Raw genomic sequence first — 55,200 nt, 5'->3', positions numbered from 1 at the left:
CACCGAGAACGGCCGGGGCATCCTCATCATGCAGGCCGTGGTGGACGACATCAGCTTCGACATCGCACCCGGCCGGGGCACCACCGTGCATCTCCGCAAGCATCTCGACTGGGACGACGACGCCGTCTTCCTCCGCCGCCCGATGCTCGCCGCCGTGTGAACACCGCGGCGGCCGCGCAGGCCCCGCCCCAGCTCCCCATTCCGCGTATCCGCCCCTGTGTCCCCCGGCTTCCGTACGGACGGTCCCCAACGACCGGTACGGCGGAGCCGGTGTTGTGTGATCCTCCAACTCACCGGCCGTTCCTCCGCGGTGAGCTGTGTGATCAGACGACTCCGCGTGTCACCTCCGGCTCAGGAACGGATAGCCTGGGCACACCGCCGCAGACCGCCGTCCGATGGGTGAGACGCCGGCGCGGTGCTCGTTTCTGGAGGGGAACGCTGTCATGAGTGCTGCCCGCGTGGGCGTCGTCACTTTTCCCGGAACCCTTGACGATCAGGACGCGGCCCGCGCCGTACGGCACGCGGGTGGCGAAGCCGTCCCGCTGTGGCACGCGGATCCCGATCTCAAGGGCGTGGACGCGGTCTTCCTGCCGGGCGGGTTCTCCTACGGGGACTACCTGCGGTGCGGGGCGATCTCCAGGTTCGCGCCACTGATGGAGGAGCTGATCCCCGCCGCCAGGGCCGGGCTCCCCGTCCTGGGCACCTGCAACGGCTTCCAGATTCTCTGCGAGGCCCACCTGCTGCCCGGCGCGCTGATGCGCAACGCCGGGCTGCACTACATCTGCCGCGACCAGGGCATCCGGGTGGAGAACACCACCACCCCGTGGACGTCGGACTTCACCGAGGGCCAGGAGATCGTCCTGCCGGTCAAGCACGGCGAGGGCCGCTACGTCGCCGACGAGGCGACCCTGAGCGCGCTGGAGTCGGGCAGCCAGGTCGTCTTCCGCTACACCGGAGGCAACCCCAACGGCTCCCTGAACGACATCGCGGGCATCCGCAACGAGGCCGGAAACATCGTGGGCCTCATGCCGCACCCCGAGCACGCGGTCGAGGACCTCACCGGCGCCCCGAGCACGGACGGCCGCGGATTCTTCTCCTCCATCCTGAAGAGGCTGGTGAACCTGTGAGCGAGCGAGCCGACGGAGGCCGTATGAACCTGGACACCGTCAGGCGGGCCGAGGACACCCCCGACGAGCGCCAGCCGTACGGCGAGCTGGGCATGAAGACCGAGGAGTACGACCGGGTCCGCGGGATCCTCGGCCGCCGGCCCACGAGCTCCGAGCTGGCCATCTACAGCGTCATGTGGAGCGAGCACTGCTCGTACAAGTCCTCCAAGGTGCACCTGCGCCAGTTCGGCACCAAGGCCCCCAAATCCGAGGCCCTGCTCGTCGGCATGGGCGAGAACGCCGGCGTCGTCGACATCGGCGACGGCTGGGCCGCCACCTTCAAGATTGAATCGCACAACCACCCGTCCTACGTCGAGCCGCACCAGGGCGCGGCGACCGGTGTCGGCGGCATCGTCCGCGACATCATGTCGATGGGTGCCCGGCCGATCGCGGTGATGGACGCGCTGCGGTTCGGTGCGGCCGACGCCCACGACACCCGGCGGGTGCTGCCCGGCGTGGTCGAGGGGATCAGCCACTACGGCAATTGCCTGGGCCTGCCCAACATCGGCGGCGAGGTCGTCTTCGACCCCTGCTACATCGGTAACCCGCTGGTCAACGCGCTCTGCGTGGGCCTGCTCCGCAAGGACCAGATCAAGCTGGCCGTCGCCCCGGGACCGGGTAACAAGGTCGTGCTGTTCGGCGCGCTCACCGGCCCCGACGGCATCGGCGGCGCGTCCGTGCTGGCCTCGGCCACCTTCGAGGACGAGTCGCACGCCAAGCGCCCCAGTGTCCAGGTGGGCGACCCGTTCATGGAGAAGCTGCTGATCGAGTGCTGCCTGGAGCTGTACCAGGCGGACGTCGTCGTCGGCATCCAGGACCTCGGCGCGGCCGGTGTCTCCTGCGCGACCACCGAGCTCGCGGCCAAGGGCACCGGCGGCATGGACGTCCGGCTGGACCTGGTCCCGCTGCGCGACCCGTCGCTGCGGCCCGAAGAGATCCTGATGAGCGAGTCGCAGGAACGCATGATGGCCGTCGTCACCCCCGACGACATCGATGCCTTCATGGCGATCTGCACCAAGTGGGACATCCCGGCCACTGTGATCGGCGAGGTCACCGACTCCGGCCGCCTGGTGATGACCTGGCACGGCGAGACCATCGTGGACATCCCGCCGGGCACCGCGGCCGACGAGGGCCCGGTCTACGAGCGGCCGTTCCACGAGCCGACCGGCCAGGCCGCGCTCAACGCCGACGACCCCGCGCGGCTGACCCGCCCCGACGACCTGCGGGCGACCCTGCTGGAGCTTCTCGGCTCGCCGAACCTGGCGTCCAAGGAGTGGGTGACCTCCCAGTACGACCGGTACGTCCGGGGCAACACCGTGCTGGCCCAGCCCGCCGACGCCGGTGTGCTGCGCATCAGCGAGGTCATGCCGGGCGCCGAGGAGACGACCCGGGGCATCGCTCTGTCAACGGACGGCAACGGCCGCTACGCCCGGCTCGACCCGTACGCGGGTGCCCAGCTCGCGCTGGCCGAGGCGTACCGCAACGTGGCGGTGACCGGTTCCAGGCCGCTCGCGGTGACCAACTGCCTCAACTTCGGCTCTCCCGAGGACCCCGAGGTCATGTGGCAGTTCGCCGAGGCCACGCGCGGCCTGGCCGACGCCTGCAGGACCCTCGGCGTGCCGGTGACGGGCGGGAACGTCTCCTTCTACAACCAGACGGGATCCGCCCCGATCCACCCGACCCCGGTCGTGGGCGTGCTGGGCGTGATCGACGACGTGGCCAGGCGGGTACGGAGCGGCTTCACCGGCCCGGACGAGAGGATCGTCCTGCTCGGCGACACGGAAGAGGAGTTCGGCGGCTCCGAATGGGCCCACGTGGCCCACGGCCACCTCGGTGGCCTGCCGCCCCAGGCGGACCTGGAGGCCGAGCGCGCCCTGGCGCTCGTCCTGACCGAGGCCGCGTCCCAGGGCCTGCTGACCGGCTCCCACGACCTGTCCGACGGCGGCCTGGCGATCGCCCTGGCCGAGGCCTGCCTCGCCCAGGGCGTCGGCTGCACCGTCTCCCTGACGGGTGACGACGCGTTCGTCGACCTGTTCAGCGAGTCGTCGGCCCGCGCGCTGGTGACCGTGGCGCCGGAGTCCTTCGAGGCCTTCGCCGAGCTCTGCGCCACCCACGAGGTCCCCTGCTACGGCCTGGGCACCACCGGCGGCACCTCACTGGCCGTCGAGGGCGTCCTGGACATCCCGGTCACCGAGCTCCGGGAGACCCACACGGCCACCCTGCCGGGCATCTTCGGCTGATCCCGCGGGCACAAGAGGGGGTACGGCTCGCGTGAGCCGTACCCCCTCTTGTCTGTTCGGGTGAGGCCCGATTTACCCGGGGCCGCCCTCCGCGACGAGGAGGGCCTCCCGGCCACCAGCCGGAAGGCCCTCCTGCGGTGTCGCGCTCAGTCCCGGATCAGGACCCCATGCAGATCACGTAGACGGTGCCGCTGGCGTTCTTGCCGCTCACGGTCCAGCTGGAGGAGCCGCTGGGCGCGCTCGTGTAGATCTGACCGGAGCCACTGCCGCTGCTGCTGAAGCCGCCGCCCGTGGCGACCTTGCCCGCACCGCAGCTCACGTTCTGGCTGCCGCCCTGACCGCCGAAGTCGAACGACGCGGTCTGGGTGGTGACGGTGGGAGTGCCGGAGCCGCCGCCCGAGCCCGGCGTACCAGGGTCACCCTTGTCGCCCTTGGGGCCCTTCAGCGACGCGATGAAGTCCGACTTCGACTTGCCCTTGTTGCCCGGCAGTTCGAGCCAGACCTCATAGGCGCTCGCGCCGTCGTCGCCCTTCGGGCCCTGCAGTCCGCGAGGCCCGGTGTCACCCTTCTTGCCGTCAGCGCCGTTCCTGCCCTGCGGCCCGGTGTCACCCTTCTTGCCGTCAGCGCCGTTCCTGCCCTGCGGACCGGCGGGACCCTGCGGACCGGTGTCGCCCTTCGGACCCTGCGGACCGGCGGCGCCGTCCTTGCCCGGCAGGCCCTGCTCACCCTTCGCCCCGGCGGCGCCGTCCTTGCCCGGCTGGCCGTTCTGTCCGGGGAGACCGCGGTCGCCCTTCGGGCCCTGCGGGCCGGCCGGGCCCTGGGCGCCGTCCTTACCAGCGGGACCCTGCGGTCCCCGCGGTCCCTGGGTGTTCACGTTCTGGTACTGAGTACCGCCATCACCCCAGGTCACCCGGATCTCGGTCGCCCTGCACGCGGCCGTCGCATTAACGATCCGCGCATAACGGGTCTTCTTGTGCACGCATGCATGAACTTCCGCACCGGCCGCCGATGCGACGGCGCTGCCGCCCGTCGTGAGCAGGGTTCCGGCCAGTACTCCGACGGCCACGACACTGATCGTGCGTCCGCCCGGCAACTTGAAAGCCACTGGGCTTCCTTTCTGCGACGCCAGGGATCCCGGCGTGTTCTGTGGGTCGCATGTTGCACGTTTGGATCGTTCTACCGGTTGTCACATCAAACATCACAGTTTGGGATCGGGTTCTCTCCTCGACAGGATGCGGGGGCACTGCCGCTCTCCCGGGACCGGAGTCTCCCGAGCGGCAGCGCGCCGGGCCACCCCCTACACGCTGTCCGTCGGGGGCTCGCCGCCGATTACGGCGGGGCTCGGCGCCCTGTCCCTGAACACCGACCTGGCCACGCCGTACGGGATCACCGGGACTGTTCCCATGCGGCTGTGACAGCGACACCTTCCTCATCGGTAACACCACCCAGGTCACGGCCGCACCGCCCGCCGAGAGCAGGAACGCCTCAAAGGCATCGGACCAGCTCACATGCCTGTGGACCATGATCTAGAGGACAACAAGCAACAAACTAGAATTAATAAGATACTGGTCACGGAATTAGCGTGAATAGCGGCCCGGTGGGGAGTGAATAGAACTACACATGGAATGGAAATTTCCAGGAGAATTATAATGCACGGTCGTCAAATATTGATTTTTCTTATCTTCTGGGTGACTATGCCCGTTCTGGCCGTCTCCTTCAATGCCGGGGCACACGCCGACAGCGATCCCTCGACTATCTGGGCGCGGCCCATCGACGACGGTGCGGGCAGAAGGGCGGGCGACTCTTCCTCATCGTCCACCGAGATGTCGTTCGAGGTGGTCCCCGGACCAACCAGCCCCACCCCAACCAGTCCCGCGTATGAAGGCACTGAACCCGGCGACCCCGGATCCGCGGGTCCTGATTCCGTCGACTCCGGATCCGGGAGCGCCAACTCCGGAAGCGCCAACTCCGAGAGCGCCAACTCCGAGAACATCAACTCCGAGATCGTCGATTCCGGGGGCTCCGGACCCGCGGGCCACAGGCATGTCGGCCCCGGACATGTGGGTCCCAGCCCCGTGGGCCCCGCGCCGACCGGGGACCCCAGCCTGCCGTTCACCGGGATCGACGGCCGTCGCCTGGCGATCCAGGCACTGGTGGGAGCGGGAGCCGTACTGGTCGGTGCCTACCTGATCTGGTGGTCCGTCTCGCGCCGTCGCCGTCACGGGGGAACCTGACCTCTTCCCGCTGGTCATAGGTGAGACCGCCTGCCCGTCCCAGCGGGGCGCCCTCCCTCGATGGAAAACGGTCTACATAATGGGGCGACCGGCCTGGTCAAGACGGGTGCATGGATGTCCTCAGCCGGGTCGTCCCGGATGCCCGCCGCCCGCCATTGCCTACGTTCCGTCGCTCGGCGAGCGCACACCACCAACGCCCGTCCGTGTCCGTCCATCCGGCAGGAGGAACACATGCGCCCCGTCACACTGATCGGGGTGGCCACTGCCCTCATGATGGGTCCGGGCGTCCTGGCCGCGCCGAACGCCACGCCCGCGCCTAGCGCCTTCCCCTCACCCGCTGCCGCAGCCACACCCACCCCCAGCGCCACACCCACACCTAGCGCCACACCCACACCCAGCGCTACCGCCACCGCCACCGCCGAGGTCAGCGTTACGAGCAGAACCCACCAGACGCTGTCAGTGCCCCCGTGGGGCGGCCGGAACACCATCCCCCGGCGTTGAAGAACGTCCCGTCACTCCGTGTCCTGCCCCAGTGGCCCCGCCAGGCCAGCCACGTCCGGGTATTCGTGCACTGTCCTCCCACCGCGAATCACGCGATCATCGGCTCCACCGCCTTCACCCTGAAGGGGTCGAGGCGGTACCGGGAGGTGGGGAGAGGACTCTCCAAAAGGGGCCTGATGCACCGCAGCGTGTCCATCTCCTACTACGCCCTGCCGGGGTTTCACAAGGTCTGCCTGAAGTGCGTGAAGGTCACGATGAACCATGAGACACGCATCAGGCGGATCCGGGTGGTCGGCCGGGACTCCACCCCGCTCTATGTACGGAGGTTCAGCATCTGGCAGTTCTTCAAGTGACCCGGCATCCGCACCGGCCCGGCGAGGTCAGTCCGTGCGGAGGCGCGCCGCCATGGTCTCGATGCCGGTCATCAGGAGGTCGACTCCGAAGGAGTCGTAGAGCTCGGCCGTGCCACCCTCGGCGAGGGGACTCGCCATCTCCACGATGTGCGGGTAGACGTCCGGCGGCAGTGACTGGAGAGTGAGACGCTTGACACGCAGGCACCCGGCATCCTCGCCCGATACACCCGGCCGGCGGTTCATCGGACCTGCGGCCAGGGCGATCGAGCCCTGGAGCAGGTATCTGGAGATCAGGCAGCTCTCCTCGTAGGAGAACCCCGCCTGCTTGGCCAGGCCGAGCGCGGTGTCCCACACCCGCAGAAAGTTCGGCACGGTCATATGGTCCACCTCATCCAGCACGGCCGCCGCGCACGGGTAGTGGCGCAACACCCTGACCAGGCCGGTGACCAGCTCGCGGAGCTGCTCCTGCCATGGTCTGGCGTGATCCTCCGCGATCACGAATCCTTCGACCAGGTGGTCCGCCATGCCGACGAGCAGCTGTTCTTTGTTCTTGAAGTGCCAGTAGAGCGCCATCGGGGTGACCCCCAGCTCCTGGGCGAGCCGCCGGATGGTCACCGCCTGGAGCCCCTCGGCCGAGCCGATCTCCAGCGCCTGCTCGACGACGGCCTCCCGCGTCAGTTTTCCCATCACGCTTGACAACTATACGCCGTACACGTTCCACTATCCACCGTACATGTACGCCGTACAAGTACAACGTAGAGGGGCGGGAATGACGGACAACCGGAAGTGGTGGGCGCTGGGAGCGATCTCACTGGCCACTTTCATGACCTATCTGGACACGTAAGCAACGGTTACAACGTAGCGACCTTGACCGCCTAGGCTCCGGAGTACCAGCACAGCAACAGCCCCCTAGCTGGGAAAACAGGAGCAACAGTGACCCCCAACACCGCCCCCAAGATCATCCGCATCCTCGGAGTCATCCGACAGAGCCAGACCCACGACGACACGATCAGCCCCGCCAACCAGCGGGCCATTCAAGAGGCTTGGGTGGCGGCCCGGAACCTCTCTAGCCGCGACGGCATCCGCTACGTGATCGTTGGATGGGCCGAAGACCTGGGCGTGTCGGCAGGCAAGACAACCCCGTGGGAGCGTCCCGAACTCGGCAAGTGGCTGACCGACGAAAAGGCCGAAGAATGGGACATGCTTCTGTCCTGGAAGCTGGACCGCGTTTGCCGTTCGGCCCTGGACTTCGCAACACTCGTGAAGTGGCTTGAAGATCGGGGCAACACATTCGCTTGCACCAATGACCCGATCGATCTCGACTCCCCCGTGGGTAGGGCCGTGGCCCAAATCATGGCGATTCTCGCCGAACTCGAACTCAACACCATCAAGGGCCGCAATCTCGATAACCACCGCTACATGCGTCAGTCCGGCCATTGGGGCGGGGGACGTATCGGCTTCGGGCACATGCGTAAGCCGGGAACCAAGGAAATCGTCAAAGACCCTGAGATGTTCGAAGTCCTTAAGGAGGTTGTCGACGCCCTGGAAACTCAGTCTCTCGGCTCCATCGCAACGTCACTGACTAACAAGGGCATTCCCTCTTCAATGGACCGGCAGCGTCAGCTAAGAGGCGAGGAAATCAAGGGCGAACCATGGTCGGCTTCTACCCTCTCCCGTGTTCTTCATAGTCGTCACCTTCTCGGACAGCGCGAATACAAGGGACAGGTAATCAAGGGCCAGGACGGCACTCCGACAATCTTCTATGAGCCTCTTCTCAAGTTCTCGGAATGGCAGAGGATTCAAGAGCTTCTAGACGTTCGCTCACGCGGTAAGGGCGTGCCCCAGAAGAACACGATGCTTCTTCGGAAGGTCGGTGAGTGTGGCGTGTGCGGTAAGCCCCTGCACCAGCAAAGCGCCAAGCGCAACGGTGTACCTGAACCGCTCCGCTACCGGTGCGCCTCCATCACTCACAAGTACAACGGATCGGGACAGGAGCGCTGCTCTAACGGAACCGTTAAGGCTGAAACTCTCGATGCCTACATGGAAAATGGCCTGCTCGAATGGCACGGCAACAAGCCGTGGATGGAGAAGATGTTCGTTCCCGGTGAGGACCATTCCGAGGAACTTAAGCAGGTCGAAGACGCAATCAAGATGACCCGTAAGGAGAAAGACCAGGGTCTCTACGAAGGGGACGAAGAGAGCTACCTGGCCCGTCTTAAGAACCTGATCGATCGTCGCTCCGCTCTTCTCGCCAAGCCTTCCCGGCCTAGCGGCTACGAATTCAGGCCGACCGGTAAGACGGTCGCGGAACACTGGGCCTCCCTGACTCAGGAACAGAAGAACTCTCTCCTGATCAAGATGGGCGTTCTCATCTCCTACAAGGTCGAGAATCGTTCCCTGTCCGTAGACATCGATTGGGGCGACATTGAGCGCATTGAGCGCCTAGCTCAAGGCATGAGTACCGACTAGCCCTCTGGGAGGCTCTAGGGCCTCCTGAGCCACCCCCAGCCCCCACAGGCCCGTGCCGTCCGGTGCGGGCCTTTCTCATGCCCTGCTACGAACCACAAGATGATCTTGCAACAAAAAACAGCACAAGGGGGGGTCCCAGGTAGTCCGGAACGATGGTTCTCTAGTGGGGGGCTGTGGCTACTTGTTAATTGAATAGCGACGTGAAGGAAGGTGCTGATTGATAACTACCGACGAGATGCCCATTGTCTTTGAAGAGGACGGCATGACGATTCGCTGCCTGGAGACAGGCAACGGCAAGCATTGGGCGGTAACACGAAAGCCAAATGCAAGCGCGGAAGCGATAGCGCGGGCACTAGAGCACGCGCCAAATCCAACAGGCTTCCGGATGAATTTCCCCATCAATGGGGAGCTTACGTACAAATTCTTCTGTTTGAACTGATTGCAAGAGAGGGGCAATGATGTTGAGGGAAAAGTTGATGACTGTTCAGGATGTAGCGGATTGTCTGGGAATCCCAAAGAGCCGCATCTATGACAACTGGAAGATGTGGGGCCTTCCATTCTTTCGTGTCGGCCAACAGCTCCGATGTGATCCGGCTGATTTCCGGAAGTGGATTGAGAAGCAGAAAGCAGCTTAAGGAGATGGGCGTGTTTGGAATTGAAATGAATGATGGCAAGGCTCTCGTTTTCGATGTTGGCGGCGTTCAGGTCACTAAGATTAAATTGGGGGATGCAGTCCTCACGGAAGTTGCACGTAATGGAAACGCTGATCCCAATGTGGTCGCGCAAGCCATGGCCTACGTGCCTGCTAATGCGCAAGTCACCGGTCAATTCGTAGTTGGTGACACAGAATCACCTGACGGCGGTTTCATTATTGACTTGCTCCTGGAGGAAGTTCAGGGTGACGACTAGTGACGTCCCTATCTGAATACCAGTGGGGAAAGGTCTATCAGGGGTATGCGGGCAGTGTCGCCAAATGGGGGTATTCCCTGTCCTTGGAAACTCGCCTCCTCATGGCCGCGATATCGCGGGCAAACAATACGGGGCATGCCATTTTCAAAGATGGTGAGCTTCGGGAAATCCTTGCAAAGGAACAGGAAGACGGCACCCGTAAGCCTGCTTCACGGTCCACGGTGTACGCCACGATTAACAAGCTAAGGAAAGCTGGTCTAGCTCTCTCTGGGGGCGGTGAGACTTGCATTTGGCTGCCTCGTGAATTCTGGGCACGGAACATAAAACGAGGTTCCATGTGCCCAGTTCATCGAACGTATGAGCCTGGCTATGCCAGTGAATCTGACAACCCAGAAGTTGCATGAGTCCTAGAATTCTAGACTAACCAGTCCAGGATTCCCGGACTGAGCTATGGCTCTTACCTGGGATGATCTCCTTTCCTCTCTATTCTTATATAGCTACGGATTGGGTCGCCTTGAGAGCGACCAATTAAATCATTGTTACAATCCTTGTTTCTGTCAGCCGTGAGGCTGGCAATCAATCCAATTGGCTGCCCTTCAGAGGGCAGCCCGTTAGAGGCTCTTTCAATCATTGGTTCTTTGTTCGCAGTCACAAAGTGACCGCTCTGGATGGAGAAAGTTAGGGTAGGTCCTTCCCTTTCCTTTCCCATCTCGAAAGCCCGAACGTGTTCGGGCTGAGCTAGAGGAGGTTTTGATAAGTGAATATTGATGACTATCTGATTAGTCGGGGCATAGCCCCGGATGCTGTCTATAGGTTTGATCTTTCGTTCAATCCGATTGCTAACGCGCTGGTGATTCCAGCGCACCATTCCAATGGGGATTGGGTTGGTGATCTCTTCCGGTACATACCGGAGGATGCTAGCCCGCGCTATAGGTGGATTCGCGGGCATCCTTGGCTGTTCAACGCTCAAGGCGTTTCTCATCCTTCGGTGGATCTGGTGATCGTGACCGAAGGTCAGATTGATTCCATGACGGCCTGGGATGCCCTAGGCCGTGCTGGAGAGCGCCGCAAGTCGTCTCTCGTGGAGTGTGCGGAAGCCTGCGGCCTTCCCGGTTCGTCGGCCTGGAGACGGGACTACGCGGCCCTGCTGGAGGGCAAGCGTGTGATCGTGCTCGCCGACGGTGATGACGCCGGTAAGGCAATGCTTCGGAGCATTGAACGCGACCTTGAAGGGCTTACTTCTTTCGTCATGCCGTCCGGGACAGATGTGAACGACTACGCCCGTGGTCATAGCCGGTTGGAGTTGCGCCGGTTGATTGAGAGCTTTGCCCGTGTCGCCGGACCTGTGCGTCTGAAACCAGAGGAGAGATCCCAACGGGTAGGCGGATACCTGGGGGATCTCGTAGTTCCGATTCTCTTGGAGGCCGGTATTGATGTTCGGTGTTCGGAGATCCCCCAGCGTTGGGCATCAATCAAATGCCCTCTTCCTGGCCATGACGACAGGAATGCCAGCGCCACGATTGCGCCGGATGGCAGGGCCGTGTTCTGCCCTGTCTGCAAGAACGAAATGGGCGGCAATCTTTTCCGCGCTAACGCTCTTAGGAAGCTTCTAGGAGTGAGGCGGATTGCGTGAGTAGTAGAGAGAGACTCCGGATATCTAAGGTCCGGTGTGCTTACAAGCCATGCGGCCAAGAGTTTGAGGTTCACCGCGCCCCGGGCCGGGGAGGCCGGAACTCTCCCTACTGTCAGGCACACCGGGACCGGGCGGCCCGTGGCTATTGGAAGGATCGGGAGCGTGATTACCGGCGCTGTTCCCATTGCGGGAAGATCAATGAGCTTAGGTGGGGAGATCAGAAATTCTGTTCGGCATGGTGCTTCGGGGTTGCCGTTCAGGTAGCCCGTGGGATCGCCCTAGAAGAGGCTGAGAAGGCCACAGCAGGGGCTATATCAGAGAACGCAACATTATCTAAGCGGCAGATCAAACAGACGCTCTCAGGCGAACTGAGAGCCTTCTCAAAGAGAAGCCTGAGACTGTTAGATGAATGGGAAATGCTAGATGGTTATCGGGTTACGAAAAGAGAAACCTACCTGGGAGGGCATCTAGGCCCTAATGAAGGCCGCACCGCCCCAAAGGCAACACACAAAGCACCTTTCGAATCTCACCAATGGTTCCAAGAACACGCGGAATGGTGGAAATAGTCACCACTACTAGAGCCCCTTCTCATTGCCGAGAAGGGGCTCTTTTATTTGTCGGCACACTTATTACCAGCGAAGGGAGTCATTCATCCCTTCGCAATCGCATCATCCGAGAGAGGGACACGAATCATGACCTACGCCATTAATACCGGAACTGACCTTGAGAACTACAGCTTCGATGACCTGGAGTCGTTCATCAAGGCCGATGAGTTTAATGCCCTCCTGGGGCGTGACCGGATTATCAACCCGGCGCTTAACCTTGAGCTGGTTTATGAGCCCATTGGTTACGTCTTCAACAGTGAAGCGTAAGCGTCCTGTTTTGATCAGGTAGAAAACTCTTTGAAGTAGATAGAAAGGATGTTTCTTAATGGCAGTTTTCCCGGCGAGCGGTAACACGCCCGTTAGTACTTTCATCCCCCAAATTTGGGCCGCTGAACTTATGACTCCTCTTCGTGAGGAGCTTGTTCTTGCGTCTCCTACTTGTGTTAATAGCGACTATGAGGGCGAAATCAATGGACCTGGAGACCAGGTCCACATCAACTCTCTTAACCGACCTACCGTGGTTAACTACAGCAGGAACGCTGACGTTAATGCTCAACTACTTGATACTGACGATCAAATCCTTGCGATTGATCACGGCAAGGCGTTCGCCTTTGCTGTCGATGACGTTGACCGTATCCAATCCGCTGGTGGTGGAGAGCTGATTTTCAAGGCTACCGAGGAATCCATTCAGGCCCTCCGGATTGCCGCTGATGCCTATGTCGGCGGCAAGATGATTGCTGGCGCTCTCGCTGCGAACAAGGTGACGTTCACAGTAGGCACTGATGACGTCTTTAATACCTTGGTTGATTACGGCGTCATTCTGGATAACGCCGACGTTCCCCTCTTCAGGCGTTTTGCTGTCGTCCGTCCTGAAATCAAGGCCGCAATGCTTAAACACGACAAGTTCATTGCTTCCAGCTACGGCAGTGCTGTTCCCGTTCAGAACGGCGTGATTGGTTCGCTGGCAGGCTTCACCATTGCGGTTACTCCGCACCTTCCTACGGGCGTTGAGATGATCGTTGGAAGCCCCGTGGCCACCACCTACGGCGACAACTTGGTTTCCCTTGAGTCTTTCCGTCACCCGACTAAGTTTGCTCACGTTGTTCGTGGTCTGCACGTGGCGGGCGCCAAGGTCACCCGCCCCGAAGCACTCATTATTGCTTCCGCTGCTTAACATCCCTTAAATCGTCCCCCTTGGGTCCGCTCCTACGGCCTGAGGGGGGCTTTTTTGTTTAGTAAGAAAGTAGACAGGTGGAGCCATGAGAACGAAAGAGATTGGCTCATTAAAATCTTTAGCAGGGGGCCGCCGGCCTGCCTTAGGCATGCCTCTGACCTGCGAAAACTTGCCAGATTTGCGCGCAAAAAAAGGGCCACCCACCGCCGGGGTCAGCCATTAATGAATTAGGGGGTACCCCCCGTCTCTTTTAGGGGAAGAAACGATTATTAAAGCGAGTCGAATGGAGGCGTAGTTTCTTTAGTCGGGTTGACACTAAAGTCTCGGAATGCTATCTTCCTGGTAGTTCCGCACGACCACGGGAACGCGAGTGAATCGCTCGCACGGCTGACTCTCTGATCTCAGGTCAGCCCCTAGACATGAAGCAGCCCCTACCAGACGTTCATGGATTGGCGTCTCAGACATCTGGCAGGGGCCTCACAAGGAAGGCTAGCTCATGGCTGCCATCAACACCCGTCCCCAGGTCTCTCCCGTTGCCTTCTCCGGTGTCCTGGGGGACACCGTGAGGGCTCTTGCTCCCCACAGTGAGGCTGACCCTGTGGGCATCCTGGGAAGCCTCCTGAGCGCGTTCAGCGCTGCTGTGGGCAACCTTCCGAACGTCTGCTTTGGGACGCAGTCTCAGACGCTCACAGTGTGGTCTGTCCTTGTCGGCAACACGGGTCTCGGACGTAAGGGCACGGCTACCCGTGTCGCTCTCGATGTTCTCCGTACCGCTCTGCCTGACTGGACTAAGGCCAACATCCTTGAGGGTTGCCCTCAGTCGGGACCGGCCTACGTGTCCACGCTGGCAGACATGGGTGGCACTGCCCTCATGTTGGAAGAGGAGTTTGCAGATCTCCTCAAGGTCTCTGCCCGTTACAAGAACATGGGCAAGGCTCTCCGTAGGTCCTGGGAAGGTGCGTCTGTCAGCAATCGCACCAAAGAGGCTGTGATCCACATCGACGCCCCTCACGTTGCGATCATCGGCAACGTGACGCCTACCGAGTGGGGAACCTCTGTCGGCAAGGCAGACAAGGCCGGTGGCACCCTGAACCGGTTCCTGCCCTTGTACGTGGAGCGAAGCAAGAGGATCAGGCTCTCTGACCAGATCTCGGCAACCGAGTGGTCTCAGCTGATCAAGCCTCTCGCTGCCGTTCTGAAGGCCGCTGTCCGGTTCGCGAGGAACACGGAAGAGGTCACCCTGTCGGATGCGGCCCTGTCGCTCTGGGATGACCAGCTTTGCGAAGCGATCGAGTCTCTGACGATCGGTCGTGAGGCTATGGAACAGTTCGCTGCCCGTGGCACCGATCAGGCTATGAGGATCGCTGCCCTTTACGCTCTCGCAGACATGCGAGACGAGATCCTTCCGCAAGACCTTGATGCCGCTGTCAGCCTGGTCACTTACATGGCTGAGACCGTTCAGTTCCTCTCACCTGACGTGACAGAAGCCGGGGCTTCCCTTCCCTTGGAGAAGCGGATTGAAGCGTTCGTTCGTCAGGCCGGTGAGGAAGGCGTCCCTGCCGGGGACCTCTACCGCAAGTTCGGTATGAAGAAGGCCGAAATGGAAGCCGTTGTGACCGGCCTTCCCACGGTCGAGATCGTCACAGGTAAGTCCACGGGCGGACGTCCCCCCAGGTTCTACCGGTACGTTGCCGAGACGGTTACCTCTGAAGGGGAAAGCGAAGTTACCGAAGTCGAGACCGAAGAGACCGACACTGTCTCTGTCCTGACTGAAGAAACTGAAGTCCCGACCCTTGAGGTTCCCTCCGTGGATCTCCTGTCGGATGACGACTGGTGGACCGAAACCGAGGAGGAGAAGGCTCTTGCCGAGAGCCTGAAGGCTCCGATCATGGAAGCCCCGAAGGAAGCCGTTCCCTCTGCCGTGGAAGCTCTCAGGGCTCGCCTCCAGGCTCCGAAGGAAGAGATCAAGGCAGAGGTCAAGCCGTCCGGCCTGTCCGCCGTAGATGCCCTTCAGGCTCTCCTGAACGGTGCCACCATGACCGACATGGAGCCGGTGAAGGTCGCCACGCCTAAGCCTGCTGAGAAGGTTCAGAGCGTCAGCTTCCGTAAGGTTGCGGCTCGCACCCTGGGAACCAAGGTTGTCCCCCCGGTCACCTTCCAGGCCCCGACATTCGATGACTCGGACCTTGAGGTCATGGTGGACGTCGCGGCCTGACAGGAACTGAAGAAAGCCCCGGTCTGTCCGAGAGGCAGCCGGGGCTTCTTCGCTCTGTGAGGGTTGGTTAGCTCAGGAGAAGCCCAATAGACGAGCCTCTATGTTCTTCTGCGACTCCAGGCGGCGCGCTAGCTCTGCGAGAGTCCCACCGCACACGACAGTTTCCATCCCGCGCGATTGGGCTACCTCGGACACTTCGCCGTTGCGCACGGCAAAGTACCCGCCGCCGATGCCGTCATAGACAGTCCACTTGCGCCCGTATTCGGCGGTCAGCCGTCCAAGGCTCAGGACCGACACGCGCTGATCCTTGGCTCAGCCCCGATCCTTTCCCGATCAGGAACTCTCGGACTTTGCTCCCATGCGAAGGTCATGACGTGACCCCCTGGAAGACTTCGAAGATCAGGGCGGCGACAGTCTCGGGACTGTCCAGGCCGTCGATTCTGATCACGGGCTTTCCCCCTTCAAGGCGGGGAGACCTAACGACGTAGGAAACCGATCGGCCACCGTCTACGGTCACGATGGCTGCCTGTCGTCCGGCGTAGAAGACTGCCAACTCGGCGGGTTGGTGGCTGATGAACCGGCAGGTTCGAGGGTTCACGTCAAGCTTGATCGTCAGAACGATCTTTGACTGAATGCCGCTCTCGGCAAGCAGGCCCTTGACCTTCTCAAGGGCTTCCGCCTGTTCCTTGGCCTTCTTCTCCGTGATCGCGTCCTGATCAGAGATCCGTGAGTCCATTGGGCTCTCCCGTCTGTCCTGGTGACAGGTCGAGAATAGCCAACCGTCCTACCCCGGTCTATGCCGTCATCTGTGACGCTGTGGGATCACCCTCCGAGATGTGCCATCTTGTGTCGTCCTACATTTGATTTGTGATCGAGTTCAGGCCGGATCGTCCCAGGTGGGAACAGGTAGCCGACATTTTGCGAGAGCGGATCAATGCCCGCGCCTACAAGCCTGGACAACCCATCCCCGGCATCAGCCGAATGCAACAGGAGTTCGGCATTGCTCGCATGACTGCGGACAAGGTTGTGAAAGCGCTTCAAAGGGACGGTTTGATCTACACGGTCCCGAACCTGGGAAGCTTCGTGGCCGACCCTGAGACGGGCGGGCCACCTGATGAGGCCGCTACCGAGCCCCGGACAGAGTGAAGGCCCCCCGTCGAGACGAGGGGCCTAGCACCCGCCTTAGGTTCGGCCAGTGTCACCAGAACAAACCAAGAGGCATGGCAAGCGTAGAGCCTCCAAGGGCTAGGAGTCTCTAACCAACGTACGGGCGTACGTCACAGCCTGATGGAAGGTCATCCGCTCTCGCGGTGTCGCCTCACTCCATATATCGCTGTCCAAGGGAGCCTGTTCAGCTACACGGCACAGCAGGCGGGCTATCTCCTCCGCATCGGCCCTGGAGGCTCCGGTGACGTCAAGCGCGTCCCGAACATCGCAGATTGCATCGACCGGCAGATCACGCAAACGCCTTGCCGCTTGAATTCCCTCTGTCAGGAGAACTACATCCGGAAACTCCGGGTCCTCAGCCATCTGCACGAGCATTGCCGGGGAGACGCCGAACGCTCCCGCCGCCGCCTCAAGATTCGTCTCCACCACTACGGCAAGGGCAGCTTGGAGAGTTGCCCCAAGTTCCTCGTATGCCTGGCGTACTGACGTGTGTAGCTCTCGGAGGTAGACGGCTTGATCTAGGGGCGTGAGATGCCCCTGACCTTGGATCAAGCGCGCGACGATCGACGGATTGTTCACGCGGAGGATGCTGTCAGGTATGGTGACGTTGTCTCCAGCGCCTAAGTGGACAACAACGTGGTCAACGTCGCGCTGCCGACGATCCAGCGGGACCTCGGCTTGAGTATCTCGGGCCTGGAATGGATCGTGAGCGGCTACATCCTGGTCTTCGCCGGGCTGATGCTGGTCGGCGGGCGGCTGGCGGACGTCTTCGGGCGGCGGCGGATCTTCCTGATCGGCCTCGGCGTTTTCACCGTGGCGTCGCTCGCCGCCGGGCTGGCCACCGACGGCACAGTTCTGATCGCCGCCCGGGCAGTGCAGGGCGTCGGCGCCGCGTTCCTCACACCCACCGCGCTCGCCCTGCTCACCGCGGTCTTCCCCGAGCCACGGGAACGTACGAGGGCGGTCGGCCTGTGGAGCGCGGTCGGCGCGCTGGCCCTCGCCCTCGGCCCGCTGACCGGCGGGGTCATCAGCGAGCGGTGGCACTGGGGATGGATCTACCTGATCAACGTGCCGATCGGGATCGCGACCTTCGGGCTCGGGCTGTGGGCGATCCGGGTGGTCCCGCAGGATCGCGTACGGCACAGCCTGGACGTTCCCGGGCTGGTGACGTCGGGCCTGGCGCTGACCGCGCTGACCTACGCGCTCATCGAGGGCGACGGGGCCGGTTGGACCTCGCCGGAGATCCTGGGCACGTTCGGTCTCGCGGCGGTGTCGGCGGCGGTGTTCGCGATGGTCGAGCTCAGGAGCCGGGAGCCGATGATCGACCTGTCGCTGTTCCGGTCCCGGGTGTTCAGCGGGGGCACGCTGTCGATGGGACTGTGGTCGTTCGGGGTGTTCGGGATCTACTTCTTCACCGCGCTGTATCTGCAGAACGCGCTGGGCTTCTCCCCGATGGAGGCGGGGGCCTCGTTCGTGCCGATGGCGCTGGTGATGGCCATGACCGCAGCCAACGCCCCACGGGTCAGCGAGGCCTTCGGGACCGCCCGGACCGTGGCCGCCGGGCTCCTGCTGATGGCTGTGGCGATCTTCGGGATCTCCTTCATCGGGGAGGGCGGCTCGTTCTGGGACCTGCTGCCGTGGTTCCTGGTCTACGGGCTGGGCGGCGGACTACTGGTGCCGCTCACCTCGGCCATCCTGGGCACGCTTCCCACCGGCCGCGCCGGCGTGGCCTCGGGTGTGCTGAACGTCTCACGGGAGATCTTCGGCCTGCTGGGGATCACCGTCCTCGGGGCGATCCTCAACGGCAGGCAGACCTCGATCCTCGAAGGCGGTGCCAGGCCGCTGACGGCCTTCCTGGAGGCCTACCAGGCCACCCTGGTCATCGCCGCGGTCATCGTGCTGGTGGGAGTGCCGGTCAGCCTGTTCTCCCTGCGCACCTACGGAGCCTCGCAGAGCCCCGCAGGCGCGGAGGCCACCGGCGAGCGCCCCGCCGTACCGGTGGCGTGAAGGGACGGTGAGGTGCCGCCCGCACCCGTCATGGCGAGGTCGGTGCCGCCCGTCCCTCACCCCCGCGGAAGGCCCGTGCCGGTGAGCCGTCTGCCGCGATCGAGATGGGCCGCCGAGCGGGCATGATGAGGGACGTGCCACCTCACAAGCCTGACCCCGCCAAGGTCCGTGCCGCGCTGGACGCCCAGCTGATCGCCCTCGACGAGCCGTCCTACGACGGACCCGGAGACCTTCCGGCTCTGCTGGCGGCGTGCGTGCCGGTGGTGCTGCGCGCCTATGAGCGACAGGTCCGGCCGGAGCGGGAGATCGCGCGCTTCGCCGTACGGCATCTGCTGGACCGGCTGGCGGCGGCGGCTCCCGGACGGACCGTCGAGGTGCGGGTCCCCCCGTACGCGGCGGTGCAGTGCGTGGAGGGTCCCCGGCACACGCGGGGCACCCCGCCGAACGTGGTGGAGACCGACGCCCGGACCTGGCTGGAGCTGGCCACCGGGCGGCTGGCGTGGGCCGAGGCGGTGGCGGCGGGGAAGGTCGCCGCGAGCGGGGCCCGTGCCGACCTGTCGGAGCACCTGCCGGTTCCCTCGGCGTAGCGCCCGCCGATCCCGAGGCCATAGCGCCCACCGGCTCTGCGGACGCCCGGGACCCGGCGGCTGACTGCTGACTGAGTACCCGGTGCCGGACGCCCGGGGCCCGGTGGCCTCGGGCGCCTTCCCTCGCGGTTAAGGAGGCGTCTGGAGCTGCACGCCCAGCCTCTCCTCGATACAGCGCTGCTGGAGCTCGGGCGGCAGGTTCCCACAGACGCCGATCCTGCTGTAGAGCCAGCTCAGGAACACCACGGCGATGACCAGGGTCAGGACACTCAGCGCGATGCCCACCCAGGCGCGGCGGCGGTTGGAATTCCTGGCGACCGCGACGATACCGATGATCAGCCCGACGACGGCCGTCAGCGCGCCCAGGCCGCACACGACGAGCAGGAAGAGGCTCACGATACCGAGCACGAGCGCGGCGGTGCCGAGGCCTCCCCCCTGCCTGCGCGACCAGCCACCCTCCGGAGGCCCCGGGTACGGCGTGCCGCCCGGGTAACCCGGGTAGGGCGGAGGTTGCTCCTGGTACGGCTGACCCTGGTACGGCTGGCCCTGGTATGGCTGACCCTGGTACGGCTGACCCTGGTATGGCTGGCCCGCCTGGGGGGATGGGCCGCCGTACGGGCCGCCCGGCATCGTCGGCGCATCCGGCTGGACACCTTCGGGCTGCTCGGGAGCCTGGCGCGGAGCCTCGGACGGCGCCGGTGGCTCGTAGCGCGAGGGCTGGGCGGCACTGGGCGGCACGTCCTTGGCCTCGCCCTCCGAGGCCGGTGTCTCCGAAGCGCTCTCCCAGCCCGGGTAGGCGGGCGGGGTGGTGCCCGGGACCGGATAGGAGGGCTGGGAACCGGCATCCGGGACGGCCGGCGACGCAGCCGCGTCCGCACCCTCCCTGTCCGCACCCTCCCTGTCCGCACCTTCTCGTCCCGTTCCGTCCTGGTCCGTGCCGCCCGGATCCGCCTGGACTGGCTGGGGAACCTCCGGCGCGGTGGGCACATCCGGATGTCCCGGCAGTGAGGGCTCCTCCGGCGTGGAGACCGGCGGCCAGGCCGAGGGCTCGCCGGGCCTGCCAGGGGCGGGTGTCCACGGAGCGGGCTCCCCGGGCTCCCGAGGCTCCGTGGGCTCGAACGGCGGGCGCGCGGGCTCGGCCGGCGGCTCCGTGGGCTCGAACGGCGGGCGCGCGGGCTCGGCCGGCGGCTCCGTGGGCTCGGCCGGCTCCCCGTCCGTCCCCTCCCGTTCGGATCGCCGGTCCCGCGGCTCTCGCTGCGGATCAGGCTGGTTAGGGTCCTCGGGTGTTGTCACGTCTGCTCTCCCGACGCGTAGGCATGCCGGATACCTCAGACTCCCCCGATCCTTTGCGATAAAACAGGCCGACACGGCAAAAGCCCAACGATTGTTCGGCAACAGGTGGCACAGCAGGCAGATCCTCCCCCTGGGGTACGAGCAATGAGGAAGCCGACCTAGACTGAAGCATGTGCTAAAGGGCGACGGCCATCTGAGCCATGACCTTGACCCCCGTGACCAGCCCCCGAAGGACGCGTGCGGCGTCTTCGGTGTCTGGGCGCCGGGGGAGGAAGTCTCCAAACTCACCTACTACGGGCTGTACGCGTTACAACACCGCGGTCAGGAGTCCGCGGGCATCGCGGTCAGTGAAGGTAGCCGCATCCTCGTCTACAAGGACATGGGCCTCGTCGCCCAGGTCTTCGACGAATCGGTGCTCGGCACCCTCCGCGGCCATCTGGCCATCGGTCACTGCCGCTACTCGACCACTGGATCGAGCGTCTGGGAGAACGCCCAGCCGACGCTGAGCTCGACCGAGGTCGGCGGGCTCGCGCTCGCCCACAACGGAAACCTGATCAACACTCCGGAGCTGGCCCAGCGCCTGGCCCCGGGCGCGACCAGGGCGACCACCGACACCGAGGTGCTGACGTCGCTGCTGGCCCAGGACCGCAGCCAGCCCATCGACGACGCCGCCGCGGAGCTTCTACCGCAGGTCAAGGGCGCCTACTCGCTGGTCTTCATGGACGAGAAGACGCTGTACGCGGCCCGTGACCCGCAGGGCATCCGCCCGCTGGTCCTCGGACGGCTGGAGCGCGGCTGGGCAGTCGCCTCCGAGACCGCCGCCCTCGACATCGTGGGCGCCACGTTCGTCCGCGAGATCGAGCCCGGTGAGCTGATCACCATCGACGAGCGCGGCGTGCGGTCCCGCACGTTCGCGCCGGCCGAGCCCAAGGGCTGCCTGTTCGAATACGTCTACCTGGCCCGCCCCGACACCACGATCGCCGGGCGCAGCGTGCAGTCCACCCGCGTCGAGGTCGGCCGCGTGCTGGCCCGCGAGCACCCGGTCGAGGCCGACCTGGTCATCCCGACCCCCGAGTCGGGGACGCCCGCCGCCGTCGGCTACGCGGAGGAGAGCGGGATTCCCTACGGTCAGGGCCTGGTCAAGAATTCCTATGTCGGCCGGACCTTCATCCAGCCGTCCCAGACGATCCGCCAGCTCGGCATCCGGCTCAAGCTCAACCCGTTGAAGGAAGTCGTCGCGGGCAAGCGCCTGATCGTCGTGGACGACTCGATCGTGCGCGGTAACACCCAGCGAGCGATCGTCAAGATGCTGCGCGAGGCCGGCGCGCGCGAGGTCCACGTCCGGATCTCCTCCCCGCCGGTCTCCTGGCCGTGCTTCTACGGCATCGACTTCGCCACCCGGGCCGAGCTGATCGCCGGCTCGCTCAGCGTGGAGGAGATCCGCGCCTCTCTCGGCGCCGACTCTCTCGGATACATCTCCCTGGAGGGCCTGACCCAGGCCACCACGATCCCGGCCGAGCGACTCTGCCGCGCCTGTTTCGACGGCGTGTATCCCATCGCCGTCGACCGCGACAACGTGGGCAAGTATGTCCTGGAGAGCAAGTCGTGAACCGGGATGGCACGGAGAGCGGCGGAGCCGCGAACGAGCCCGGCACCTCGGTCGTACGACCGGCGAAGGAGGACAGATGACGAGCTACGCCGCCGCCGGCGTGGACATCGACGCGGGTGAGCGCGCCGTCGAGCTGATGAAGGCGAAGGTCGCCCGGTCACGGCGGCCCGAGGTGGTCGACGACGCCAGCGGCTTCGCCGGTCTCTTCGACGCGTCGGCCCTGCTGGGCTACCGGCGACCGCTGCTGACCACCTCGACCGACGGGGTCGGCACCAAGGTCATGCTGGCGCAGGCGCTCGGCAAGCACGACACGATCGGCATCGACCTGGTCGGCATGGTCGTGGACGACCTGGTGGTCTGCGGCGCCGAGCCCCTGTTCATGACCGACTACATCGCCTGCGGAAAGGTCGTCCCCGAGCGGGTCGCCGAGATCGTGGGCGGCGTCGCCGAGGGCTGCCGCCTGGCGGGCTGTGCCCTCATCGGCGGCGAGACGGCTGAGCACCCCGGGGCCATGGGCGCCGACGAGTACGATCTCGCGGGTGCCGCCACCGGCGTGGTGGAGGCCGAGAGCATGCTCGGCCAGGACCGGGTCCGCGAGGGCGACGTGGTGCTGGCGCTGGCCTCCTCCGGTGTGCACTCCAACGGCTACTCGCTGGTCCGGCACATCATCAAGCTCGCCGGGCTCTCGCTGGAGGCCGAGTTCGCCGAGCTCGGCCGGTCACTGGGCGAGGAGTTGCTGGAGCCGACCAGGATCTACTCCCTGGACTGCCTGGAGCTGGCCCGTTCGGTCGAGGTTCACGCGTACGCGCACATCACCGGCGGCGGCCTGGAGGGCAACCTGTCCCGCTCGCTGCCGCCGACGTTGGACGCGCTGCTGGACCGCTCGTCGTGGACCCCGCCCGCAGTCTTCGAGCTGCTCGCGGGGTACGGCAAGGTGGCACAGGCCGACATGGACCGCACCTTCAACCTGGGTGTGGGCATGGCGGCGATCGTCCCCGCGGACGCCGTCGGGGAGGCCCTGGCCCTGCTCAAGGAGCGCGACCTGCCGGCCTGGGTGCTCGGTGAGGTCGTCCCCGGAACCGGCCAGGCGCGTTACCGCTGAGGCATGAGGGCGCCGGTCACCGCCGGCGCCCCGCCGTACCTCGGGAAACCGTCAGGCCGGGCGCGGACACGCCGGACAGCGCTCCGGATCACCGGAGCGCTGTCACGGACTGCCGCGTATGGAGAAACACCCGGCGGCCTTCGACCCCCGGGTGTTCCGCTCATGCTCTACCTGAAGCTCGCCTAGCGGCGGCCGGATGTTCCTTCGTCCCGCTTGTCTACGGAACCGAAGTCCTCGGCGTAGTCGGCATACCGATCCGCCAGTTCATCGTAGGAGTCGTTGGCGTCGTCATCGTGGTTGGAGTCATCTCTGACTCCGAGCTCGTCGCGAAGACGCTCAAGATCAGTGCCACCGCTGTTGTACTTCAGCTGGCGAGCAACCTTGACCTGCTTGGCCTTTGCTCGGCCGCGCCCCATTGGCTCGACCCCCTCGTGTGGGGTCGTGCCCGACCCCTCGTCGCTAACGCACCACGCACTGACGCCACCTGACTTGAGGCGTCAGCTCTCGTTCGACTACAACCGTACCTGTTTTACGCCCGGCTCGGTACGCCGTATGGGCGTGAGGGGCTAGTGGCCTAGCCAAATGCCCCTAATTCGCCCGACTTCCGACATTCTGCGCTCGGCTAGCCTATCGGCTGCGACGGCCGGGGGGACGCCATCCTCCGCCGCCGCGGCGAAAATCTTGAGAGTCGTGTCGTAGATCTGGGTTGCCTTTGCCTTGGCCCGCTCCATGTTGAACCCGCCGATCTCGTCCGCGACCTGGATGACGCCGCCGGAGTTGACCAGGTAGTCAGGCGCGTAGAGGATCCCGCGGTCGGCGAGCTCCTTCTCCACGCCCGGATGGGCCAGCTGGTTGTTCGCCGCGCCGCAGACGATCGTGGCGCGCAGCCGGGCGACCGTGTCGTCGTCCAGCGCCCCGCCGAGCGCGCACGGCGCGTAGACGTCGAGGTCGGCCGCGGTGAGCTCCGCCTGGTCGGCGACGACCTCGACACCGGGGTGGCGCCGCCGGACCCGCTCGACCGCCTGCTCGCTGACGTCGCAGATCACCACCTCGGCACCGTCCTCGACAAGGTGGTCGACCAGACGGTGGCCCACCTTGCCCACACCCTCGACGCCGACCCGCCTGCCGCGCAGCGTCGACACGCCGTAGGAGTGCTCGGCCGCGGCCCTCATGCCCTGGAACACACCGTAGGCGGTCAGGATCGACGAGTCACCCGCTCCGCCGTGGGCCACCGTGCGGCCGGTCACGTAGGAGCTCTCGCGGGCCACGATGTCCATGTCCTCGCTGTAGGTGCCCACGTCGCACGCGGTGAAGTAGCGGCCCCCCAGGGACTGCACGAACCGGCCGTAGGCGCGCAGCAGCGCCTCGCTCTTGTCCGTCGCGGGGTCGCCGATGATGACGGCCTTGCCGCCACCGAGATCCAGCCCGGCCAGGGCGTTCTTGTAGGCCATCGCCCGCGAGAGGTTGAGCACGTCGGCCAGCGCCGCCTGCTCGCTCTCATAGGGATAGAACCTGGTGCCCCCGAGGCTGGGGCCGAGGGCGGTGTTGTAGATCGCGATGATCGCGTGGAGGCCGCTGTGCTCGTCGGAGCAGAAGATGACCTGCTCGTGCTTGGTCTGGCCGCTTGTGGGGCTGATGTCCTTGTGGGACAGCCCGAAGACGTCGGTCACGGTGGTGACTCCCGGTCGTCCGGTCCGCCGCTCCATCGCGGCGGAGATCACTCTCAGCGTAACCACAACTTCGGGCGGAAGGGGGGAGGGACCGGCCGGTTCTCCGTGTGCCCGCGATGTCCCGGGCGCAGCCGGGAGCGGCCGGTTCTCCGTACCCGCGTCGCCCCCGGACACGACGGGCGGAGCCCCTGTCCCGCGGGGACGATACCGGACAGGAGCAGGCTCTCCGTGACACGATGCGGTCGTGCTGCCTTATGCCGCGTACCTCCGCGTCTATGAACCACTGGCCGCGTTCACCCCGCCGGAACGCGTCTCGTGGGCCGCCTACGCCGAGGCGGCCGACCGGCCCCGCCGGGCGAGCGCGCTCCACGCCGAGCACGGCGAGGCGGTCCGCCGCCTCCTGGGGGTTCCTCCGGTCCCCGCACCCGCTCAGGAGAGCCCCAACGCCTATCTCAGGCGTGTGGAGGACGTCCTCTATGTCTGCCCCTGGCAGAGCAGGCTGAGATCGTGGCTGGCCTTCTCGCGTCTCCGCGGGACGACCCCGGTGAAGCTGATGGAGCGGTTCGTGCCGGCCCCCGTCGCCGAGCAGACGGCCGACGACTTCGACAGGTTCAAGCGTCGCAGAGGTCCGGCCGCCCTGCGCACCAACATCAGGACCTCGACATGGCACGTTCCGGCGTCATGGTTCGTCCCCTTCGATGGCAACGAGCGCTGGCTGGTTCTCGACGGGGGGCAGGCCCCCGGGGACACGACCACGATGCGTAATCTCATCTACGTCACGTCCATGGCCCACGCCCGGCGCCGCAGCGCCCGCGCCCTGCAGATCATCCGCAGGCATGTGGGCGAGGCCGGGGTGACCGCCGAGGTCGAGGATGTGGCGCGCTGGCTGGAGGAGTTCCACCCGCACTCGCTGGTGGAGCTCGACTACGGCGGCATCGTTCATCTCATGGACGACGAGACACTCCAGGCCGACGAGTCGGTGGCGGAGCTCGCGGCGGCCCTCACGGGTCTGGAAACCGGCGAGGAAGAGTTGGCCTTCGCCATGTATCAGAGGGTTATCCTCCGTTGGCGATCAATACAACTTCTCGAATCGGCAAACTGAGTCGCAAATCATCCCTCTGACCTGCATAAGTAGTTCGGTCGATGACCGGCGACACATCTACGAACTGAGTAGTTTGCCGTTTTCACTGCGATACCACGAAACGTGTCGCTAGAATCACCGAGCGTGACAACAACAGGTACACATGAGAGATGAGTCACTCAAAGGCTCGCCAATCGCTCTACGTGGCTGTATGGTCACATCGGGTGATGCCGCATATGGCCCGAACAGCCGCACGCAAGGGGCCATAGGGGGACATCCGTGACAAGCGTCAAGTCGCAGGATCGCTGTCGCCGGTCCACATGGAGGAGAGGCCGCACAAATGTCAGCTCGTACACCCGAGGCAGAGCCGCTGCTCACCCCGGCGGAGGTCGCAACCATGTTCCGCGTCGATCCCAAGACCGTTACGCGGTGGGCGAAGGCCGGCAAGTTGACGTCCATCCGCACTCTGGGTGGGCACCGCCGCTACCGGGAGACCGAGGTTCGCGCACTGCTCGCGGGGATTCCGCAGCAGCGCTCTGAGTAAGACGGGGACTGTCTAGGGGGAAACAGATGCGCGCTCGCCACACGAGCGCGCAAGCCATACGCGTTGTTTGTGGGGAGCGGCGTCGCCCGCCCGGCGCCGCCCCGGCATCGTTCCGTACGGCCCCCGCCGGCCTTTCCGGCAACCGGTTACGGCGCGTTTCCACCGACCAGATCGCCAAGGAGCTGTCCGGCTTGCGGATCGCGATCCGCGGCCGCCCTGAGCAGCGCCACCATCTGACCGACCAGCATGCCCTCAAGCTCCGTCCGCTCGAGATCCCGGTGTTCCAGCCAGTCAAGGCCGGCCGTCTCGACGGACGCCATCCATGAACGCAGAGTGATGCGGAGCACGGGCCCCGGCTCGTGGACCCCTATCTGTCTCATGACCAGACGGAACAGGCGGTTCCGGACGCTGTCGACAATCCCACCGATCTCGCCGCTGCGACTGGCGGGACCGCCCTTGAGCAGCGCGGCGAAGCCCGCCGCGTGCTCCTCGACGAAGTCGAAGTAACGCCTGAGCCCACTGGCGAGCTCGTCAAGCGGGCAGCCGCTCTCCATGGGCCGCAGCCGCGCTTCCAGCTGCGCCGCGGCACTCTTCAACGCCGCGACGTAGAGCTCCTGCTTCCCACCGAAGTAGTGGTAGACCAGGGCCCGCGACGCTCCGGCCGCCGAAGCCACCTCGTCGATCGACACACCCTCGGCGTCACGCTTGCTGAACAGCTCCAGGGCCGCCGCCATGAGCTCCTCACGACGCTGGTCCACGCTGAGCCTGCGCCGCGCCGGCCGCGTGCCCTCCGCCACAGGCGTGTCCTGCTTGGCCGCCCCGGATGTCGAACCCACACCCCGCACACTATCGGAGTCGATCCCGGCGACGATGACGTCAAGATCGAGGTTCCCTTGGGCGGAGGCCGTACCCCATTCGGAACTCGATCGTTTTGAGTGACAGGTGCCCATCCACCATCCCGGGGGAGAGCCATGTCAGGACCACCGGTCAACACCACCGTCACCCGAACCAGCCGGTTCGCCGAACCCATCTCGCCGGATGGCTGCGGACCACGCCCACGGCCCACGATCCGCAATGTGGCCGAGCGAGCCGGTGTCTCCAAATCACTGGTCTCGCTTGTTCTACGCGGCTCGCCGCACGTGAGCGAGCATCGCCGGCAGGCCGTGCTCCAGGCCGCCAGAGAACTCGGCTACCGGCCCAACGCCGTCGCGCGCAGTCTGGTCGAAGGCCGCACCCACCTGGTCGGGGCGCTCGTCGCCGACCTGCACAACCCCTTCTACGCGGAGTTCCTGGACGGCCTGCAGGAGAGCCTGCACGGCGACGGGCTCCGGCTTCTCATCGGCAGCAGCCAATGGGATCCGGCCTTCGAGGTCGAGGCGGTCGAGGCATTCCTGGAACTGCGGGTGGACGGCCTCGTGCTGCTCGGCATCGCGCCCACCAGCGAGACGCTCATCGAGGCCACCGGTTACACGCCGACGGTCGTGGTGGGCGAGCGTGACATCGACCTCGACGGCGTGGACATCGTCGCCGACGACGATCAGCTGGGCGCACGCCTCGCCATCGACCATCTCGTGACACTCGGCCACCGCAGGATCGCCCACATCGAGGGCACCCACTCCTCGTCCGGGCGGTTCCGCTGCGAGGGCTACCTGGTCGAGATGCGCAGGCACGCGCTGGCGCCGTACATCATGGTCGAGCAGGGCGACTGCACCGAGGAGGGCGGGGCGACGGCCGCGCGGAGCCTGCTCACCCGCACCCCCCGGCCTACCGCGATCTTCGCCTCCAACGACGCGGTCGCCATGGGCGTGCTCTCCGCAGCGGCCGAGCTGGGGTTGCGGGTGCCCGAGGACCTCTCCGTGATCGGATACGACAACATCCATCTCGCGGGGACCCCGGCGATCTCGCTGACCACCGTCGGCCAGCCCCGCCGTGCCATGGGCCGCTCGGCCGCGGCGCTGCTCAGCGACCGGATCGGCGACCCCGGCAAGACCTCACGTCTGCGCCAGATCGTCCCCGAGCTCGTCGTACGGCGCAGCACGGGCCCCGCCGAGAGGTAACGGACCCGCCTGGAGCGTTGCACCATGTCCAGGCGGGCCCTAAGCCCTTGTCAAAACCCGGTCAACCATCGACGTGGCGACGGAGCCCCGGTGTTGACTCCGGTCTGACGAGGGGGGTAACAATGCGTGATCCGGAGCTGGTGTCATGCGCCCAGCGCGCGGCTGCCGAGCTTGAACGGGCGTGGACGCACTGGCGGTCCACCCGAGGCCGGAACGGTGATGCCGGCGCCGAATCCGTGGCGAGTTACGTGGCTCATTCGATCGACCATCCATGGGGGCGTCCACGGGTGGTTCTGGGACTGGACGCCGAGGACGCCAGAGAGCTCGCCTCGCTCCTGCAGAAGCAGGAGGCGGGGGAACACGTCTGGTGACGTGGGCTCCGTCACGTAGGTTGGATGGTTGACGGACTCCTTCGAGGGGGATCAGCGTGACCAGCAAAGCATTCGCGGCAGCCCTTGTCCTGTGCGGCCTGAGTGCCGCCGCCTGCGGCACCTCGGCCGCCAACGGCACCCCCGCAGGCCCGGCACGGAACGGCGAGCCCACCTCACAGACCACGACCCAGACGGCCCAGGCAGCCCACGCGGCCCCGGCCACCGCACCCGCCCCGTCTGCCGGTGGGAGCGTGCCGGCCGGACCGCTGAGCGGCAAGATCGTGGTCGTCGACCCGGGTCACAACGGGCTCAACTACAAATATCCTTCGAAGATCAACAAGAAGGTCAACATCCTGACCCAGTGGAAGGCCTGCGACACCACCGGCACCGCCACCGACAACGGCTACAGCGAGGCCGCCTTCACCTGGGACGTCTCCCAGCGCCTGGCCAAGATCCTCAGGGACCGGGGGGCGACGGTGAAGCTGACCAGGACCAGCAACTCCGGGGTGGGCCCGTGCATCACCGAGCGGGCGGCGATCGGCAACAAGGCCAAGGCGGACGCGGTGATCTCGGTCCACGCCGATGGGGCGCCCCCGTCCGGCCATGGCTTCCATGTGATCATCCCGAAGAAGATCAACGGCCCGGTGGACCCGGTGGTGGGGGCGTCCACGGAGCTCGGCATCGACGTGCGCGACTCCATCAGGTCCGTCGCCGGCATGCCGTACTCCACCTACGTCGGCACCAAGGCCCTGAGCTTCCGCAACGACCTCGGCGGGCTGAACCTCTCCACGGTTCCCAAGATCTTCGTCGAGTGCGGCAACATGCGGAACCCGGGCGACGCGGCCAAGTTCCAGAGCGCGGCGTTCCGGCAGAAGATGGCGCTCGCCCTCGCCGACGGGACGCAGACCTACCTGAAGTAATGCGGGGTCCAGTCCGGCTTGACATGATCTGAGGTATGACCGACCTTCTGCCATGGCCGGCTGTCTTCGAGCCTGCCGATGGTTCCTTCGCGCTCTCCCCCGGCATCTCCGTCTCCGGTCCCGCCGAGCTGGCGGACGGGGTACGACGGGCGCTGGCCGTACTGGATCCGCGGCCCGCGGAGGCGGGAGCCGTCGTGGTGCAACGGGCCACGTCGCTGGGCCCGGAGGCGTACACCCTGGAGGTGACGGCCACGGGGGTGCGGATCACCGCCGGGGGCCGGGCCGGGGCGTTCTACGCGGGCCAGACGCTGCGACAGCTGCTTCCCCACGGGGCGTTCCGGACGGTCGCCCAGACCGGCTGGACCGTCCCGTGCGGCCGGGTGGAGGACGCCCCCCGGTTCTCCTGGCGCGGCGTGCACCTGGACGTGGCGCGGCACTTCATGCCCAAGCGCGAGGTGCTCCGGATGGTCGACATCATGGCCGTGCACAAGCTGAACCGGCTCCACCTGCACCTGGTGGACGACCAGGGGTGGCGGGTCGAGAGCCGGGTCGCCCCCCGGCTGCACCAGGTCGCCTCGTATCGGCCGCGCACGATCGTCAGCCGCCGCGGGGAGGACCCGGTCTACGACGAGGTGCCGCACGGCGGCTACTACACGCTGGACGACCTCGCCGAGATCGCCGCCTACGCCCGTGCCCGGGCGGTGACGATCGTGCCCGAGATCGACGTGCCAGGACACGCCTCGGCGATCCTGGCGGCCTACCCCTCGCTGGACGCGCGGGCCACGGACGGCCGGACACCCGAGCCGTTCCCCGTGCTGGACCGCTGGGGCATCTCCCCCGCGATCCTGTCCCCGCTCCCCCCGACGGTCGGCTTCCTGACCGTGGTGATCGACGAGATCCTCGGGGCGCTGGGCGAGACACCGTACGTGCACCTCGGCGGGGACGAGTGCGTGCTCGACGACTGGGCCGCCGCACCGGAGATCGTCGCGTTCCGGGAGGAGCTCGGACTGGAGAGCCTGAGCGACCTGCACGCCTGGTTCCTGCGCCGGCTGGCTGACGTGCTCGCCGAGCGGGGCAGCCGGGCGATCGTGTGGGACGAGGCGTTCGTCAGCGGCATGCTCCGGCCCGACACCATCGTGATGCCGTGGCGCGGGATGGGGGTGGCCCGGCGCGCCGCCGAGGCCGGGCACGACGTCGTGCAGACGCCGGTCTTTCCGCTCTACTTCGACTATGCCGAGGCCGCCTCCGAGGAGGAGCCGCGCGCCATCGGCGACGCGATCACCGTGTCGGACGTCGCGGCCTTCGACCCGGCGCCGCAGTCCTGGACGGCCGGCCAGCGGGAGCGTGTGCTGGGGGCGCAGTTCCAGCTCTGGACCGAGTATCTGCCCGACGGCCGGGCGGTGGACTACCGAGCCTGGCCTCGGGGCTGCGCACTGGCCGAGGTCGCCTGGTCGGGCTCGACCGGCCCCGGGTTCGCCGCCCGGCTCGAAGGACACCTCGGCCGGCTGGACGCGCTGGGGGTCGAGTATCGCCCGGCCGCCGGCCCGCGCCCCTGGCAGCGCGGCGGAGCCGGCCACCGCGGCCACCGCCCGGGAGCCGTCCAGGTGGAGGGGATCATGGAGCACCTGGAGGAGCTGACGCACCTCGCGGACTCGACCCGGCCGAGCATGTGACCTCTCGCACCGTCCGACTCGACCCGGCCGAGCCCCTGCGGCCCGGCGTGGCGGCGGTGAGCCGTCCGCGCCCGAGGAGCGTGGGGTGACGGGCGGTGCCCCGGTCGGCGGGTGGCGACAGCCGGGGCGCAGCCGTATGGCGTCGGGGGCCTGCGGTCAGGCGGCCACCTCGTAGCCGGCTTCCTTGATGGCGGCACGGATGGCGGCGTCGTCGAGGGAGTCCCCGGAGACGTCCACCCGGCCGCTCTCCAGGTCGACGTCGACCCCCGTGACGCCGGGGACCTCGGCGACCTCTTCCTTGACCGAGCTCACGCAGTGGCCGCAGGTCATGCCGGTGACGGTATATGTGCTCACGCTCATCGCGACTCCCATGTCCAAAGTTACCCACCTAGGGTATTACTCAGGTCGCGGTGCGACCGATGATCTCGCGCAGGTCGGTGACACCGTGACGGCGGAGGCGGCGGGCCAGCCCACGATGGATGCGATGGGCCCAGAGAGGGCCCTCGTAGATCAGCGCGCTGTAGCCCTGGACCAGGGTGGCGCCGGCGAGGAGGCGCTCCCAGACGTCGTCCACGTTCTCGACGCCCCCCACGGAGACGAGCACCAGGCGGTCACCCACCCGGCTGCGCAGCCTGCGCAGCACCTCCAGCGAGCGGGCCTTCAGCGGGCGTCCGGACAGGCCGCCGGTCTCGGTGCTGGAGACGCCTTCGCGGCTGATCGTGGTGTTGGTCGCGATGATGCCGTCGAGCCCGAGCTCAAGGGCCAGGTCGGCGACCGCGTCCACGTCGTCGTCGGCCAGGTCGGGCGCGATCTTGACCAGCAGCGGGGTGCGCTTGGGGGTGCTGTCGGCGACCTCCTTGACCGCGGTGAGCAGGGGGCGCAGGAGGTCGACCGCCTGGAGGTCGCGCAGGCCGGGAGTGTTCGGCGAGCTGACGTTGACGACCAGGTAGTCGGCCAGCGGAGCCAGCTCCCCGGCGCTGGCCACGTAGTCGTGGACGGCCTCGGACTCGGGCACGACCTTGGTCTTGCCGATGTTGACACCGACGATCGCCGGGACGCCGCGGGGCCTGCCCAGCATCCGGGCCGCGGCGCTCGCACCGGCGTTGTTGAAGCCCATCCGGTTGATGATCGCCCGGTCCCTGACGAGGCGGAACAGGCGGGGCCTGGCGTTGCCGGGCTGGGCATGCGCGGTGATCGTGCCGACCTCGACGTGGCTGAAGCCGAGCGCGGACATGGCCTCCACGCAACCGGCGTCCTTGTCGAAGCCCGCCGCCAGCCCGAACGGGCCGGGGAAGTGCACGCCGAAGGCCTGCACGCGCAGGGCGGGGTCGCGTGGCGCGAGACGTCGGTGAACGAGCCGCTTGACCACGGGCGTCACCGAGAGAAGGCGGAGCGCGCCGAGCGTCAGATGGTGCACATCCTCCGCGTCGAGGCGGCTGAGGACCTGCGTGAAAACGAATCGATACATCACCGCTCAGGTTAGTCCTCCTGCGGAGCGGAGCTCGCGCCGACCACCCGGAGGCCTTGCACTGCCGTCAATAGATCGTTAAGTGTTCGGCAAGTGGGGACCGCCAGGGTGGAGACATGAGCACATTGTCACGTTCCGCCATCGCCCGTCGGCGTCGCACGCTGACGCATGTCATGCTCCGCGATATGGCGGAGACCGGCGACACCACCGTGCCGCCGTGGTGGGATTCCGAAGTCCAGCGGGAGTTCGGCGGCCTGGGCGGGTTCCTGTCCGAGCTGAGCCGCCAGTGGTGGACGGCCTACTCCGCACACCTGGACGCGCTGATCGAGCTCGGCACAGGCGACCCCACCCAGGCGTGGACCGACGTCGCCGAGCAGATGCCACACCTGCGGGCCGTGCTCGACGCCTACGCCGGCGAGTCCACCCTCGCCGAGGCCGAGCGACGCCACTGCGACGTGCTGCGCTGGACCGCCCGGCGCGAGAGCCGCCACGCCGCCTGAGCCTCGTTCATCCTGTTGCCCGTGGTCGTCACAGGATCACGGCATGGAGACCTCCTCCAGATCCACGACCTTCACCCCCACCGCGGCAAGCTCCCGCTCGACCTCCCCCGAGACGGCCGCGGCGGCCTCGTCTCCGTCGTAGGTGGCGTGGGCGCCGCGGACGAGGGTGAGCGCGTGCCCCCGCCCGAGCGCCGCCAGGGAAGTCTCCCTGACGCACCACTCACTCTGCATCCCGGCGACGACAAGGGACGCCGAGGGCGGCAGGATCGAGGCGAGGTCGGTGCCGAGGAAGGCGTCCGGGGTGTGCTTGTCGACTACGTGCTCTCCCGGGAGCACCTCGTGGACCAGCTCCCAGCCCGGGGTTCCCGGGAAGTCGGGATCGTCCTCCCCTCCGTTGTTGCGCACGAAGACGACGGGCATCCCGCCCGCGCGGGCGCGCTCCAGCAGCGTCGCGATCATGGAGGAGACCTCCTGCGCACCGGGCACCGGTTCCGGCGGCAGAAGCATGTTGCGCTGGACGTCGATGAGAAGCAGAACCTGATTCATATGGGAACTCTAGTTCGCATTCCATGTCGCGGGAAGGCCCCGTCGAGATCGTCGCGGACGGCGGAGCCGGCGGGAGACTCGGCGGCAAGGAGGCCCGCCGAGCCGGCGCCTTTCCCCTCGTTTCCTACCAGATTTCTGGTCGCGGGCACCCTGCGGCCAGCTACATTCAGGGGCAAATCAACGTTCGGGCGGCACTGTCAGCAATTTGATGACTACCTTGTGCTACCAAGTAGAATGTTGAGGCTCGATGGGGAGGCCGGTGTCTCCTCCGCAGAGCAGGAACAGACCAGCCGGCCGGACCCAGAAGTGTTCGACGGCCCCCTCAGGAAGGAAGCCGTCCCATGGATTCCCAGCCCATCGTGTGTCATACCTGCACAGGTGTTCTCCTCGCCGCCGACTCCCGCACGTACACCCCGCAGCGAGGGCGCCTGATCCTGACCAACGGATACTGTGCCTGCCCGACCGCCGAGGAGCCGGACACGCAGATGCAGCAGGAACAGGGGCAGGGGCAGGGGCAGGAACGGTTCTCCCCCGCCCAGGCCGCAATGGTGAACGCCTGAGGGAGCCCGGTCATCGGAGGGTGAGCCGACGCGGCTTCCGGCGCGGCGTCTCACAACGGGCCGCGGGGCGCGGCTTCAGCCGGACAGCCCCCAGGACGCGACCACCGCGAGACCGCTCGTTCCGATCATTCCGATGAGAACCAGTATGGCGATGACTCGACGATTCATGCCCCGAGCCTAGCCAGAGACCCTCGGTGTGGCCGTCCGCCGGACAACGGCCACACGAGCGGCACCCGCCTTTCCGACCAATCCGCATATCTTCGCCACCACCGCGGCGGACCGGAGATCATCAGGGCATCCGTCCACCTCAACGTCGGGTGTCGACCGTGAGAATGATTTAGGCTCATCATCGTTGGCTAGCGAAGAACGGGCTACGGCGTACGCCGCCCCGCCGAGGACGAGGTGCACGTGGTCGCGGAAGACATCGAGCAGTCGGCCAAGAGTGGCAAGAAGAAGCGCTCATTCTGGCTGGAGTTCCCCCTCCTGGTCGTGGTCTCCGTTCTGCTCGCACTGCTGATCAAGACTTTCGTCATCCAGGCGTTCTACATCCCGTCGGAGTCGATGGAGAACACGTTTCTCGTCAACGACCGGGTCCTGGTCAACAAGCTCGTCTACCACACCCGCGACATAGAACGCGGTGACGTCGTGGTCTTCTCCGGGGTCGACTCCTGGAAGGGAGAGGTCGAGATTCCGGAGCCGTCCAACCCGGTCGCGGCGTTCCTCCAGTGGGCCGGCACCGCCTTCGGCGTGGTGCCGGGAGAGAAGGACTACATCAAGCGGGTCATCGGCGTGCCCGGTGACGTCGTGAAGTGCTGCGACGTGAAGGACCGCGTCACCGTCAACGGAGTCCCGCTGGAGGAGCAGGACTACCTCTACCCGGGCGACAAGCCGTCGGGCAGATCGTTCGAGATCAAGGTTCCGCCGGGACGGCTCTGGGTGATGGGCGACCACCGTTCGGTGTCGTACGACTCCCGCATGCACCAGGGCGACCCGGGCGGCGGCACGATCCCGGCCGAACAGGTGGTCGGCCGTGCCTTTGTGATCGTGTGGCCGTTCTCCCGCGCCACCACGATCCCGATCCCTGACACCTTCTCCCAGCCCGCGCTGAAGGTCGCCGGGGCGATGGGCGGGGCGGCACCGCTCCTGCTCGGGTTCACCGGCGCGGTGCCCCTGGTGCTCTGGCGCCGCCGCTGGCTCCTGAAGCGGCCCTAAGCGCCGCCACCGACCCCTGAAGCGGTCCTAAAGGAAGTCCCCTGACCTGGGTGTGGCACTCGCCATAGCCGGTGAAATGAGACAAGTATGGAGGTGAGGGGCGCAGGGGGCACGGGGAAGAGGTAGTGATGCATGCACATGACAAGCGGCCCGTGGTCGTCGGATACGACGGTTCGAAAGCAAGCGAGCAGGCTCTCCGGTGGGGCGTCAGCGAGGCCCGCATGCGGTTCGTCCCCCTGGTCGTCTGCCATGCCTGGCAGTGGCTCTATCCCATGCCTCCCGTCTATTCCGACACGCTGGAGGCCGTACGGCGGATAGGCCAGCACGTGCTCCACAGCGGAGTGAGCCTGGCGCAAGGCCTGGCCCCCCGGCTGGAGGTGGTGGAGAGGCTGGAGATGGGGTCGCCCGCGGTCGTCCTGGTAGGCGAGTCGTCCGCCGCGGAGTTGGTCACGGTGGGGCCACGCGGGGCCGGCGGCTTCGAGGAACTGCCGGTCGGTTCGGTCGCGATGCAGGTCGCCGCGCATTCCTACTGCCCGGTGGCCGTCGTCATGGGACCGGACCGGCCCGCCACGGGCCGCGTGGTGGTCGCCGTGGAGGGCGCCAGCCCGGAGCGGTCAGGACTCGGAGTGGCGTTCGAGGAGGCGAAACTACGGCAGGCGTCGCTACTGGCGATCTGCCTGTGCCCCGAAGGCATGGACGACACCCGGCAACCGGCCACCCGCTTCTACAGCACCATCTCGATATGGGAGGAGAAGTACCCCAACGTGACCGTGGACACCGCGGTCGAGACGCGGCCCCACACGACGGTGATGCACCGTGCGGCCGACCACGCGGATCTGGTGGTGGTCAACGGCCGCGAGCAGGACGACCCGGTCGAACTGCCGCTCGGCATGCTCTCTCAGTCGCTGCTGCGCGGAGCGCCATGCACGGTCATAGTGATTCCGGAACGGATGTCCGCAATGTCCTCGCGCCCAGTGAGTCGTGTTCCGCCCGGATGATGTGGATGACCGCGTTGATGAGGGCCAGATGGGTGAAGGCCTGGGGGAAGTTGCCCAGATGGCGCCCGGTGACGGGGTCGAGCTCCTCGGCGTAGAGGCCGAGAGAGCTGGCGAAGGAGAGGACCTTCTCGCAGAGCCTGCGGGCATGGGTCTGCTCCCCGATCTCCGTGAGCGCCGAGACCAGCCAGAACGAGCAGATCGTGAAGGTGCCCTCCTCGCCGGACTGGCCGTCGTCGGTCTCCTTCGCCACGTAGCGCATGACCAGGTCGTCGACGGTCAGCTCGTTGGCGATGGCCATGACGGTGTTGCGGATCCTGGGGTCGTCGGGCGGTAGGAAGCGCACCAGCGGGAGGAGCAGGAGTGAGGCGTCAAGGGCGTCGGTCTCGTAGTGCTGCCTGAAGATTCCGCTCTCGGTCACCCCGTGGGCACAGACGTCGGCGTGGATCTCGTCGGCGGCCGCCTGCCAGCGCTCCGCCAGCTCGAAGTCGTGGCGGAGCCGGGCGAGCCGCGCGCCGCGGTCTGTCGCCACCCAGCACATGACCTTCGACGAGGTGAAGTGCTTGGGCTCACCACGCACCTCCCAGATGCCCCGGTCGGGCTCCTGCCAGTGCTTGATGGCTGCCTCGACCTGGCGTTTCAGGATGGGCCAGATCCGCTCGTCCAGGCGGTCTCGGGATCGGGTGTGGATGTAGAAGGAGTCGAGGACCGCTCCCCAGACGTCGTGCTGGCGGTGTTTGTAGGCGGCGTTGCCGATCCGGACGGGCTTGGCCCCCTCGTAGCCCTCCAGATAGCCGAGGATATGTTCCTCCAGGTCGCGTTCGCCGTCGACGCCGTACATGACCTGGAGCTCTTCGTCCTTCTCCGCGACGTCGGCGATGAACCAGAAGAAGTCGTCGGCTTCCCAGTCGAATCCGAGCGTGTACAGGCCCCAGAGGGCGAAGGTCGAGTCGCGGATCCAGCTGTAGCGGTAGTCCCAGTTCCTGTCCCCGCCCGGCGTCTCCGGCAGGGAGGTGGTCGCCGCCGCGACCATTGCCCCGGTCGGGGCGAAGGTCAGGCCTTTGAGGGTGAGGGCGCTCCGCTCCAGGAAGCTGCGCCAGGGATGGTCGGGGAAGCCGCCCCGGGCGAGCCAGTGCTGCCAGTGATGGGCCGTCCACACGAGCCGTTCGTACGCGTCCTCGAAGGTGTAGGGCGGTTCGTGAACGGTCCAGGACAGCGCGCAGAAGCGCGTGTCCCCCTCTCTCAGCAGGGTGCGCGCCGTCGCCCGTGAGGCTTCGAACCCCAGCCGCATGTCGGTGGTGAGCCTGAGTTCCAGGTTCACCCCCTCTCCCTGCGCGACGCCCTGGTGGTAGCCCCGGTCCGTGTATGCCCAGTGGGCCTGTCTCCGGCCGTAGTCGAACACCGGCTCGCAGTCGAGGGTGATCTGCATCTCCCCGCTGACGCAGCGCACCGTGCGCAGCAGCACGTGGCTGGCGTCGTAGTCGGTCGGCGCCCTCCGGTGCGTGTGGGAGAGTTCGTCATGATGATGCCAGGGGCCTATGAGCAGCAGGTCACGGACGACGACCCAGCCGGTCGGCGTGCCCCAGCTCGTCTCCAGCACCATGGTGCCCGGCAGATACCGGCGCGCGGCCGGGACCCTGAGGTCGGCGGGACCGAGCCGGAACCCTCCGGCGTCCCGATCGAGGATGGCGGCGAACACGCTGGGAGAGTCCAGCCGGGGCAGGCACAGCCACTCGATGTTTCCGCTCGGTGCGACCAGAGCGGTTACCTCGCAGTCGGACAGGAAACCGTAGTCCGCGATGGGTGGGAAAGGAGAGCGTTCGCAGAAGGCCCTCGTCGGTGAATCAGTCTTCATGCGATGACCTGCTTTCCCGAGAGATCTCGTCCGGAGCTCACCGGCGGTCGGATCGGTCTCGGCGGCCTGTTGCGATCATGGATCGTGGGGCACGTCCGGCCTGTGCGGGGGTGCCCCGCGCGACCGGTCCCCGCGGACTCCCGGCGGTGACCGTCCTACCCTCGACTGTAGGCATCCGGATCCCCGGTTCGGAAGGCGTGGCCGGGCAGCGAGAGTCGGCCTTTAGGGATGCCCGTCATGCACATGACCAAGTTTTGACCCGACCGGCCGGTGGCCGGGGGTGGTCAGCAGCAACTGCTGCTCCGCGTTCCGCCAGTGCCGTCCGGTGGCGAGTTCGGCCGCGATGCCGAGGATGCTCAGCACAGCCAGGCCGAGGAGACCGGACCGCAGCGTCGCGGAGCTGTCGCTCAAGGCGTCAGTGCCGAGACGATCTTGTCGACCGTTTCCTGTCCGGGGTTGTACTTGGCGATGTTCTGCCGTAGCGAGGTGAGGTTGTGATCATCAGCGGCGTAGGGCCGGTATGCGACGACCTCCTTCGCCCAGCGTTCGGGGTTGGACACACCGACGGCCTTGATCGCGGCGGCGATCTCACTCTCGCTGGCGGTGTTCGCTGAGACCTTCCCGGCGTGGTTGGAGCCGCTCGTGGCTCCGGTGGGACCGGATGACTGATCCGATGGCGATCCGCCACAGGCGGTGAGCGAGACGCAGGCGGCCAGTGCTGCCGCGAGAGCCAACTTCGTTGTCGCCGATCCCATGGTGGTCCGTCCGGTGTGTAGTCCTTGTCGGTCACCTACAGATTGGCCACATTCATCTCAGAAGAAGCTCTACAAGACGTGAAAATCAACTGAAAATAACATCATCCCTGTCCGTAATATATGGAAAGATCGCTAAATCTCACAGGAATGCCAGACATGAATCATTTAAGGTATTTCTGTCTTTGGGGGGTCACCGCCGAGGGCAGGGAAAGACCGCCGGGCTCCACGGCGTCTCCCTCCCCCGCCCTCGACGCCACGATCACCGGTGCGGTGCTGACCGCCACCCTCTGGCCCTCACTGACCTGGGCTTCCGGCGGATGGTGGGGGGTGATGTCGGCCCTTGGCGCGTCGGTGCCGCTGCTGTGGAGGCGGCGGGCGCCCCTCCCCGTCGCCATCGTGGTCGGCGCGGCGACAACCGGGCTGGCACTGGCGCAGGCGATGCCGCCGCTGCCGTACGGCGCGCTGGTGTGCACGTATACGGTGGCCGCGCTCAGCCCGCTGCGCTGGCAGCTTCCGGCCGCCTTCTGCTGGGCGACGTCCCTGGCGGTCTCCTTCGTCGTCCCGGGGGAACCGCTGGACTCCTTCGGCTATGTCGGGATGGCATTCGCCACCGCGTACGCCCTGGGCCTGGGGACCCGGGCCCGCCGGGCGGAGATCACCGCACTGGAGGAGCGCACCCGCCGGCTGGAGGAGGAGCGCACGGCTGCCGCCGCGCGAGAACGCACCCGGATCGTGCGCGACATGCACGACATCCTGACCCACTCCGTCGGCATCATGGTCGTTCAGGCGGAGGCGGGCTCCCTGATGATCCGTACCCAGCCCGACCGGGCCGAGGCGGCGTTCGACGCGATCGGGCGGACCGGACGGGAGGCGATCGGCCAGCTCCGCCATATCTTCGGCGTACTGCGCGCCACCGGGACCGAGTCCGCTGAGCCCCTGCTCTCCGGCGTACCGCACGCCACCGGGACCGAGTCCGTGGAGCCCCTGCCGGGGCTCTACGCCGTGGAACGCCTGGTGGAACGGGTCAGGCAGGCCGGCCTGGAGGCGGCCGTCGAATCCCATGGCGAGCTCCGAGCCGTTCCGGCGGAGGTCGGCGTGACGGTCTACCGGCTGATCCAGGAATCGCTGACGAACACGCTCCGGCACGCCGGGGCCACCGAGGCCCGGGTACGGCTGAGCTGGTCACCGGACTCGCTGCGGATCGAGGTGACCGACAACGGCCGTGGTCCGCAGCCGACCGGCGGGAAGGGTGGGCACGGCCTGATCGGCATGCGGGAACGGGTCACGGCCTGTGGCGGTACGGTGTGGACGGGCCCCGGCCGCCGAGGCGGGTTCACCGTCACGGCGACGCTCCCGATACGGCCCCCGTCCGGAGAGGACGCTCCCGGTGCGGCACCACTCCAGCCCGGAGAGGTGAACCGCTGATGCTCCGCGTCCTCGTCGCCGATGACCAGGATCTGTTCCGCGGCGGCTTCTCCATGATTCTGGACGCACAGCCCGACATCACGGTGATCGGCGAGGCCGCCGACGGGGCGCAGGCCGTCCGCGCAGCGATCGAACTCCGCCCGGACGTGGTCCTGATGGACATCCGGATGCCGAACGTGGACGGGGTGGAGGCGACGAGGCGGATCTGCGAGTCCACCGCCGCCCGGGTGCTGGTGCTGACCATGTTCGATCTGGACGAGTACGTCTACGCCGCGCTGCGCGCCGGGGCCTGCGGGTTCCTGCTCAAGGACGTCCACCGTGACGAGCTGGTCCGCGCGGTCCGGGTGGTCGCGGCGGGAGAGGCGCTGCTGGCACCGACGGTGACCCGGCGGCTGATCGCCGGCCTGGCCCGGAGCGGACACCCCGTACCCCGGCTGAGGGCCCGGCTCGACGAGCTGACCGTCCGGGAGCGGGAGACTCTGGGGCAGGTCGCGCGCGGACTGTCGAATGCCGAGATCGCCTCCGAACTCGTGGTCAGCGAGCACACGGTCAAGACCCATGTGAGCAACCTGCTGGCCAAGCTCGGCCTGCGTGACCGCGCGCAGGCCGTCGTCTTCGCGTACGAGGCCGGCCTGGCCGTCCCGGGAGCTCACTCCCAGGAATGACCTCGGGTTCACCCTCGGCGGCGATCCCCGGAGGGGCCCCTCACGGGCAGCATCGGTCCCGATCCGTGAGGAGGCCATCCGATGCGCCCAGACACCACCAGCCCGGCCGATCCCAGCCCAGACCACCTCAGAGCAGCCGCCATGGCGTTACCGGCACTGGCACTCTCGGCCGTCCTGCTCTACTTCGGCACCGGCCTCCATCCGGTCCCCTGGCTCACCTGGCTGGCGCCCCTGCCGGTCCTGCTGCTCGCACCCCGGGTACCAGCGGTGCTCGCGGCCGTCACGGCACTGGTGGCCTGGAGCATCGGCGGCCTCAACCTGTGGACCCTGAGCCGGGACCGGCTGGAGATGCCGCTCCCGGCCGCGCTGCTCACGCTGCTTCTTCCGGCGGCGCTGGCCGCGCTGGCCGTACTGCTCTTCCGGGCTCTGGTACGGCAGGGCCGGCCGATCCTGGCGGCGACGGCCGTACCGGCGGTCTGGGTAAGCGCCGAATACCTCGTCGCGACCCTCACCCCCAACGGGGCGGTCTGGAACCTGGCCTTCACCCAGTCCGACGTTCTCCCGGTGATCCAGCTCGCCGCGCTGACCGGCGGGTGGGGCATAACGTTCCTGCTGATGGGTCTGCCGGCGGCCCTCGCGGCGTCAGACCGCCGGCGGTGGCGGGTCGGGGTGGGGGCGCTGGTCCTGGTGGCGCTGGTCATCGGTCTCGGAGCCGTACGGCTCGGCCTCGCGCACCCTCACGGGCCTGAACGGACGGTCGCGCTGCTGGCCTCCCGGCAGCAGGGCGACTGGGCACCGCTGGACACCCCGCGCGGACGGGAACGGCTCGACGACATGCTGGCGCGGCTGCGCGCCCTACCCCCGGGCACGGATGTGGCCGTGCTGCCCGAGGGCGGCTCCGTCGCCACCTCGGCCACGCTCCCCCTGTTCACCGGACCACTGGCGGCGCTGGCGCGGGACCGGCACATGGACATCGTCGCCGGGGTGATCGTCACGGACGCGGACCACAACGCGGCCATGGTCTTCCCCGCCACCGGAGGTGAGCCGAGCACCTACCTCAAGCAGCACATGGTGCCCGGCCTGGAACCGTACACCCCGGGCGACCAGCTGCTCCTCCTGCCGGGCGCGGGTGTGGCGATCTGCAAGGATCTGGACTTCCCCGAACTGGCGCGGGAGTACCGCCGGCGCGGCGCGGAGCTCATGTACCTGCCCGCCTGGGACTTCGACCTCGACGGCTGGCAGCACGCGCGGACGGCGGTGATACGGGGCGTGGAGAACGGCTTCTGGATCGTGCGCAGCGCCGCGGACGGGAACCTGACCGTCAGCGATCCGTACGGACGCGTCCTCGCCGAGACCGGTACCACCGGCCGCGCCCTCACGACGCTCACCGCGACCGTTCGAACAGGGGGGACCAGCACGTTCTTCACCTACGGCGGCGACTGGTTCGCCTGGCTCTGCCTGGCACTGACCGTCCTGCTGTCCGTCACCGTCCGCCGGGGGCTCGGCAGCGGCGCGGCCCAGGAGGTGGCGCCGATAAGTTTCCTTTCATGAACATTGCCATTACCAACGGATTTGTCGTACCAGTCGAGGGCGGGCCGATCGACGGCGGCACCGTACTGATCCAGGACGGCAAGATCGTGGCGGTTGCCCCCGATGCCGAGGTCAACGTGCCCGCCGGGGTCACGACTGTGGACGCGGGCGGCTCCTGGGTGCTGCCCGGCTTCGTCGAGGCGCACGGCCACCTCGGCGTCCACGAGGAGGCCGAGGGCTGGGCAGGCCAGGACACCAACGAGATGACCGACCCCAACGGTGCCCGGCTGCGCGCCCTCGACGCGATCAACCCGGCCGACGTGGGCTTCGCCGACGCCCTGTCCGGCGGCGTCACCACCGTCGTCATCAAGCCCGGCTCGGGCAACCCCATCGGCGGCCAGACGGTCGCGGTCAAATGCTGGGGCCGTACGGTCGACGACATGCTGGTCCGTGAGCCGGTGAGCGTGAAGAGCGCGCTGGGGGAGAACCCCAAGCGGGTCTACGGCGACCAGAAGAAGCTGCCCTCCACCCGGCAGGGCGTGGCCGCGGTGATCCGCGACGCGTTCACCAAGGCCCAGGACTACAGGGCCAGGCGGGAGCACGCCGAGGCCGAGGGCAAGCCGTTCGACCGCGACGGCACGCTGGAGATCCTGGTCCGGGTGCTCGACGGCGAGCTGCCCTGGTGCCAGCACACGCACCGGGCCGACGACATCGCCACCGCCCTCAGGCTGGCCGACGAGTTCGGCTATCGCGTGGTGATCAATCACGGCACCGAGGGGCACCTCCTCGCCGACGTGCTCGCGGAGCGGAATGTCCCTGTGATCATCGGGCCGCTGCTGACCAGCAGGTCGAAGGTGGAGCTACGCCAGCGGTCGCTGCGTAACCCCGGCATCCTGGCCCGTGCCGGCGTCGAGCTGGCGATCACCACCGACCACCCGGTCGTGCCGATCCACTTCCTCGTGCATCAGGCGACGCTCGCGGTCAAGGAGGGTCTGGACCCCGCGGTCGCGCTCCGCTCGATCACGCTGAACCCGGCCAGGATCATGGGGCTGGACGACCGGGTCGGCGCGTTGAAGCCGGGGCTGGACGGCGATGTCGTCATCTGGTCGGGCGACCCGCTCGACGTCATGAGCCGCGCGCTCCGGGTGTTCATCGAGGGCCGCGAGGTCTACAGCTTCTCGGCGGACAGGGGCGAAGGCGAGGTCGCCGACCCCTACTACCGCGAGGCCTGAGACCGTGGACCCGGCCGCGGCCGTTACGTCCCGCGCCGACCCCTGCTACCGCGAGGCCTGAGGCGGATCCTGCGGTGAGTCGCTCCGAGGCCGGCCGGCGGCAGGGATACGGCTGGAACAGCGCGGGTAGCAGATCCTCGATACCGGTGAGGAGATGCTGATGTCCGATGAACGACCGATTCTCGTAACCGGCGCTGCGGGGAGCGTCGGAGCGGTCGGCCGGACCGTGGTCGAGATTCTGCGGCAACGCGACCTACCCGTCCGTGCGCTTGTCCGTCGCGAGGACGACCGGGCGGCGGCGCTACGCGCCACGGGCGCTGAGGTCGTGGTCGGCGATCTCACTCGCGGCGCGGACGTCGTCCGTGCGATGACCGGCTGCCGCCGCGTGTACTTCGGCATGAGCGTGTCCACCTCGTACCTGGAGGCAACGGTCACCATGGCGGCCGCCGCTCGCGAGCAGGGGAACGTGGAAGTACTCGTCAACATCTCGCAGATGACCGTCTCCCAGATGAACCTCACGAGTACGACGGAATCACGTCAGCAGCGGCTGCACTGGCTCGCCGAACAGGTCCTCGACTGGTCCGGCCTGCCCATCGTGCACGTACGGCCGACCGTTTTCATGGAGAACCCGCTTTTCATGACCTTCGCCGTCTCCTCGATCGCCAGGGACGGCACGATACGCCTGCCCTTCGGCTCCGGCCGTACCTCACCGGTCGCGTCCCGTGACGTCGCCGAAGTGATCGCGACGATCCTCGTGGCCCCCTCCCCGCATATCGGGAAGATCTACGAACTGACCGGACCGCGATCCCAGGACCTGACCACCATGGCGGCGGAGTACTCCGAAGCGCTGGGCCGGCCCGTCACCTACGTGGACGTGCCCTATCGGCAGTGGGTCGACCAGGAACTGAGCACTCTCGGGCTGCCCCCCCATGTCTTCGATCACCTCGCCACCATGGCGCGCCTCCACTCGGAAGGACGCTACGACCGCTTGACGCGTGACGTCGAGAAGATCACTGGAAGGCCGGCATCGAGTGTGCGGGATTTCGTCGCGGATCATCTCGCGCTCTTCCAAAGGTGAAGCCACTCTCAGCGTTACTGTCACTCAGGCCGTTCTCAGTTTGGTTCTGCGGCAGTCTCGTAAAGACGCATGGTTGTTTTTTTCGGTGATAGACCGGTGTATTTTCCGGCGAAGGCCAGGATGTCCGCGGTCAGGGCGTGTTCTTTACTCGCGGGGAAGGCGGCGTGGGCGGTTTCGGGTTCTCGACGCATGAGGATCGGTCGGTCACTGCTGGTGGCGTGTTGGAGGGCCGCGCACATTTTGGTGACGTGAGCCTCTCCGGTCTGCAGATCGGTTACCGCGCCGGTGAGGAGGAACGCGGGATAGGGGGTTCCCGGCGTGATGTTGTGGTAGGGGGAGTATGTGAGTAGCCATTGGAGTTGTTCGAATTGGGAGGCGGTACCGAATTCGTCCGTCCATGTGCATCCCAGGCCGAAGTGTTCGTAGCGCACCATGTCACATAGCGGGCCTTCGGCGATAACCGCGGCGTACAGGTCTGGTCGCTGTGTGGCGGCGGCGGTGACCAGGAGTCCGCCGGCGGATTGGCCAAAGATCGCCAGCTGGTCGCGGGTGGTTCGACCGGTGTCGATGAGCCAGGTCGCGGCGTCGTTGAAGTCGCTGACCGCACGGTGTTTGTGTGGTCCGCGGCCGGCGTCGTGCCAGTGTTGGCCTTCTTCGCCGCCTCCGCGTACACAGGCGACCGCGTAGATGCCGCCGGCGCTGACCCACGCGGCTGCCATGGGGAAGAACCATGGGCGCATCGGCATGCCGAAGCTGCCGTAGCCGTAAAGGAGGGTGGGGCGGGGGCCCTGATGTTCTTCAACCGGGGTGAACAGGAACAGCGTGATCTCGGTACCGTCGCCGGCCTGACAGCGAACGCTGCGGCTGCGGATTTCCGGAGTATGTCCGGCTACCGTGGCGCCGGTTTCTTGTTCCGTCCTCCCGCTGGTGGCGTCGTAGCGGTAGATGGTGGGGGGTGTGGTCGCATCGCAGTAGCTGAACCATGCGTGATGTCCGCGTGGGATGTTTGTGCGCAGGGATGACACGACGCCCGCGCCGGGAAGGGGCAGACCGGTGAGCAGCCGGCCACTGGCCAGGTCGTGCAGTGTCAGGGTGGAGGTGCCGTGGCGGGTGCGTGCCACCAGCAGGCGGGGTCGCGGAAGCGCCGGGTCGTCCAGGACCAGACACTCGTCCAGGGGGGCCTGGGGATCTTCGGCTACCAGCGTGCGCCATGCAGCCGGGTCGGTATCGTGCCGGTACGCCATGCAGATGCGGCCACACGGGGCCTGATAGTCGGTGACCAGCAGCAGATTGTTGTCCGCGAGGAAGCGTGGGAGAACACGGGCGCGTATGGTGCGTCCGTCCACGATCTTGACGAAATGCGGGGCTTCCGGATCGATGAGCTCGGCCACGTACACATCGTTGTGTGAGGCGGGCCCAACCATCGCAGTGATCGCCAGATAGCGGCCGTCGGCGCTGACCGTGAGCCCGTAATAGTGGTCTGGGGCATCGTCGCCGCCGAACACCACCGCATCGGCCTGCCAGGGCGAACCGATCCGATGCAACCTCACCCGCCGCTGCAAACGCATGTCGCCGGGGGCCAGTTCCTCATCAGGAACACGGCTGACGTAGTAGAACGCATCCCCTCCCGGCAGCCAGGCAAACGAGGTGTTACGGGCGCGTGGCAACGGCCCGTCCACCGCCTCCCCGGTACGCACGTCCAGCACCATGATGTCGCTGCCGGGCTGCTCGGCGACCTCCATCTGGACAGCCACACGTTCGCCCTCGCGCGATGGCCACCAGGCACACAGCCCGGTATGGCCGGACGGATCGATCTCTACCGGATCGACCAGCACCCGCCTGTTCCCCTCGGCGTCAACGACGAGCAGGCGCCGCTGCTCATCCCCACGGAGCTGCTCGGCAAGGAACATGACCGGACCACGCACCATCGGAGACTCCGACACGCCGAAGGAGGACACCTGATCCACCAGAGACGCCCACGACTGCTTCTCACGCCATCCGGCGCTGTACGCGCGGAAGAGACGATCCTGGGCCGCAGTCCAGTCCCGCACGCGCGCATCACTGCCGTCTTCCAACCACCGGTAGGGATCGGAGACCGGGAATCCGAACAGGTCCTCCACCACATCGCCGCGCCATGCGGCAGGGTAGAACAATCGCTTCACAGACGCCCCCGATACATCGCCCCGCCTGCCATAGGTCGAGGTACTGCGGCCTGATACGCACCGCAGCACCTCGGCTCGATCAGCTACGACTCGCCGCGGAGAATATCCGCCTGCCAGCCGCGCACGCCCCCGAATCGGGCAGCCGGAGTGGAATCCTTATACGGCAGGTATCCGTTCATGTGAGCCTCCTAAATCTGTTGATTCGCCCGAAATGGGCGATTTCGACAACAACTATCCCCGGGCCTGGGATCGATAAACACAGGCGTCAGCTCTCGACAGTGAGCGTCAATCCTCCCGAATCCTCGGTACATACGGGCCGGAGAGCCGGTCGGCCATATTGGCTATTCTCCTGCTAATATTTCGTGCAAGAGAAGAAGGCATTCTGGAATGCCGCAGGGAGATCAATCTCGCGCAAAAGCAATTCGGAGCCTTCCGAGATAGATCCCAGGGCTGACGGAGTTCTCACATCGTGAGACCGAGAGCAATCAACGGGTTGCCGAAGTCATCATCCACGTCCGAGACGCAGGACTCGGGCGCGACCGATAGAGATGCCCGGGGCGCCGCCACAATCCGTCCACCGCCCTCGGTGGCGCCCGCAGTACCCGGCGGTATCTGCGTAGCCGTCGCATCGCCGCCACGATCCCGGAGAAGAAAGACCAACTGGCCCACCGCAAGAGGCGTGGCTCGCGGGGTGGCCGGCCGTACGCCTTCGATACCGAGATCTACAAGCGGCGCAACGTGGTGGAGCGGGCCATCGCGCGGCTCAAGCAGTACCGCGCGCTGGCCTCGCGCTACGCCAAACGCGCCGTCATCTACCGCGCGCAGGTCCTCTCGTCGCGGCCCTGACCTGGCTCTCATGATTCACAGGACAGGCTCTGGGCGCGTTGTCGTCATCGTTGCCGTCAGGTTCAAGGGCGTTGAGCGCCTGCTTGCACACGGGTGAATCGCCCCGGCGTCGACCGTGATGAGTCCTTCTAGTGGCTCGTCTCGCATCGTTGGGTGGGTAAACGACGTCCCGTCTGATAGTCAGCGGACTGTCTCCAGGACCTGATCTTGGAGGTGGTCATGGGACGTCGACCGAGTGTGTTCGTCCGTCCGGTCAGTATGGAGGAGGGCCGCCGCCTGCAGCGGATCAGCCGGACCGCGAAGGACCCGGTCAGGTTGCGGCGGGCGATCGTGGTGCTGATGTCCGCCCAGGGCCAGACGGTCAAGGACATCACCTCGCTGATGCGGGTCGGCGAGGACTACGTCCGCGATGTCATCCAGGCCTTCAACGAGCGGGGTTCGACGCGCTTGACCCAAAATGGAGCGAGGGACGCCCCAGGACGATCGGTGAGCGGGTGCGCGAGCACATCTGCCTGATCGCCCGGACGTCCCCCGCCGGCTGCGGGCCACCTACAACCGATACGGCGGCGTGATGCACATCCTCGCCGCCCTCGACCTGGCCACCGGAAAGATCTACTACAGGATTCGGCAGCGTAAGCGGTGGCGAGAGTTCCTCGGCCTGCTCAAGGCCCTGCGCTCGCGCTGGCCCGGAGAGAAGCTGTACGTCGTCCTGGACAACTTCTCTCCGCACAAGCATGCCGAGGTCCGCAGCTGGGTCGCTGACAACGACGTCGAGCTGGTCTTCCTGCCGACCTACGGATCCTGGCTGAACTGGATCGAGTCGGAGTTCGCGGCCCTGCGCTATTTCGCCCTCAACGGCACCGACCACCGCACCCCCGAGGAGCAGAACGCCGCGATCGCGGCCTACGTTCGCTGGCGCAACGCCCGCGCCGAACCGAAGACCAGCTTCGCCCTAGACTCACCCATCCGTCAGTGGACGCAATACCCGGCCCAAGCGGCGTGACACGCGGTTACGCGACGAGCAGGAGCACGCTGATCGCCAGCATGACCACGGCGGTGGTCCCGTGGATGCCGTAAACGGCGGCCTTGGGCCCGTTGCTGCGCAGCACGATCAGCGCGTCGCCGACGGGTATACCGGTGGCAGCCAGCATGAACCAGCCCAACAAGTTGGGTGTCGCTCCAGCCAGCAGGATGAAGATGAAGAGCCCCGAGGCTATGTCGCGCACGGCCTTGACGGACAGCCAGGCCTGGAAGTTCCGGTCTTCGGTCGGCGTGCCGGGGATGCCAAAGCCAACCGCGGCCTGCGGTGCCCAAAAGGCGCGCGCGCCGACGAAAATGATGCCTGCGCCGATCAGCCCGGCGAGCACGTTGGCGACGTTGGTGAGCATGGGTTGCTTCCCCTCTCGGTGGCAGCGCCCGCAGCGATTCCTGCCGGCGCTAGTAGTGATAGCGAGGATAGGCCCAGCCTCGACAGGATGTCTAGCGTTGCTAGGATGTCGTCATGTCCGCCATCCACGAGCGCCGTGAACGTGAACGCGCCCACCGTCATCAGCTGATCATCACAGCCGCGCGCGAACTCGCGGAGGCCGAAGGCTGGGAGGCGGTGACGACGCGACGGCTGGCTGAACGCGTCGAGTACAGCCAGCCGGTGCTGTACAGCCACTTCAACGGCAAGAACGCCATCGTGAGCGCCGTCGCCGTCGACGGCTTCAGCGAACTCGCCGCCCACCTGCGCCGCGCGCGGCAGGCCGCCCCCGAACCGGGGCAGGCCCTGCGCGCCGTCTGCCGCGCCTACCTGGAGTTCGCGACCGAGCGACCTGCCCTGTACCAGGCCATGTTCGTCCTGCCCACCGACGTGAAGTTCGCGAGCGCCGAGACACCACCCCCGCTACGGGCCGCTTTCGGCGAGTTCGTCAGCTGCTTCCGCCCGGACAACGAGCGACGCGAACTGTTCGCCGAAGTCACCTGGAGCGCATTGCACGGCATGGCCGTCCTGTCCGACAGCGGCCGCATCCCCCCGGACGGCCAGGAGGAACGGCTCGATTTCCTCGTCACTCAGATCGCTGGCTCCCCAGCGGGCTGACCACGCAACAAAGGGCAATTGAAAGGCCAAGGATCTGAGCCGAGCCACTAGGTGAACTGACCACGTACCGTTACCACCACATTCGTGCCAGAGTCGAAAACCGTACAATCTCAACGTTCCGACTGCTGGGACGACTCGGAGGAACACGGCCTCGTCTTCCCGTCCCGACGCGGTACCCCGATGGAACCGGACAACCTCCGGCGAAGCTGGGGAGCAATCCGCAAGGCCGCCGGCCTCGGCGACATGCGCTTTCACGATCTCCGCCACACCTGCGTCACGCTGCTGCTCAACCTCGGCGTACTGCCCCAGGGCGTCCGCGACATCGTCGGCCACAGCGACATCGAGGTGACTATGACGATCTACGCTCACGTCTCCCTCGACGACAAGCGCAACGCCCTCGGCAAACTTGGAGAAGCCCTTCAGTAGCTTGGCATCGTGCCCTGCCTTCTCCCCTAGTCAGGGCACGACAACCATTACTCAGGCCGTACCCGTACAGTCGGCTTTCCCTTTGAGCTACAACTGACGCAGCACCTGCATGGCGTCCTTCTCGATGCGCGAAAGATCGTGGAGGATGACGCCGGCCTGCTCGAGGTACCCCGCGTCGCCGCTCTCTCCAGCCTTCGCGATCAAGGTAGACACGTCCGTCCACAGGACGGCGGCATCGGCGTACAGCCTGTGACCGGCGCGGAGGTTGCCGTCGTCGATCAGCCGGGTGCACTCGTCGAGGAAGTCGCGATAGAGGGCGCGAAACAGGGCACCGCCGGTGCCGCCCTTCTCCATGAGGAGGGCGGCCTGCGGCAGGTCCTGCTGCGGCTCGCCGGCGCGTAGCAGCCATCTGGGCACCTGTTTGCCGGCTTTCTCGATGCCGCGGTGGCCCAGGTTCGCGATGGGAGCGGCGAGGAAGGCGTCGGCGCAGTCTTTGATGGCGGGGATGATCTGGTCCTGCCAGGAAAGCGGGTGAGCCGGCAGGGTGATGGTGAAGGATCGGTTCCTGGCGGTCATCGGGCCGCGTTCGGCCCGCGCCATGGCGAGGCTGGCCCGGCTGGTGCGCACCGCTCCTCCCTGCTGGTCGGTGTCCACAAGGTAGACGTCGTGCTCGTCGTAGCCGTACATGGCGACGACATGACCGCCGAAGTGCACCTTGGAGCGGAAATAGTCCAGGTGGTAGCAGTCGAGCTGGAGGCCGACCGGCCGACCGGCGTCGATGGAGGCGGCCACGTTCTCCCACGCCTTGCGCGGTGAGGTGGTCTCCTCGGCCATTAACGTCAGCCCCAGCCTGGCGGCCAGGTTCCTGGTGAGATCGAAAGGCTTGACGCGGCCTCCGAGAAAGGGGAACGCCATGCCCTTGCTGTCCCAATAGATGAAGGACAGGCCCGACCCCAGCCCGAACAGCATGGGCTCGGACAGATCAAGTCCCTCATGCCGCAACAGCACCCCCAGTGCCGTCGTCTCGCAGTGGTGCATGCCGCGGGCCTCGATGTCCTTCACGATGGTCATGCGTCGCTCTTCTCATGCTGATGCGGCGAACGGTCACACCGTCCCCATCCCTGATACCTTCATGATCAACCACTGGGGGCCGCTGGGAGTAGCATGAGGCCCCCCACAATGGGAGAGTCCACCCGAGACCGGACTCACCCTCGACACTCTGGCAAACCCATGACCGACTCTACGAATTCAACCTGTGTAACAGCTGAACTGCTCGATCATCCATCATCAGAGCGTTCAACGTCGAAGACCCCCTCAAAGATGTACTCGTCCGGATCCTCTTTCGACTGGACGTATCTCTCAAAGCGCCGAAGCAGATCGAACTCGGGATCTTTGTCCGTGGCCATGTAAAAGTCCCCACAGGTGGCCAGTTCAAGGTCACCACTGATGGCCGATTTAGGTCCCCGCTTCTCGTTCGCGTGTCGTCGGGAAGTGTGTGCCCTGAGCGGTGATCGTGACGGTGTCAGCCAGTCACGAGATCACCGCTCAGGGGGTCTGCCCGGCCATGAAGTCTTCGGGGGAAGTCATGGACATCATCGCCGCCTACCGTGAGGTAGGCACCTATCGCGGGGCCGCGCAGATGTGCGGCACCACCCACAAGACCGTCAAACGCATCATCGAGCGAGCGCTGACGGCAGACAAGACGCCGAGCCGTAAACGCCGCGAGCACAACTTCGACGCGGTCGCTGAACTGGTCACCGAGAAGGTGAAGGCCACCGCAGGGAAGATCTCGGCCAAACGGCTGCTGCCGCTGGCCCAAGCCGCCGGTTATGACGGGTCGGCCCGCAACTTCCGGCGTCTGGTCGCATCAGCGAAGAAGGCCTGGCGGCGCGAGAACCACCGCGGGCGCCGTCCGGCGGTCTGGACACCAGGCGAGATGCTGGTCATCGACTGGGGTGATGCCGGCGGCGGACTGCACGTGTTCTGCGCGGTGCTGGCCTGGTCCAGGATCCGGTTCGTCCGTTTCGCCGACAACGAGCGAGCCACCACGACGCTGAGGCTGCTGGCCGAGTGCTTCGAGGAACTCGGCGGGGTGCCGAAGATGGTGCTGGCCGATCGGATGGGCTGCTTGAAGGGCGGCGTGGTCGCCAACAAGGTCATCCCGACCGCCGACTATGTTCGCTTGGCGACGCACTACGGTTTCCGGCCGGACTGGTGCCAGGCAGCCGATCCCGAGTCGAAGGGGATTGTGGAGAACCTGGTCGGCTACGCCAAACGTGACCTGGTCGCACCCCAGGCCCCGTTCGATGATCTGACGGTTGCGAACGTCGCGGCCAGGCAGTGGTGCGCCGAGGTCAACGCGGTGTCACACTCGGAGATCTGCGCCATCCCGATGGAGCGGCTGGCCGCTGAACGGGATCTGCTGGGTGCTTTGCCATCGCTGCGACCTGCGGTCGGCAAGGCACCGGCCACGCGCAAGGTCGACAAACTCTCGTGCGTGCGGTTCGGCTCAGCTCGCTACTCGGTGCCCACCCACCTGATCGGTGCCAGGGTCGCCGTCACCGAGGCCGAAGGACGGCTGCTGGTGTCTGACGTGGCCACCGGGGAAATCGTCGCTGAGCACGTCCCGGTCGCTCCCGGCCAGGCAGCGGTCACCGACGAACACTATGGCGGTCCCCGGCCCGCGCCACGGCGCGCCGCGCGTCCCAGGACCGAGACGGAAAAGGTCTTCCTCGGACTCGGCCCGGTCGCCGAAACGTTCTTGGCCGCTTCAGCGGCCTCGGGCAACACCCGGCTGGGCGCCGATCTGGTCGAGCTGGCCGCGCTACGCGCCGCGCACGGCGATGAGGCACTGGTCGCTGCGCTAGAGCGGGCAGTTGCTTTTCGCCGCTGGCGGGCCGAGGACGTGCGCTCGATCCTGGCCGCCGGAGCGGGAACCGCGCAGGTCCGTCCAGCCGGAGACGCACTGGTCCTGGAGTTGCCGCAGGTGCCGACCCGGCCGCTTTCGGCTTACACCCTCGACAAGATCGGAGAGGTGTCATGACCGCGTCTGCCCCTCCGGCGCTGGCCGCCGATCTCGATGGCGGGCTACGTCGTCTGAAGCTGTCGACGATTCGCCGCCTGGCGCCCGAGCTGCTCCTTACCGCCCGCACGCAGCGGTGGAACCCCGAGGAGTTCCTGCGCACCCTCATTGAGGCCGAGCTGGCCGCTCGGGATGCCTCCAACGCCCGGACGCGGATGAAGACCGCCGCGTTTCCGGTTATCAAGACGATCGAGGAGTTCGATGTTGCCGCCTCCTCGATCCCCCGGGCGACGTTCGACTACCTGGCCAGCTTGGAGTGGGTCCGCGCCGCTGAGAACTATTGCGCGGTCGGCCCGGCCGGCACCGGCAAATCCCATAGCCTCATCGCTTTCGGCGTCGCCGCCGTCCAGGCCGGCCACAAGGTCCGCTACTTCACCGCCGCCGAACTGGTCGAGACGCTCTATCGAGGACTGGCCGACAACTCCGTGGGGCGCGTGATCGAGAGCTTGCTGCGCGCCGACCTGGTCATCATCGACGAGGTGGGGTTCGCTCCGTTGGACGACACCGGCGCCCAGCTGCTGTTCCGATTCGTCGCTGCCGCCTATGAACGCCGCGCCCTCGGAATCGGTTCACACTGGCCCTTCGACCAGTGGGGTCGTTTCTTGCCCGAGCACACCACCGCTGTCAGCCTGCTGGATCGCCTCCTGCATCACAGCATCGTCGTCGTCACCGAAGGTGAGTCCTTCCGCATGAGACAGGCCCGAACACGGGGCCCAGGACGGCTCATCAAGAAGTAGTCAACTACGAAGAGCTGGGGACTTTTTCCTGGCCACCAGCGGCGACACGCACTTGGCCGTTGACAATCTTCGCCTGGTCTGTAGACCGCATAGCGGATGGGACATTTACCAGTCGCCTGATCGTAAGTGCCATCGCGAGACCCGCCGACCAGGCGCACTCGACGGCGCCGCGTCTCAGCACGACGCCTCTCCCACTTCTGCCGAACAGCCTGTCGTGAGATCCCTCGCGCCTTGCCGATGTCTGTATATTCGTCTTCTCTGGGGGCCGTTGCTGTCATTGGAGATCAAAAAAGCCCCGAACGATGATCGTTCGGGGCATCTTTGCTGCTCAGCTGCTGTGGTCAGGGGCGGGGTCGAACCGCCGACCTTCCGCTTTTCAGTCTTTGATGTGGCTGCGCGCACGCCCTGCGGGCGTGAAAATCGGGGGTGGTTGCCCGCCGACGTCGAGTCCGCCTGGTGCCTG

The 55,200-nt window shown here is 66.4% G+C and carries 60 protein-coding genes (1 of these 60 only partly in view); 41 read left to right on the top strand and 19 right to left on the bottom strand.

Annotation, left to right across the window (positions count from 1 at the left end; all coding sequences use genetic code 11):
- The 3 genes from ACIN94_RS30310 to purL all read left to right on the top strand — a co-directional run.
- Positions 1-160, top strand: partial view of an ATP-binding protein gene (locus tag ACIN94_RS30310; RefSeq protein ID WP_400713524.1) — the 3' portion only. It extends 263 nt beyond the left edge of the window; the window shows 160 of its 423 coding nt (coding positions 264-423); its start codon lies off the left edge, out of view; its stop codon occupies positions 158-160.
- Between the two features lie 283 nt (positions 161-443).
- Positions 444-1,127: a phosphoribosylformylglycinamidine synthase subunit PurQ gene (purQ, locus tag ACIN94_RS30305; protein WP_400713521.1), complete on the top strand. Its 684-nt coding sequence runs from the start codon at positions 444-446 to the stop codon at positions 1,125-1,127.
- 23 nt (positions 1,128-1,150) lie between these two features.
- On the top strand, positions 1,151-3,406 hold the full coding sequence (gene purL / locus ACIN94_RS30300; protein ID WP_400713518.1) for a phosphoribosylformylglycinamidine synthase subunit PurL: 2,256 nt from the start codon (positions 1,151-1,153) through the stop codon (positions 3,404-3,406).
- 157 nt (positions 3,407-3,563) lie between these two features.
- Here purL and ACIN94_RS30295 read toward each other — a convergent pair whose 3' ends face one another.
- Positions 3,564-4,511 carry a hypothetical protein gene (locus ACIN94_RS30295; protein ID WP_400713515.1) on the bottom strand — a complete coding sequence of 316 codons (948 nt, stop codon included), beginning with the start codon at positions 4,509-4,511 and terminating at the stop codon, positions 3,564-3,566.
- 127 nt (positions 4,512-4,638) lie between these two features.
- Between ACIN94_RS30295 and ACIN94_RS30290 the strand changes: the two genes are divergently transcribed.
- From ACIN94_RS30290 to ACIN94_RS30275, 4 genes are all read left to right on the top strand, one after another.
- Positions 4,639-4,821, top strand: coding sequence for a hypothetical protein (locus ACIN94_RS30290; RefSeq protein ID WP_400713512.1), 183 nt, complete (start codon positions 4,639-4,641; stop codon positions 4,819-4,821).
- Between the two features lie 273 nt (positions 4,822-5,094).
- Positions 5,095-5,640 (top strand): hypothetical protein, encoded by a 546-nt coding sequence (locus tag ACIN94_RS30285; protein ID WP_400713509.1) that lies wholly within the window; start codon positions 5,095-5,097, stop codon positions 5,638-5,640.
- A gap of 231 nt (positions 5,641-5,871) precedes the next feature.
- On the top strand, positions 5,872-6,141 hold the full coding sequence (locus ACIN94_RS30280) for a hypothetical protein (protein WP_400713506.1): 270 nt from the start codon (positions 5,872-5,874) through the stop codon (positions 6,139-6,141).
- 176 nt (positions 6,142-6,317) lie between these two features.
- Positions 6,318-6,494 (top strand): hypothetical protein, encoded by a 177-nt coding sequence (locus ACIN94_RS30275; RefSeq protein WP_400713503.1) that lies wholly within the window; start codon positions 6,318-6,320, stop codon positions 6,492-6,494.
- Between the two features lie 27 nt (positions 6,495-6,521).
- Here the strand turns inward: ACIN94_RS30275 and ACIN94_RS30270 are convergent, their stop codons facing one another.
- Entirely contained in the window at positions 6,522-7,181 is a 660-nt protein-coding gene (locus ACIN94_RS30270) for a TetR/AcrR family transcriptional regulator (RefSeq protein WP_400713598.1), read from the bottom strand.
- 246 nt (positions 7,182-7,427) lie between these two features.
- Here ACIN94_RS30270 and ACIN94_RS30265 point away from each other — a divergent pair, with 246 nt between their 5' ends.
- The 8 genes from ACIN94_RS30265 to ACIN94_RS30230 all read left to right on the top strand — a co-directional run bounded on the left by ACIN94_RS30265 (position 7,428) and on the right by ACIN94_RS30230 (position 15,499).
- Positions 7,428-8,963: a recombinase family protein gene (locus tag ACIN94_RS30265; protein ID WP_400713500.1), complete on the top strand. Its 1,536-nt coding sequence runs from the start codon at positions 7,428-7,430 to the stop codon at positions 8,961-8,963.
- 217 nt (positions 8,964-9,180) lie between these two features.
- Complete coding sequence (locus tag ACIN94_RS30260) at positions 9,181-9,402, top strand: hypothetical protein (RefSeq protein ID WP_400713497.1); 222 nt, start codon at positions 9,181-9,183, stop codon at positions 9,400-9,402.
- Between the two features lie 16 nt (positions 9,403-9,418).
- On the top strand, positions 9,419-9,598 hold the full coding sequence (locus ACIN94_RS30255) for a helix-turn-helix domain-containing protein (protein ID WP_400713494.1): 180 nt from the start codon (positions 9,419-9,421) through the stop codon (positions 9,596-9,598).
- Positions 9,528-9,872 (top strand): hypothetical protein, encoded by a 345-nt coding sequence (locus tag ACIN94_RS30250; protein ID WP_400713601.1) that lies wholly within the window; start codon positions 9,528-9,530, stop codon positions 9,870-9,872. Before ACIN94_RS30255 ends, ACIN94_RS30250 begins: the two co-directional genes overlap by 71 nt.
- 757 nt (positions 9,873-10,629) lie before the next feature.
- Positions 10,630-11,505 carry a toprim domain-containing protein gene (locus ACIN94_RS30245; protein ID WP_400713491.1) on the top strand — a complete coding sequence of 292 codons (876 nt, stop codon included), beginning with the start codon at positions 10,630-10,632 and terminating at the stop codon, positions 11,503-11,505.
- Positions 11,506-12,197: 692 nt separating this feature from the next.
- Complete coding sequence (locus ACIN94_RS30240; RefSeq protein WP_400713488.1) at positions 12,198-12,377, top strand: hypothetical protein; 180 nt, start codon at positions 12,198-12,200, stop codon at positions 12,375-12,377.
- A gap of 58 nt (positions 12,378-12,435) precedes the next feature.
- A complete protein-coding gene (locus ACIN94_RS30235; protein ID WP_400713485.1) occupies positions 12,436-13,284 on the top strand; it encodes a hypothetical protein in 849 nt (282 codons plus the stop codon).
- A gap of 496 nt (positions 13,285-13,780) precedes the next feature.
- A complete protein-coding gene (locus tag ACIN94_RS30230) occupies positions 13,781-15,499 on the top strand; it encodes a DUF3987 domain-containing protein (protein WP_400713482.1) in 1,719 nt (572 codons plus the stop codon).
- Positions 15,500-15,571: 72 nt separating this feature from the next.
- On the opposite strand, the gene ACIN94_RS30225 is transcribed toward ACIN94_RS30230, so the two are convergent.
- A complete protein-coding gene (locus ACIN94_RS30225; RefSeq protein ID WP_400713479.1) occupies positions 15,572-15,796 on the bottom strand; it encodes a hypothetical protein in 225 nt (74 codons plus the stop codon).
- Positions 15,797-15,866: 70 nt separating this feature from the next.
- Entirely contained in the window at positions 15,867-16,235 is a 369-nt protein-coding gene (locus ACIN94_RS30220) for a hypothetical protein (RefSeq protein WP_400713476.1), read from the bottom strand.
- A gap of 131 nt (positions 16,236-16,366) precedes the next feature.
- On the opposite strand from ACIN94_RS30220, the gene ACIN94_RS30215 reads away from it, so the two are divergent.
- Positions 16,367-16,645 (top strand): winged helix-turn-helix domain-containing protein, encoded by a 279-nt coding sequence (locus tag ACIN94_RS30215; protein WP_400713473.1) that lies wholly within the window; start codon positions 16,367-16,369, stop codon positions 16,643-16,645.
- Between the two features lie 99 nt (positions 16,646-16,744).
- Here the strand turns inward: ACIN94_RS30215 and ACIN94_RS30210 are convergent, their stop codons facing one another.
- A complete protein-coding gene (locus ACIN94_RS30210; protein ID WP_400713466.1) occupies positions 16,745-17,245 on the bottom strand; it encodes a hypothetical protein in 501 nt (166 codons plus the stop codon).
- A gap of 45 nt (positions 17,246-17,290) precedes the next feature.
- Between ACIN94_RS30210 and ACIN94_RS30205 the strand changes: the two genes are divergently transcribed.
- Together ACIN94_RS30205 and ACIN94_RS30200 are read left to right on the top strand one after the other, a co-directional pair.
- Entirely contained in the window at positions 17,291-18,673 is a 1,383-nt protein-coding gene (locus ACIN94_RS30205) for an MFS transporter (protein ID WP_400713463.1), read from the top strand.
- Between the two features lie 134 nt (positions 18,674-18,807).
- Positions 18,808-19,260, top strand: a complete 453-nt coding sequence (locus tag ACIN94_RS30200; protein ID WP_400713460.1) for a sterol carrier family protein — start codon at positions 18,808-18,810, stop codon at positions 19,258-19,260.
- A gap of 129 nt (positions 19,261-19,389) precedes the next feature.
- Here the strand turns inward: ACIN94_RS30200 and ACIN94_RS30195 are convergent, their stop codons facing one another.
- Positions 19,390-20,553: a hypothetical protein gene (locus ACIN94_RS30195; RefSeq protein ID WP_400713457.1), complete on the bottom strand. Its 1,164-nt coding sequence runs from the start codon at positions 20,551-20,553 to the stop codon at positions 19,390-19,392.
- A gap of 172 nt (positions 20,554-20,725) precedes the next feature.
- Between ACIN94_RS30195 and purF the strand changes: the two genes are divergently transcribed.
- The gene (purF, locus tag ACIN94_RS30190) at positions 20,726-22,162 is read left to right on the top strand and encodes an amidophosphoribosyltransferase (protein WP_400713454.1); all 1,437 of its coding nucleotides are present in this window, start codon (positions 20,726-20,728) and stop codon (positions 22,160-22,162) included.
- A 76-nt stretch (positions 22,163-22,238) separates the two neighbouring features.
- Positions 22,239-23,264, top strand: coding sequence for a phosphoribosylformylglycinamidine cyclo-ligase (gene purM / locus ACIN94_RS30185; RefSeq protein WP_400713451.1), 1,026 nt, complete (start codon positions 22,239-22,241; stop codon positions 23,262-23,264).
- A 182-nt stretch (positions 23,265-23,446) separates the two neighbouring features.
- Here the strand turns inward: purM and ACIN94_RS30180 are convergent, their stop codons facing one another.
- Together ACIN94_RS30180 and ACIN94_RS30175 are read right to left on the bottom strand one after the other, a co-directional pair.
- Complete coding sequence (locus tag ACIN94_RS30180; RefSeq protein ID WP_400713448.1) at positions 23,447-23,680, bottom strand: DUF3073 domain-containing protein; 234 nt, start codon at positions 23,678-23,680, stop codon at positions 23,447-23,449.
- A 150-nt stretch (positions 23,681-23,830) separates the two neighbouring features.
- Positions 23,831-24,934, bottom strand: a complete 1,104-nt coding sequence (locus ACIN94_RS30175; protein WP_400713445.1) for a Glu/Leu/Phe/Val dehydrogenase — start codon at positions 24,932-24,934, stop codon at positions 23,831-23,833.
- A 244-nt stretch (positions 24,935-25,178) separates the two neighbouring features.
- Between ACIN94_RS30175 and ACIN94_RS30170 the strand changes: the two genes are divergently transcribed.
- Positions 25,179-26,036: a hypothetical protein gene (locus ACIN94_RS30170; protein ID WP_400713442.1), complete on the top strand. Its 858-nt coding sequence runs from the start codon at positions 25,179-25,181 to the stop codon at positions 26,034-26,036.
- Positions 26,037-26,355: 319 nt separating this feature from the next.
- Complete coding sequence (bldC, locus tag ACIN94_RS30165; protein WP_013133571.1) at positions 26,356-26,559, top strand: developmental transcriptional regulator BldC; 204 nt, start codon at positions 26,356-26,358, stop codon at positions 26,557-26,559.
- Positions 26,560-26,705: 146 nt separating this feature from the next.
- Here bldC and ACIN94_RS30160 read toward each other — a convergent pair whose 3' ends face one another.
- Complete coding sequence (locus ACIN94_RS30160) at positions 26,706-27,395, bottom strand: TetR/AcrR family transcriptional regulator (protein ID WP_400713434.1); 690 nt, start codon at positions 27,393-27,395, stop codon at positions 26,706-26,708.
- A gap of 135 nt (positions 27,396-27,530) precedes the next feature.
- On the opposite strand from ACIN94_RS30160, the gene ACIN94_RS30155 reads away from it, so the two are divergent.
- From ACIN94_RS30155 to ACIN94_RS30140, 4 genes are all read left to right on the top strand, one after another.
- A complete protein-coding gene (locus tag ACIN94_RS30155; RefSeq protein WP_400713431.1) occupies positions 27,531-28,616 on the top strand; it encodes a LacI family DNA-binding transcriptional regulator in 1,086 nt (361 codons plus the stop codon).
- A 122-nt stretch (positions 28,617-28,738) separates the two neighbouring features.
- Complete coding sequence (locus ACIN94_RS30150) at positions 28,739-28,987, top strand: hypothetical protein (protein WP_400713428.1); 249 nt, start codon at positions 28,739-28,741, stop codon at positions 28,985-28,987.
- Positions 28,988-29,043: 56 nt separating this feature from the next.
- On the top strand, positions 29,044-29,907 hold the full coding sequence (locus ACIN94_RS30145; protein WP_400713425.1) for an N-acetylmuramoyl-L-alanine amidase: 864 nt from the start codon (positions 29,044-29,046) through the stop codon (positions 29,905-29,907).
- A gap of 35 nt (positions 29,908-29,942) precedes the next feature.
- Positions 29,943-31,580, top strand: a complete 1,638-nt coding sequence (locus ACIN94_RS30140; protein WP_400713422.1) for a beta-N-acetylhexosaminidase — start codon at positions 29,943-29,945, stop codon at positions 31,578-31,580.
- Positions 31,581-31,736: 156 nt separating this feature from the next.
- Here ACIN94_RS30140 and ACIN94_RS30135 read toward each other — a convergent pair whose 3' ends face one another.
- Positions 31,737-31,940, bottom strand: coding sequence for a heavy-metal-associated domain-containing protein (locus ACIN94_RS30135; RefSeq protein ID WP_400713419.1), 204 nt, complete (start codon positions 31,938-31,940; stop codon positions 31,737-31,739).
- Positions 31,941-31,980: 40 nt separating this feature from the next.
- Positions 31,981-33,048, bottom strand: a complete 1,068-nt coding sequence (locus tag ACIN94_RS30130; protein ID WP_400713416.1) for a quinone-dependent dihydroorotate dehydrogenase — start codon at positions 33,046-33,048, stop codon at positions 31,981-31,983.
- Between the two features lie 116 nt (positions 33,049-33,164).
- Here ACIN94_RS30130 and ACIN94_RS30125 point away from each other — a divergent pair, with 116 nt between their 5' ends.
- Positions 33,165-33,548 (top strand): hypothetical protein, encoded by a 384-nt coding sequence (locus ACIN94_RS30125; protein WP_400713413.1) that lies wholly within the window; start codon positions 33,165-33,167, stop codon positions 33,546-33,548.
- A gap of 36 nt (positions 33,549-33,584) precedes the next feature.
- Here the strand turns inward: ACIN94_RS30125 and ACIN94_RS30120 are convergent, their stop codons facing one another.
- Positions 33,585-34,094 carry an isochorismatase family protein gene (locus ACIN94_RS30120; RefSeq protein WP_400713410.1) on the bottom strand — a complete coding sequence of 170 codons (510 nt, stop codon included), beginning with the start codon at positions 34,092-34,094 and terminating at the stop codon, positions 33,585-33,587.
- A 341-nt stretch (positions 34,095-34,435) separates the two neighbouring features.
- Here ACIN94_RS30120 and ACIN94_RS30115 point away from each other — a divergent pair, with 341 nt between their 5' ends.
- From ACIN94_RS30115 to ACIN94_RS30105, 3 genes are all read left to right on the top strand, one after another.
- The gene (locus tag ACIN94_RS30115; protein WP_400713407.1) at positions 34,436-34,654 is read left to right on the top strand and encodes a hypothetical protein; all 219 of its coding nucleotides are present in this window, start codon (positions 34,436-34,438) and stop codon (positions 34,652-34,654) included.
- A 402-nt stretch (positions 34,655-35,056) separates the two neighbouring features.
- Complete coding sequence (gene lepB / locus ACIN94_RS30110) at positions 35,057-35,866, top strand: signal peptidase I (protein WP_400713404.1); 810 nt, start codon at positions 35,057-35,059, stop codon at positions 35,864-35,866.
- A gap of 128 nt (positions 35,867-35,994) precedes the next feature.
- Complete coding sequence (locus ACIN94_RS30105; RefSeq protein ID WP_400713401.1) at positions 35,995-36,864, top strand: universal stress protein; 870 nt, start codon at positions 35,995-35,997, stop codon at positions 36,862-36,864.
- On the opposite strand, the gene ACIN94_RS30100 is transcribed toward ACIN94_RS30105, so the two are convergent.
- From ACIN94_RS30100 to ACIN94_RS30090, 3 genes are all read right to left on the bottom strand, one after another.
- A complete protein-coding gene (locus ACIN94_RS30100) occupies positions 36,797-38,716 on the bottom strand; it encodes a glycoside hydrolase family 15 protein (RefSeq protein ID WP_400713398.1) in 1,920 nt (639 codons plus the stop codon). The two genes, ACIN94_RS30105 and ACIN94_RS30100, sit on opposite strands and share 68 nt — an antisense overlap.
- A 222-nt stretch (positions 38,717-38,938) precedes the next feature.
- Entirely contained in the window at positions 38,939-39,127 is a 189-nt protein-coding gene (locus ACIN94_RS30095; protein WP_400713395.1) for a hypothetical protein, read from the bottom strand.
- Positions 39,124-39,471, bottom strand: a complete 348-nt coding sequence (locus ACIN94_RS30090; protein WP_400713392.1) for a hypothetical protein — start codon at positions 39,469-39,471, stop codon at positions 39,124-39,126. The genes ACIN94_RS30095 and ACIN94_RS30090 overlap by 4 nt, the downstream gene beginning before the upstream one ends.
- A 156-nt stretch (positions 39,472-39,627) precedes the next feature.
- Between ACIN94_RS30090 and ACIN94_RS30085 the strand changes: the two genes are divergently transcribed.
- The 5 genes from ACIN94_RS30085 (at position 39,628) to ACIN94_RS30065 (ending at position 45,401) form a co-directional block, all read left to right on the top strand.
- Positions 39,628-40,896, top strand: a complete 1,269-nt coding sequence (locus ACIN94_RS30085) for a sensor histidine kinase (protein ID WP_400713389.1) — start codon at positions 39,628-39,630, stop codon at positions 40,894-40,896.
- Complete coding sequence (locus ACIN94_RS30080) at positions 40,893-41,561, top strand: response regulator (RefSeq protein WP_400713595.1); 669 nt, start codon at positions 40,893-40,895, stop codon at positions 41,559-41,561. Before ACIN94_RS30085 ends, ACIN94_RS30080 begins: the two co-directional genes overlap by 4 nt.
- A gap of 81 nt (positions 41,562-41,642) precedes the next feature.
- Positions 41,643-43,112 carry a nitrilase-related carbon-nitrogen hydrolase gene (locus tag ACIN94_RS30075; protein WP_400713386.1) on the top strand — a complete coding sequence of 490 codons (1,470 nt, stop codon included), beginning with the start codon at positions 41,643-41,645 and terminating at the stop codon, positions 43,110-43,112.
- The gene (locus ACIN94_RS30070) at positions 43,109-44,323 is read left to right on the top strand and encodes an amidohydrolase (protein ID WP_400713383.1); all 1,215 of its coding nucleotides are present in this window, start codon (positions 43,109-43,111) and stop codon (positions 44,321-44,323) included. Before ACIN94_RS30075 ends, ACIN94_RS30070 begins: the two co-directional genes overlap by 4 nt.
- Before the next feature lie 160 nt (positions 44,324-44,483).
- Positions 44,484-45,401 carry an NmrA family NAD(P)-binding protein gene (locus ACIN94_RS30065; RefSeq protein WP_400713380.1) on the top strand — a complete coding sequence of 306 codons (918 nt, stop codon included), beginning with the start codon at positions 44,484-44,486 and terminating at the stop codon, positions 45,399-45,401.
- A gap of 35 nt (positions 45,402-45,436) precedes the next feature.
- On the opposite strand, the gene ACIN94_RS30060 is transcribed toward ACIN94_RS30065, so the two are convergent.
- Positions 45,437-47,563: a prolyl oligopeptidase family serine peptidase gene (locus ACIN94_RS30060; RefSeq protein ID WP_400713377.1), complete on the bottom strand. Its 2,127-nt coding sequence runs from the start codon at positions 47,561-47,563 to the stop codon at positions 45,437-45,439.
- Positions 47,564-48,628: 1,065 nt separating this feature from the next.
- Here ACIN94_RS30060 and ACIN94_RS30055 point away from each other — a divergent pair.
- On the top strand, positions 48,629-48,925 hold the full coding sequence (locus ACIN94_RS30055) for a helix-turn-helix domain-containing protein (RefSeq protein WP_400713374.1): 297 nt from the start codon (positions 48,629-48,631) through the stop codon (positions 48,923-48,925).
- A gap of 52 nt (positions 48,926-48,977) precedes the next feature.
- On the top strand, positions 48,978-49,412 hold the full coding sequence (locus tag ACIN94_RS30050; RefSeq protein ID WP_400713371.1) for a transposase: 435 nt from the start codon (positions 48,978-48,980) through the stop codon (positions 49,410-49,412).
- A gap of 7 nt (positions 49,413-49,419) precedes the next feature.
- Here the strand turns inward: ACIN94_RS30050 and ACIN94_RS30045 are convergent, their stop codons facing one another.
- Positions 49,420-49,797 (bottom strand): DUF4267 domain-containing protein, encoded by a 378-nt coding sequence (locus ACIN94_RS30045; RefSeq protein ID WP_400713368.1) that lies wholly within the window; start codon positions 49,795-49,797, stop codon positions 49,420-49,422.
- 113 nt (positions 49,798-49,910) lie between these two features.
- On the opposite strand from ACIN94_RS30045, the gene ACIN94_RS30040 reads away from it, so the two are divergent.
- Together ACIN94_RS30040 and ACIN94_RS30035 are read left to right on the top strand one after the other, a co-directional pair.
- Positions 49,911-50,492 carry a TetR/AcrR family transcriptional regulator gene (locus ACIN94_RS30040; RefSeq protein ID WP_400713365.1) on the top strand — a complete coding sequence of 194 codons (582 nt, stop codon included), beginning with the start codon at positions 49,911-49,913 and terminating at the stop codon, positions 50,490-50,492.
- An 84-nt stretch (positions 50,493-50,576) separates the two neighbouring features.
- Positions 50,577-50,918, top strand: a complete 342-nt coding sequence (locus ACIN94_RS30035) for a tyrosine-type recombinase/integrase (RefSeq protein ID WP_400713362.1) — start codon at positions 50,577-50,579, stop codon at positions 50,916-50,918.
- Positions 50,919-51,005: 87 nt separating this feature from the next.
- Here the strand turns inward: ACIN94_RS30035 and ACIN94_RS30030 are convergent, their stop codons facing one another.
- A complete protein-coding gene (locus ACIN94_RS30030; RefSeq protein WP_400713359.1) occupies positions 51,006-51,989 on the bottom strand; it encodes a BtrH N-terminal domain-containing protein in 984 nt (327 codons plus the stop codon).
- 206 nt (positions 51,990-52,195) lie between these two features.
- A complete protein-coding gene (locus tag ACIN94_RS30025) occupies positions 52,196-52,324 on the bottom strand; it encodes a hypothetical protein (protein WP_400713356.1) in 129 nt (42 codons plus the stop codon).
- Positions 52,325-52,482: 158 nt separating this feature from the next.
- Here ACIN94_RS30025 and istA point away from each other — a divergent pair, with 158 nt between their 5' ends.
- Positions 52,483-53,961, top strand: a complete 1,479-nt coding sequence (gene istA / locus ACIN94_RS30020; RefSeq protein WP_400713592.1) for an IS21 family transposase — start codon at positions 52,483-52,485, stop codon at positions 53,959-53,961.
- Positions 53,958-54,737, top strand: a complete 780-nt coding sequence (istB, locus tag ACIN94_RS30015) for an IS21-like element helper ATPase IstB (RefSeq protein WP_400713353.1) — start codon at positions 53,958-53,960, stop codon at positions 54,735-54,737. The genes istA and istB overlap by 4 nt, the downstream gene beginning before the upstream one ends.
- Positions 54,738-55,200 lie beyond the last annotated feature (463 nt).

The organism is Streptosporangium sp. NPDC087985, from assembly GCF_044741965.1.
Lineage (GTDB): Bacteria > Actinomycetota > Actinomycetes > Streptosporangiales > Streptosporangiaceae > Streptosporangium.
This window is presented reverse-complemented; position numbering and strand designations above follow the sequence as displayed.

Coding starts and splice junctions, on each gene's coding strand:
- ACIN94_RS30220 (WP_400713476.1), bottom strand. CDS start 16,235: ATGGACTCACGGATCTCTGATCAGGACGCGATCACGGAGAAGAAGGCC.
- ACIN94_RS30075 (WP_400713386.1), top strand. CDS start 41,643: ATGCGCCCAGACACCACCAGCCCGGCCGATCCCAGCCCAGACCACCTC.
- ACIN94_RS30255 (WP_400713494.1), top strand. CDS start 9,419: ATGATGTTGAGGGAAAAGTTGATGACTGTTCAGGATGTAGCGGATTGT.
- bldC (WP_013133571.1), top strand. CDS start 26,356: ATGTCAGCTCGTACACCCGAGGCAGAGCCGCTGCTCACCCCGGCGGAG.
- ACIN94_RS30090 (WP_400713392.1), bottom strand. CDS start 39,471: ATGGGATCGGCGACAACGAAGTTGGCTCTCGCGGCAGCACTGGCCGCC.
- ACIN94_RS30180 (WP_400713448.1), bottom strand. CDS start 23,680: ATGGGGCGCGGCCGAGCAAAGGCCAAGCAGGTCAAGGTTGCTCGCCAG.
- ACIN94_RS30275 (WP_400713503.1), top strand. CDS start 6,318: ATGCACCGCAGCGTGTCCATCTCCTACTACGCCCTGCCGGGGTTTCAC.
- istB (WP_400713353.1), top strand. CDS start 53,958: ATGACCGCGTCTGCCCCTCCGGCGCTGGCCGCCGATCTCGATGGCGGG.
- purQ (WP_400713521.1), top strand. CDS start 444: ATGAGTGCTGCCCGCGTGGGCGTCGTCACTTTTCCCGGAACCCTTGAC.
- ACIN94_RS30230 (WP_400713482.1), top strand. CDS start 13,781: ATGGCTGCCATCAACACCCGTCCCCAGGTCTCTCCCGTTGCCTTCTCC.
- ACIN94_RS30125 (WP_400713413.1), top strand. CDS start 33,165: ATGAGCACATTGTCACGTTCCGCCATCGCCCGTCGGCGTCGCACGCTG.
- ACIN94_RS30155 (WP_400713431.1), top strand. CDS start 27,531: ATGTCAGGACCACCGGTCAACACCACCGTCACCCGAACCAGCCGGTTC.
- ACIN94_RS30270 (WP_400713598.1), bottom strand. CDS start 7,181: ATGGGAAAACTGACGCGGGAGGCCGTCGTCGAGCAGGCGCTGGAGATC.
- ACIN94_RS30135 (WP_400713419.1), bottom strand. CDS start 31,940: ATGAGCGTGAGCACATATACCGTCACCGGCATGACCTGCGGCCACTGC.
- ACIN94_RS30040 (WP_400713365.1), top strand. CDS start 49,911: ATGTCCGCCATCCACGAGCGCCGTGAACGTGAACGCGCCCACCGTCAT.
- ACIN94_RS30100 (WP_400713398.1), bottom strand. CDS start 38,716: ATGAAGACTGATTCACCGACGAGGGCCTTCTGCGAACGCTCTCCTTTC.
- ACIN94_RS30120 (WP_400713410.1), bottom strand. CDS start 34,094: ATGAATCAGGTTCTGCTTCTCATCGACGTCCAGCGCAACATGCTTCTG.
- ACIN94_RS30085 (WP_400713389.1), top strand. CDS start 39,628: ATGAATCATTTAAGGTATTTCTGTCTTTGGGGGGTCACCGCCGAGGGC.
- ACIN94_RS30045 (WP_400713368.1), bottom strand. CDS start 49,797: ATGCTCACCAACGTCGCCAACGTGCTCGCCGGGCTGATCGGCGCAGGC.
- ACIN94_RS30150 (WP_400713428.1), top strand. CDS start 28,739: ATGCGTGATCCGGAGCTGGTGTCATGCGCCCAGCGCGCGGCTGCCGAG.
- ACIN94_RS30025 (WP_400713356.1), bottom strand. CDS start 52,324: ATGGCCACGGACAAAGATCCCGAGTTCGATCTGCTTCGGCGCTTTGAG.
- istA (WP_400713592.1), top strand. CDS start 52,483: ATGAAGTCTTCGGGGGAAGTCATGGACATCATCGCCGCCTACCGTGAG.
- ACIN94_RS30070 (WP_400713383.1), top strand. CDS start 43,109: ATGAACATTGCCATTACCAACGGATTTGTCGTACCAGTCGAGGGCGGG.
- ACIN94_RS30030 (WP_400713359.1), bottom strand. CDS start 51,989: ATGACCATCGTGAAGGACATCGAGGCCCGCGGCATGCACCACTGCGAG.
- ACIN94_RS30065 (WP_400713380.1), top strand. CDS start 44,484: ATGTCCGATGAACGACCGATTCTCGTAACCGGCGCTGCGGGGAGCGTC.
- ACIN94_RS30235 (WP_400713485.1), top strand. CDS start 12,436: ATGGCAGTTTTCCCGGCGAGCGGTAACACGCCCGTTAGTACTTTCATC.
- purL (WP_400713518.1), top strand. CDS start 1,151: ATGAACCTGGACACCGTCAGGCGGGCCGAGGACACCCCCGACGAGCGC.
- ACIN94_RS30105 (WP_400713401.1), top strand. CDS start 35,995: ATGCATGCACATGACAAGCGGCCCGTGGTCGTCGGATACGACGGTTCG.
- ACIN94_RS30240 (WP_400713488.1), top strand. CDS start 12,198: ATGACCTACGCCATTAATACCGGAACTGACCTTGAGAACTACAGCTTC.
- ACIN94_RS30115 (WP_400713407.1), top strand. CDS start 34,436: ATGGATTCCCAGCCCATCGTGTGTCATACCTGCACAGGTGTTCTCCTC.
- ACIN94_RS30280 (WP_400713506.1), top strand. CDS start 5,872: ATGCGCCCCGTCACACTGATCGGGGTGGCCACTGCCCTCATGATGGGT.
- ACIN94_RS30055 (WP_400713374.1), top strand. CDS start 48,629: ATGGGACGTCGACCGAGTGTGTTCGTCCGTCCGGTCAGTATGGAGGAG.
- purM (WP_400713451.1), top strand. CDS start 22,239: ATGACGAGCTACGCCGCCGCCGGCGTGGACATCGACGCGGGTGAGCGC.
- ACIN94_RS30290 (WP_400713512.1), top strand. CDS start 4,639: ATGCGGGGGCACTGCCGCTCTCCCGGGACCGGAGTCTCCCGAGCGGCA.
- ACIN94_RS30130 (WP_400713416.1), bottom strand. CDS start 33,048: ATGTATCGATTCGTTTTCACGCAGGTCCTCAGCCGCCTCGACGCGGAG.
- ACIN94_RS30140 (WP_400713422.1), top strand. CDS start 29,943: ATGACCGACCTTCTGCCATGGCCGGCTGTCTTCGAGCCTGCCGATGGT.